The sequence below is a fragment of the Flavobacterium panici genome (assembly GCF_903819335.1).
Taxonomy (GTDB): domain Bacteria; phylum Bacteroidota; class Bacteroidia; order Flavobacteriales; family Flavobacteriaceae; genus Flavobacterium; species Flavobacterium panici.
Genome location: NZ_CAIJDE010000023.1, coordinates 57,672 through 115,342, shown reverse-complemented (window position 1 = coordinate 115,342; position 57,671 = coordinate 57,672). Strand labels below are relative to the sequence as shown.

52 protein-coding genes, 2 tRNA genes and 1 riboswitch (2 of these 55 cut by a window edge) are annotated in these 57,671 nt (G+C 34.2%); of the genes, 22 read left to right on the top strand and 32 right to left on the bottom strand.

The genetic code is table 11. The features are described 5' to 3' along the window. The 13 genes from FLAPXU55_RS02230 to FLAPXU55_RS02170 form a co-directional block, all read right to left on the bottom strand. The coding region annotated (locus FLAPXU55_RS02230; RefSeq protein ID WP_180856380.1) for an Ig-like domain-containing protein crosses the window boundary (this coding region is incomplete at its 3' end): on the bottom strand, positions 1 to 1,744 show 1,744 of its 5,329 nt. 3,585 nt of the annotated region lie to the left of the window's left edge. Between the two features lie 553 nt (positions 1,745 to 2,297). After that, positions 2,298 to 3,224 (bottom strand): tRNA epoxyqueuosine(34) reductase QueG, encoded by a 927-nt coding sequence (gene queG / locus FLAPXU55_RS02225; protein WP_180856379.1) that lies wholly within the window; start codon positions 3,222 to 3,224, stop codon positions 2,298 to 2,300. Next, entirely contained in the window at positions 3,221 to 4,567 is a 1,347-nt protein-coding gene (locus tag FLAPXU55_RS02220; RefSeq protein WP_180856378.1) for a cytochrome P450, read from the bottom strand. The genes queG and FLAPXU55_RS02220 overlap by 4 nt, the downstream gene beginning before the upstream one ends. 61 nt (positions 4,568 to 4,628) lie before the next feature. Then, the gene (locus FLAPXU55_RS02215; protein ID WP_180856377.1) at positions 4,629 to 5,441 is read right to left on the bottom strand and encodes an alpha/beta hydrolase; all 813 of its coding nucleotides are present in this window, start codon (positions 5,439 to 5,441) and stop codon (positions 4,629 to 4,631) included. A 9-nt stretch (positions 5,442 to 5,450) separates the two neighbouring features. Beyond that, positions 5,451 to 6,473 (bottom strand): Holliday junction branch migration DNA helicase RuvB, encoded by a 1,023-nt coding sequence (gene ruvB, locus FLAPXU55_RS02210; protein ID WP_053474381.1) that lies wholly within the window; start codon positions 6,471 to 6,473, stop codon positions 5,451 to 5,453. Positions 6,474 to 6,579: 106 nt separating this feature from the next. Continuing rightward, on the bottom strand, positions 6,580 to 8,382 hold the full coding sequence (locus tag FLAPXU55_RS02205; RefSeq protein WP_053474382.1) for a cytochrome c oxidase subunit I: 1,803 nt from the start codon (positions 8,380 to 8,382) through the stop codon (positions 6,580 to 6,582). Positions 8,383 to 8,412: 30 nt separating this feature from the next. Next, entirely contained in the window at positions 8,413 to 9,606 is a 1,194-nt protein-coding gene (locus tag FLAPXU55_RS02200; RefSeq protein WP_180856376.1) for a cytochrome c oxidase subunit II, read from the bottom strand. A gap of 19 nt (positions 9,607 to 9,625) precedes the next feature. Then, complete coding sequence (locus tag FLAPXU55_RS02195; protein WP_053474384.1) at positions 9,626 to 11,023, bottom strand: cation-translocating P-type ATPase; 1,398 nt, start codon at positions 11,021 to 11,023, stop codon at positions 9,626 to 9,628. A 27-nt stretch (positions 11,024 to 11,050) separates the two neighbouring features. Next, positions 11,051 to 11,596 carry a c-type cytochrome gene (locus tag FLAPXU55_RS02190; protein ID WP_053474385.1) on the bottom strand — a complete coding sequence of 182 codons (546 nt, stop codon included), beginning with the start codon at positions 11,594 to 11,596 and terminating at the stop codon, positions 11,051 to 11,053. 8 nt (positions 11,597 to 11,604) lie between these two features. Beyond that, positions 11,605 to 12,129, bottom strand: a complete 525-nt coding sequence (locus tag FLAPXU55_RS02185; RefSeq protein WP_025572651.1) for a DUF3341 domain-containing protein — start codon at positions 12,127 to 12,129, stop codon at positions 11,605 to 11,607. Then, entirely contained in the window at positions 12,122 to 13,522 is a 1,401-nt protein-coding gene (nrfD, locus tag FLAPXU55_RS02180; protein WP_053474386.1) for an NrfD/PsrC family molybdoenzyme membrane anchor subunit, read from the bottom strand. Before nrfD ends, FLAPXU55_RS02185 begins: the two co-directional genes overlap by 8 nt. A gap of 34 nt (positions 13,523 to 13,556) precedes the next feature. Further along, positions 13,557 to 16,616 carry a TAT-variant-translocated molybdopterin oxidoreductase gene (locus FLAPXU55_RS02175; RefSeq protein ID WP_180856375.1) on the bottom strand — a complete coding sequence of 1,020 codons (3,060 nt, stop codon included), beginning with the start codon at positions 16,614 to 16,616 and terminating at the stop codon, positions 13,557 to 13,559. A 32-nt stretch (positions 16,617 to 16,648) separates the two neighbouring features. Then, on the bottom strand, positions 16,649 to 17,989 hold the full coding sequence (locus FLAPXU55_RS02170; RefSeq protein WP_180856374.1) for a c-type cytochrome: 1,341 nt from the start codon (positions 17,987 to 17,989) through the stop codon (positions 16,649 to 16,651). Between the two features lie 219 nt (positions 17,990 to 18,208). Here FLAPXU55_RS02170 and FLAPXU55_RS02165 point away from each other — a divergent pair, with 219 nt between their 5' ends. Continuing rightward, positions 18,209 to 18,598: an SPOR domain-containing protein gene (locus FLAPXU55_RS02165; RefSeq protein ID WP_053474389.1), complete on the top strand. Its 390-nt coding sequence runs from the start codon at positions 18,209 to 18,211 to the stop codon at positions 18,596 to 18,598. A gap of 111 nt (positions 18,599 to 18,709) precedes the next feature. Here FLAPXU55_RS02165 and FLAPXU55_RS02160 read toward each other — a convergent pair whose 3' ends face one another. The 4 genes from FLAPXU55_RS02160 to rimP all read right to left on the bottom strand — a co-directional run bounded on the left by FLAPXU55_RS02160 (position 18,710) and on the right by rimP (position 24,021). Continuing rightward, positions 18,710 to 19,219 (bottom strand): DUF4920 domain-containing protein, encoded by a 510-nt coding sequence (locus tag FLAPXU55_RS02160; protein WP_180856373.1) that lies wholly within the window; start codon positions 19,217 to 19,219, stop codon positions 18,710 to 18,712. A gap of 151 nt (positions 19,220 to 19,370) precedes the next feature. Next, positions 19,371 to 22,241, bottom strand: coding sequence for a translation initiation factor IF-2 (infB, locus tag FLAPXU55_RS02155; RefSeq protein WP_053474391.1), 2,871 nt, complete (start codon positions 22,239 to 22,241; stop codon positions 19,371 to 19,373). Between the two features lie 48 nt (positions 22,242 to 22,289). Next, the gene (nusA, locus tag FLAPXU55_RS02150) at positions 22,290 to 23,543 is read right to left on the bottom strand and encodes a transcription termination factor NusA (RefSeq protein ID WP_053474392.1); all 1,254 of its coding nucleotides are present in this window, start codon (positions 23,541 to 23,543) and stop codon (positions 22,290 to 22,292) included. Positions 23,544 to 23,556: 13 nt separating this feature from the next. Next, a complete protein-coding gene (gene rimP, locus FLAPXU55_RS02145; protein WP_053474404.1) occupies positions 23,557 to 24,021 on the bottom strand; it encodes a ribosome assembly cofactor RimP in 465 nt (154 codons plus the stop codon). 173 nt (positions 24,022 to 24,194) lie between these two features. Between rimP and FLAPXU55_RS02140 the strand changes: the two genes are divergently transcribed. Beyond that, positions 24,195 to 25,019 carry a universal stress protein gene (locus FLAPXU55_RS02140; RefSeq protein ID WP_053474393.1) on the top strand — a complete coding sequence of 275 codons (825 nt, stop codon included), beginning with the start codon at positions 24,195 to 24,197 and terminating at the stop codon, positions 25,017 to 25,019. Between the two features lie 84 nt (positions 25,020 to 25,103). Here the strand turns inward: FLAPXU55_RS02140 and FLAPXU55_RS02135 are convergent. Beyond that, positions 25,104 to 25,174 (bottom strand) — tRNA-Gln (locus tag FLAPXU55_RS02135). A 109-nt stretch (positions 25,175 to 25,283) separates the two neighbouring features. Continuing rightward, positions 25,284 to 25,354, bottom strand: a tRNA-Gln gene (locus FLAPXU55_RS02130). Positions 25,355 to 25,601: 247 nt separating this feature from the next. Here FLAPXU55_RS02130 and FLAPXU55_RS02125 point away from each other — a divergent pair. Both FLAPXU55_RS02125 and FLAPXU55_RS02120 read left to right on the top strand, forming a co-directional pair. Next, a complete protein-coding gene (locus FLAPXU55_RS02125; RefSeq protein ID WP_180856372.1) occupies positions 25,602 to 28,883 on the top strand; it encodes a glycosyltransferase family 117 protein in 3,282 nt (1,093 codons plus the stop codon). 95 nt (positions 28,884 to 28,978) lie between these two features. Then, positions 28,979 to 29,617: a polysaccharide deacetylase family protein gene (locus tag FLAPXU55_RS02120; RefSeq protein ID WP_073483111.1), complete on the top strand. Its 639-nt coding sequence runs from the start codon at positions 28,979 to 28,981 to the stop codon at positions 29,615 to 29,617. 33 nt (positions 29,618 to 29,650) lie between these two features. Here the strand turns inward: FLAPXU55_RS02120 and FLAPXU55_RS02115 are convergent, their stop codons facing one another. From FLAPXU55_RS02115 to FLAPXU55_RS02085, 7 genes are all read right to left on the bottom strand, one after another. Continuing rightward, positions 29,651 to 29,953 carry a thioredoxin family protein gene (locus FLAPXU55_RS02115; protein WP_053474396.1) on the bottom strand — a complete coding sequence of 101 codons (303 nt, stop codon included), beginning with the start codon at positions 29,951 to 29,953 and terminating at the stop codon, positions 29,651 to 29,653. Positions 29,954 to 30,024: 71 nt separating this feature from the next. Beyond that, positions 30,025 to 31,260, bottom strand: a complete 1,236-nt coding sequence (locus tag FLAPXU55_RS02110) for a metallophosphoesterase (RefSeq protein WP_053474397.1) — start codon at positions 31,258 to 31,260, stop codon at positions 30,025 to 30,027. A gap of 173 nt (positions 31,261 to 31,433) precedes the next feature. Further along, on the bottom strand, positions 31,434 to 31,616 hold the full coding sequence (locus FLAPXU55_RS02105; RefSeq protein ID WP_180856371.1) for a hypothetical protein: 183 nt from the start codon (positions 31,614 to 31,616) through the stop codon (positions 31,434 to 31,436). A gap of 103 nt (positions 31,617 to 31,719) precedes the next feature. After that, the gene (locus tag FLAPXU55_RS02100) at positions 31,720 to 33,057 is read right to left on the bottom strand and encodes a sensor histidine kinase (protein ID WP_235991980.1); all 1,338 of its coding nucleotides are present in this window, start codon (positions 33,055 to 33,057) and stop codon (positions 31,720 to 31,722) included. Between the two features lie 10 nt (positions 33,058 to 33,067). Then, positions 33,068 to 33,742 (bottom strand): response regulator transcription factor, encoded by a 675-nt coding sequence (locus FLAPXU55_RS02095; RefSeq protein WP_053474400.1) that lies wholly within the window; start codon positions 33,740 to 33,742, stop codon positions 33,068 to 33,070. A gap of 187 nt (positions 33,743 to 33,929) precedes the next feature. Next, positions 33,930 to 34,112 carry a hypothetical protein gene (locus tag FLAPXU55_RS02090; RefSeq protein WP_180856370.1) on the bottom strand — a complete coding sequence of 61 codons (183 nt, stop codon included), beginning with the start codon at positions 34,110 to 34,112 and terminating at the stop codon, positions 33,930 to 33,932. 51 nt (positions 34,113 to 34,163) lie between these two features. Further along, positions 34,164 to 34,361, bottom strand: coding sequence for a hypothetical protein (locus FLAPXU55_RS02085; RefSeq protein ID WP_180856369.1), 198 nt, complete (start codon positions 34,359 to 34,361; stop codon positions 34,164 to 34,166). 332 nt (positions 34,362 to 34,693) lie between these two features. Between FLAPXU55_RS02085 and polA the strand changes: the two genes are divergently transcribed. After that, on the top strand, positions 34,694 to 37,546 hold the full coding sequence (gene polA / locus FLAPXU55_RS02080) for a DNA polymerase I (RefSeq protein WP_180856368.1): 2,853 nt from the start codon (positions 34,694 to 34,696) through the stop codon (positions 37,544 to 37,546). 226 nt (positions 37,547 to 37,772) lie between these two features. On the opposite strand, the gene FLAPXU55_RS02075 is transcribed toward polA, so the two are convergent. Then, positions 37,773 to 38,798, bottom strand: a complete 1,026-nt coding sequence (locus FLAPXU55_RS02075) for a LacI family DNA-binding transcriptional regulator (protein ID WP_180856367.1) — start codon at positions 38,796 to 38,798, stop codon at positions 37,773 to 37,775. A gap of 194 nt (positions 38,799 to 38,992) precedes the next feature. On the opposite strand from FLAPXU55_RS02075, the gene FLAPXU55_RS02070 reads away from it, so the two are divergent. The 6 genes from FLAPXU55_RS02070 (at position 38,993) to tsf (ending at position 43,661) form a co-directional block, all read left to right on the top strand. Next, positions 38,993 to 39,739 carry a ferritin-like domain-containing protein gene (locus FLAPXU55_RS02070; protein ID WP_053472629.1) on the top strand — a complete coding sequence of 249 codons (747 nt, stop codon included), beginning with the start codon at positions 38,993 to 38,995 and terminating at the stop codon, positions 39,737 to 39,739. A gap of 26 nt (positions 39,740 to 39,765) precedes the next feature. After that, positions 39,766 to 40,578, top strand: coding sequence for a ferritin-like domain-containing protein (locus tag FLAPXU55_RS02065; protein WP_053472628.1), 813 nt, complete (start codon positions 39,766 to 39,768; stop codon positions 40,576 to 40,578). Between the two features lie 193 nt (positions 40,579 to 40,771). After that, positions 40,772 to 41,227 (top strand): 50S ribosomal protein L13, encoded by a 456-nt coding sequence (rplM, locus tag FLAPXU55_RS02060; protein WP_026983738.1) that lies wholly within the window; start codon positions 40,772 to 40,774, stop codon positions 41,225 to 41,227. Then, complete coding sequence (rpsI, locus tag FLAPXU55_RS02055) at positions 41,227 to 41,613, top strand: 30S ribosomal protein S9 (RefSeq protein ID WP_017497947.1); 387 nt, start codon at positions 41,227 to 41,229, stop codon at positions 41,611 to 41,613. Before rplM ends, rpsI begins: the two co-directional genes overlap by 1 nt. 176 nt (positions 41,614 to 41,789) lie before the next feature. After that, a complete protein-coding gene (rpsB, locus tag FLAPXU55_RS02050) occupies positions 41,790 to 42,560 on the top strand; it encodes a 30S ribosomal protein S2 (protein WP_053472627.1) in 771 nt (256 codons plus the stop codon). 138 nt (positions 42,561 to 42,698) lie between these two features. Continuing rightward, on the top strand, positions 42,699 to 43,661 hold the full coding sequence (gene tsf, locus FLAPXU55_RS02045) for a translation elongation factor Ts (protein ID WP_180856366.1): 963 nt from the start codon (positions 42,699 to 42,701) through the stop codon (positions 43,659 to 43,661). 65 nt (positions 43,662 to 43,726) lie between these two features. On the opposite strand, the gene FLAPXU55_RS02040 is transcribed toward tsf, so the two are convergent. Continuing rightward, positions 43,727 to 45,790, bottom strand: a complete 2,064-nt coding sequence (locus FLAPXU55_RS02040; protein WP_180856365.1) for a M3 family metallopeptidase — start codon at positions 45,788 to 45,790, stop codon at positions 43,727 to 43,729. Between the two features lie 159 nt (positions 45,791 to 45,949). On the opposite strand from FLAPXU55_RS02040, the gene FLAPXU55_RS02035 reads away from it, so the two are divergent. The 11 genes from FLAPXU55_RS02035 to FLAPXU55_RS01985 all read left to right on the top strand — a co-directional run bounded on the left by FLAPXU55_RS02035 (position 45,950) and on the right by FLAPXU55_RS01985 (position 55,114). Then, positions 45,950 to 46,612 (top strand): queuosine precursor transporter, encoded by a 663-nt coding sequence (locus FLAPXU55_RS02035; protein ID WP_053472625.1) that lies wholly within the window; start codon positions 45,950 to 45,952, stop codon positions 46,610 to 46,612. A gap of 15 nt (positions 46,613 to 46,627) precedes the next feature. Continuing rightward, positions 46,628 to 47,311, top strand: a complete 684-nt coding sequence (locus FLAPXU55_RS02030) for a hypothetical protein (RefSeq protein ID WP_180856364.1) — start codon at positions 46,628 to 46,630, stop codon at positions 47,309 to 47,311. After that, complete coding sequence (locus FLAPXU55_RS02025; RefSeq protein WP_180856363.1) at positions 47,311 to 47,880, top strand: DNA-3-methyladenine glycosylase I; 570 nt, start codon at positions 47,311 to 47,313, stop codon at positions 47,878 to 47,880. The genes FLAPXU55_RS02030 and FLAPXU55_RS02025 overlap by 1 nt, the downstream gene beginning before the upstream one ends. 99 nt (positions 47,881 to 47,979) lie before the next feature. Continuing rightward, positions 47,980 to 48,076: riboswitch (TPP riboswitch) on the top strand. A 65-nt stretch (positions 48,077 to 48,141) separates the two neighbouring features. Beyond that, a complete protein-coding gene (gene thiS, locus FLAPXU55_RS02020) occupies positions 48,142 to 48,348 on the top strand; it encodes a sulfur carrier protein ThiS (protein WP_053472622.1) in 207 nt (68 codons plus the stop codon). Between the two features lie 143 nt (positions 48,349 to 48,491). Continuing rightward, entirely contained in the window at positions 48,492 to 50,315 is a 1,824-nt protein-coding gene (gene thiC / locus FLAPXU55_RS02015; RefSeq protein ID WP_180856362.1) for a phosphomethylpyrimidine synthase ThiC, read from the top strand. 33 nt (positions 50,316 to 50,348) lie between these two features. Continuing rightward, positions 50,349 to 50,954 (top strand): thiamine phosphate synthase, encoded by a 606-nt coding sequence (locus FLAPXU55_RS02010; RefSeq protein ID WP_180856361.1) that lies wholly within the window; start codon positions 50,349 to 50,351, stop codon positions 50,952 to 50,954. Continuing rightward, positions 50,921 to 51,673: a hydroxymethylpyrimidine/phosphomethylpyrimidine kinase gene (locus FLAPXU55_RS02005; protein ID WP_180856360.1), complete on the top strand. Its 753-nt coding sequence runs from the start codon at positions 50,921 to 50,923 to the stop codon at positions 51,671 to 51,673. Before FLAPXU55_RS02010 ends, FLAPXU55_RS02005 begins: the two co-directional genes overlap by 34 nt. After that, complete coding sequence (locus tag FLAPXU55_RS02000; protein WP_180856359.1) at positions 51,666 to 52,304, top strand: thiamine phosphate synthase; 639 nt, start codon at positions 51,666 to 51,668, stop codon at positions 52,302 to 52,304. The genes FLAPXU55_RS02005 and FLAPXU55_RS02000 overlap by 8 nt, the downstream gene beginning before the upstream one ends. Then, complete coding sequence (locus FLAPXU55_RS01995) at positions 52,285 to 53,061, top strand: thiazole synthase (RefSeq protein WP_317169637.1); 777 nt, start codon at positions 52,285 to 52,287, stop codon at positions 53,059 to 53,061. Before FLAPXU55_RS02000 ends, FLAPXU55_RS01995 begins: the two co-directional genes overlap by 20 nt. A 138-nt stretch (positions 53,062 to 53,199) precedes the next feature. Next, on the top strand, positions 53,200 to 54,312 hold the full coding sequence (thiH, locus tag FLAPXU55_RS01990) for a 2-iminoacetate synthase ThiH (RefSeq protein ID WP_180856358.1): 1,113 nt from the start codon (positions 53,200 to 53,202) through the stop codon (positions 54,310 to 54,312). A gap of 91 nt (positions 54,313 to 54,403) precedes the next feature. Continuing rightward, positions 54,404 to 55,114: a HesA/MoeB/ThiF family protein gene (locus tag FLAPXU55_RS01985; RefSeq protein WP_180856357.1), complete on the top strand. Its 711-nt coding sequence runs from the start codon at positions 54,404 to 54,406 to the stop codon at positions 55,112 to 55,114. Here the strand turns inward: FLAPXU55_RS01985 and FLAPXU55_RS01980 are convergent. From FLAPXU55_RS01980 to FLAPXU55_RS01965, 4 genes are all read right to left on the bottom strand, one after another. Beyond that, positions 55,111 to 55,905 carry an MOSC domain-containing protein gene (locus FLAPXU55_RS01980; RefSeq protein ID WP_180856356.1) on the bottom strand — a complete coding sequence of 265 codons (795 nt, stop codon included), beginning with the start codon at positions 55,903 to 55,905 and terminating at the stop codon, positions 55,111 to 55,113. The two genes, FLAPXU55_RS01985 and FLAPXU55_RS01980, sit on opposite strands and share 4 nt — an antisense overlap. Positions 55,906 to 55,907: 2 nt before the next feature. Beyond that, complete coding sequence (aat, locus tag FLAPXU55_RS01975) at positions 55,908 to 56,546, bottom strand: leucyl/phenylalanyl-tRNA--protein transferase (RefSeq protein ID WP_180856355.1); 639 nt, start codon at positions 56,544 to 56,546, stop codon at positions 55,908 to 55,910. A 207-nt stretch (positions 56,547 to 56,753) separates the two neighbouring features. Then, positions 56,754 to 57,125 carry a DUF3127 domain-containing protein gene (locus FLAPXU55_RS01970; RefSeq protein WP_012023670.1) on the bottom strand — a complete coding sequence of 124 codons (372 nt, stop codon included), beginning with the start codon at positions 57,123 to 57,125 and terminating at the stop codon, positions 56,754 to 56,756. A gap of 31 nt (positions 57,126 to 57,156) precedes the next feature. Then, a protein-coding gene (locus tag FLAPXU55_RS01965; protein ID WP_180856354.1) for a flavin reductase family protein crosses the window boundary here: on the bottom strand, positions 57,157 to 57,671 show its 3' portion. The gene runs 361 nt beyond the window's last position; the window shows 515 of its 876 coding nt (coding positions 362-876); the start codon falls outside the window, past its right edge; it ends in the stop codon at positions 57,157 to 57,159.

The window sequence follows — 57,671 nt, the reverse complement described above, 5'->3', positions numbered from 1 at the left end:
TATAGCCTGAAGGAAGCAAATCATTTACCGAAACCCCTGAAACATTATTACCTCCTAAATTGCTTACTTTAACAGTAAATTCTACAGTTGATCCTAAACACGGTGTCGCATTATCAACTGTTTTTGTAATTCCTAAATCAGTACATAAAGTAACACTAACAGGTTTTGACTGTGTTTGAGCTCCACAAGTTAAAGTTGAAGCTACAGAATATGCTCCTGTTTTTGTTGCTGTATAAGTTGAAGAATTAGCACCTGCTATTGCCGTACCATTATAATACCATTGGTAAGGTGCAAAACCAGCTGGCGTTGTCAATTCTGCTTTATTATTAGTACATCCTCCACCAGAAATATAAGTCATGGTTGGATCTTCTGGCTGAACCGCAAAATTAGAGAAAAACCCTGCCATCGAGAATCCTCCTCCTTGCTGTACAATTGAAACCGTTAATTTTGCCGCACTTGAAATAGAAAGAACATTTGGGCTTCCTATTTGAGTATCTTCAAAATTAATCAAATACCAGCCTGTAGTTCCTAATTGATGACGGGCTGTAATACCACTTATAGTCTCAATATTAGTTCCATTTACAGTTACTACATCTGTAGCACTTCTTAAAAGTATATACCCAAAATATGGTAATGAACCAGTACCATAATTTCTAAACTTTGCTGTTTCTATAAAATTAGATCCCCCGCATTCTGATACTGGCGCAATTGTCGAAATATCAACCTCACAAGATTGGGCTGTACCTGAATACACAACAATTTTCTTATCTGCAAAAACACGCGATGCCGAAAAACTTGTATTCGACACACCATTTTGAAAAGTATAAAAACTCCCCGCTGTTGCCAAAGTAACGTTAGTTGTACCAACTAATGCTCCTGTTGTTGAATATGTATCTATTGTTAAAGCTGTATTGTCTTTTGTAGCAACTACAGTAGTTTGTTCTGCAGTATCATTTCCTTTTCCTCTTTCAATAAAGTACTCCGTTCCTAAAACTGATTCAGGCGGAACCTGATTAAAAGCCCCATCTCCACAGCCACCCGGCATATCTATCGCCGATGAAGTATTCATCACAGCAGGACTTGAAGACTCAACCAATGTTCCTATAGCTGCTTTAAACAAATAACTTTGCCCTGCATTTAATGTAGCTGCAACAGCATTATTAATTTTTACAGTTGTATTATTAGCAGTTGCCATAATACTATAAATTGGACGTTGATCTCCTAACCCGCTAAAATTTCCTAATGTACCATCTCTATAATATCCTACTCTAAAACGTACCCCTACACCAGCATCACCAAAACTGGTCAATGCCGCATTTCCCTTTAGGTTTGCATCAACATTTTCCCCATTAACATAGTCATCAGAAGCAACATTTCGCATGTTTACAGACGTTGGTCCATCACTTGTTATGATCAATCCCGCCCCTGAAATTACCGTATTTAGAGGATTCATCGGAAGATCTTTCGAATAAAGCTTAAATCTGTAGACCGCTGGAGCTCCTTTTACCGCGGTTAAAGTTGTTTCTAAAGTACCATCACTCTTACTTAGTGTAATATTTACAGTAGTTGTAGAATTTGTTGCAATAACAATTTCATTTGCTTTACTAAAATATTGCCAAGGTGCCGGCGCGATATAATGTTTCGTGTAAAATTGAGCAGAAACAGTATAGCTAAGTAGTAAAAAGAATAAAACAAGAAAATTTGGTTTGGAAAACTTAAACCAGTTAAAAGTAAAGTTACGCATAGACAAACTCAGTATTAATTTGTGTAATAGATAGTATAGAAACTGAATACCAAAAATTGATTTTCAGATTATTTAGCAGATACGATAAATTGAAAGGATTGGTTTTTTGATTTTTGAAAAAAGATTTTTCAAAATCATAAAAATAATTGGAAAGCGTTTGGACCATAATTGTTTCAGGTTCAAGACACATAGTCGTCTTTGGATTAAATTAGTAGATTTGGTGCTGCGAAAGTATATAAACACCTCAATACTAGCTACATTACTCGACAAACTACCCAGAAAAACGTTGAAATACACATTTCATCGAGATAAATTAACTTTAACAAGTCAATAAACATAGTAATTTAACAATGAAACAACAGAAATTTCTTAATTTTTTAATGAAAAATTAATATTTTTTAATTTAAACGAAAAATACGCAACATTATCCTACAAAGACAAAAAAATTAAATCGATTACAAAAAGATCAAAAATCTAATTATCAACTAGTTACAATTAATTCTGTAAAATGAAAAATCGGAGAAAATTGTATTGAGATATTCCTATTTAGACTTTACTCAAGAAATTTAATATTTCGCTTAAGTCCATCAAATTTTGTTCTCTTAATAGGTGAATTTTTAAAAACTTTTTGGAAAGTTTCTTCAGTTATTTCTGCCCAATCTTTTTTAGAGAAAGAAATTAAATCCGGGTTTGGATTAAAAAGAGGTTCAGAATGCGGCTTTGAAAATCGATTCCATGGACAAACATCCTGGCAGGTATCACAGCCAAACATCCAATCATCAAATTTTCCTTGCATATCATTTGGGATATTTTCTTTTAGTTCAATAGTATAATAAGAAATACACTTGCTTCCATCTACAATATAGGGTGCAAGAATTGCCTGTGTAGGACAAGCATCAATACAAGCAGTACAAGAACCACAATGGTCTGTAACGGCATGGTCATATTCTAAATCAAGATCAAGGATAAGTTCGGCTATGAAGTAAAAAGAACCTACCTTTTGAGTTATTAAATTACTGTTTTTTCCAATCCAGCCTAAGCCGCTTTTTGACGCCCAGGCCTTATCTAAAACCGGTGCAGAATCAACAAAGGCACGACCGGAAACTTCACCTATATTCTCTTGAATCGAATAAAGAAGTTCTTTTAATTTTTCTTTTATAACGAAGTGATAATCCTGTCCATAGGCATATTTAGAAATCTTAAAACTATTATCATTTTGAGATTCCGATGGGAAATAATTCAACAATAGAGAAACCACACTTTTGCCATCATCAACCAATAAAGTTGGATCCAGGCGTTTATCAAAATGGTTCGCCATATAGGCCATTTGTCCATTATGATTATTATTCAGCCATTTCTCAAGCCGGGGCGCTTCTTGTTCCAAAAAGCCTGCTTTAGATATACCACAAGAAATAAACCCTAACCTTTTGGCCTCCTCTTTTATAAATTTTGAATATGTTTCTTTTGAATTGATACTCATCTTTTAGAAAATGAAACTTCGACGTTAACAGGTTTTAAAGTAATTAGCGGATTAAATTGAATTACATCATTTTTCGATTGAATGACATATTTTTTAATAATTTGAGATATCGTTAAGCACATTTCGTAAATGGCAAATCCGGTTCCAATACACATTCTTGGTCCGGCACCAAATGGATAAAAATATTGCATGGATTCCTTTTTTTGTTCCCCAAGAAATCTTTCGGGAATAAATTCATCCGGATCATTCCAATATTTAGGATTTCGATGCAATTCGTAAAAAGAAACTCCAATTAATGTACCCTTTTTAATTTTGAATTGAGCCAAAGAATCATCCTCAATATTTTGCCTGTCTGTAATCCAGGCTGGCGGATATAATCGCATAGATTCGTTCAAAACGGCATTGGTATATGTCATTTTTTGAAGCTGTTCAATAACGTTTTCGGTTTGCGACTCAATCTCAATGATTTCATCAAATATTTTTTGCTGCACTTCTGGGTTTCTGCCTAAAAGATGAAGCGTAAATGTTAAAGCATTTGCAGTTGTTTCATGTCCTGCGATAAACAAAACCTTAATTTCATCAACCAATTGTTCAATAGACATACCTTCACCCGTATCTTCGTATCTCGTTTCCAAAAGCATATTCAATAAATCATTGATTTCTTCTTTTGAAACTTTTCTTTCTTCAATGATTTCCCGAATAATTCTATTATTCTCTTCAGCCAGCATGAGATGTTTCTTTACCTGGCCACTTAATGAAAACCACCACGCTTTATGCGGAAGTCTAATTTCTTTAATTAAAAAATTCTGAACTTCTTCAATTATAAATTTGATTCGGTGAAATTTATTTTCGGCAGTTGAAAGTTGAAATAAAGATTTAGCAACGACATTAAATGCCAAATTACTCATTACAGGAAAAAGATCAATCGCTTTATCCTCTACTAAACTATCTAATTCTGCACTAATAGCTTTATTCATATTATCTACCAGCTGATTCATCTTTTGTTTATGAAAAGCCGGTTGAATAAGACGTCTTTGTTTCAGCCAAAAATCACCATCGCTTGTTAAAAGCCCTTTTCCTAAATACTTAGAAAGATATACAGATTGAAATTTAGATTTCTGATAGTTCTTCTGGTTTTTAACTAAAATATACTGTGCAATTTCATTATCTCTTGACAAGATTATATACTTTGAAGAACCAATTCTGATAGAAAAAGAATCACCGAATCTCTCAAAATATCTTTTATGAAAAGGAATCGGATTTCTACGAACACCTTCGGCATCTTTAAAAAATCTGAGTATCGATAATTTATTAGGGTAAATATATTTTATATTTTCAGACATTTTGAATAGAATTAAAATAATTCACCTTGAATATTGATCTTTATATTTTTTGATTATCAATCTATTTATTGTGCTGTATAATCCATTCTGTAATATCATTTATATTCTGAATTTCAGTTTCAGGTGTATTCATTCCAACATCATGACCTTTACCTTCTCTAATTATCAATTTCGTCTCTACTCCTTTCCTTTTTAATTCATCATAAAGATTTTGAGATTGGCTGACATTAACCAAATTATCTGCATCACCATGAATCAGTAATGTTGGTATATTCGAAATAGTATTAAAAGGACTAATTTTAATTAATGCCGGATTAGCTCCATTTTTAATTTTAGTTCCTGCCAGTTTTTCGATAATATCCAGATGACCATTCTTTCTCATAAATTCGACAGCTTCAGAAGAATCTAATCTTGATGGTGCACAAAGTGCTGTTACAGATTTCATATTTTTTTTGGTATAACCATATAATAATGCTAAATGGGCACCAGCACTAATTCCAACAATATGATAGCCTTTCTTCACATAACCGTATTTATTAGAAGCTTCTGAAACGTAAGCAACAGCTGCATCGATATCTGCTAGTAAATCTTTACCCGAAATATTGTCACTTACATAACGATAATCGACATTCGCAACAACAAATCCTTTATTACAAATATCCTGAGCATGTTTACTCGTATACTCAAGTCCGCCCATTGACCAAGCTCCTCCATGAAGAAGTATAACAACAGGTACATCTTTTAAATCCCCATTCGGGATGTATAGATCTAAAACTTGCTGCGACGATTTTCCATAAGCAAGATGCGGAAAATACTTAGTCTGACCAAAAGAACTGCAATATGTAAATAATAAAAATAAAACGAGATGTTTCATGATATGTCTTTAAAATAATCCTCCCTGAATATTTGTATTTACCTTTCCTAAATGTTTATACGCTTTCTCTGTAACTTCACGACCTCGCGGAGTACGCATAATGAATCCTTCCTGAATTAAAAAAGGTTCGTAAACTTCCTCAATAGTTTCACTGCTTTCAGATACTGCAGTAGCCAAAGTCGAAAGTCCAACAGGCCCTCCTTTAAATTTATTGATAATGGTTAATAATATCTTGTTGTCCATTTCGTCAAGCCCATGAGCATCTACATTCAGTGCTTTTAGTGCATATCTGGCAATTTCAAGATCAATAGTACCATTACCTTTAATCTGTGCAAAATCACGAACTCTGCGCAATAATGCATTTGCAATACGAGGAGTTCCGCGACTACGGCCTGCTATTTCAATTGCTGCTTCAAGATCAATTGGCATTTTTAATATACCGGCACTTCTCTCCACAATAGTAGTTAAAAGCTCTGTAGAATAATATTGTAAACGAGACGAAATTCCAAAACGAGCTCTCATTGGAGCTGTTAATAATCCAGAACGGGTAGTTGCTCCAATTAAGGTGAACGGATTTAGATTAATTTGAACTGTTCTTGCATTTGGACCAGATTCAATCATGATATCAATTTTGAAATCTTCCATTGCCGAATATAAGTATTCTTCCACAATAGGACTCAAACGATGGATCTCGTCTATAAATAAAACATCTCTTTCATCAAGATTAGTTAATAAACCGGCTAAGTCTCCCGGTTTATCCAGAACAGGCCCCGAAGTAATTTTGATACCTACTTCCAGCTCATTTGCAAGAATATTAGCCAAAGTCGTTTTACCAAGCCCAGGAGGTCCATGAAACAAAGCATGATCAAGTGCCTCACCACGCTGATTTGCAGCTGCGACAAAAACTTTTAAGTTCTCTAAAACTTGGTCCTGACCGGCAAAATCATCAAATGACAGTGGACGCAATCTTTTTTCAAGATCTAATTCTTCTGGGTTATATCCTTTTGTAGTAGGATCTAGGTTTTCATTCATTCTACAAAGATATAGAAACTAATCAGTTTGTAAAACAGTAAATCTGAACGATTAAAACTTTAACTAAAGAAAAAAGACCGTCATTTCTGACGGTCTTTTGATATTTTTAGTGGTGTAAAACTTCTTCACCTTCTTTCATAGGTACATTTTGAGGAACAAAATCGACATCGTGATTTGGGTTACTATAGTCATACGGCCAACGATATACGTGAGGAATTTCTCCTGGCCAGTTTCCGTGAATATGCTCAACTGGAGTTGTCCACTCTAAAGTTGTAGATTTCCATGGATTTTGAACTGCTTTCTTACCGTAGAAAATACTACTAAAGAAGTTGTATAAGAATACTAACTGGAACGCTCCACCTACAAGAGCAAATGTTGTAATTAAAACATTCACATTTTGTAAATCATCAAATAATGGGAAGTTAGTATTTGTATAGTAACGTCTTGGTAAACCTGCTAATCCAATAAAGTGCATTGGGAAGAAAACTCCGTAAGCACAAACTGCTGTTACCCAAAAGTGAATATAACCTAAGTTTTTATTTAACATTCTTCCGTACATTTTAGGGAACCAGTGGTAAATACCAGCAAACATTCCGTAAAGTGCAGAGATACCCATTACTAAGTGAAAGTGAGCAATTACGAAGTAAGTATCGTGAACGTTAATATCTAAAGTACTATCTCCTAAAATGATTCCAGTTAAACCTCCAGTGATGAAAGTAGAAACCATTCCGATAGAGAACAACATTGCAGGGTTAAATTGTAAGTTACCTTTCCACAAAGTTGTAATCCAGTTGAAAGCTTTTACAGCAGATGGAATTGCAATCAATAAAGTTGTAAAAGTAAATACAGATCCTAAGAAAGGATTCATACCAGAGATAAACATGTGGTGACCCCAAACAATAGTTGATAAGAATGCAATTGCAAGAACTGACATAATCATCGCTCTGTATCCGAAGATTGGTTTACGAGAGTTCGTAGCCATAATTTCAGAAACAAGACCCATCGCTGGTAAGATTACGATATAAACCTCAGGGTGACCTAAGAACCAGAATAAGTGCTCAAACAATACTGGAGAACCTCCTTGGTAGTGTAAAACCTCTCCTGCTATATAGATATCAGATAAGAAGAATGAAGTACCAAAACTTCTATCAAAAATCAATAATAAAGCAGCAGATAATAATACTGGGAATGAAATAACACCAATAATAGCTGTTACGAAAAATGTCCAGATTGTAAGTGGAAGTCTAGTCATAGACATTCCTTTAGTTCTCAAGTTGATAACAGTTACAATGTAGTTTAATGATCCCATTAATGAAGATGCAATAAAGATAGCCATTGAAACTAACCATAAAGTCATACCTGCTCCAGATCCTGGAATAGCTTGTGGTAAAGCACTTAATGGAGGATAAATTGTCCAACCTGCAGAAGCTGGTCCAGCTTCAACAAATAAAGAACTTAACATTACTACAGCAGATATAAAAAACAACCAGTATGAAATCATATTCATAAATCCAGAAGCCATATCTCGCGCTCCAATTTGTAGTGGAATAAGTAAGTTACTAAAAGTTCCACTCAAACCAGCTGTCAGTACAAAGAATACCATGATGGTACCGTGAATTGTAACTAAAGCCAGATAAATATCATTTGCCATAACACCGTCAGGTGCAAATTTATCTCCTAATAAAACATTGAATATTTTAAAAGACTCTTCTGGCCACGCTAATTGCATTCTGAAAAGCAAGGACATTGCAATACCAATTACTCCCATAACAATACCAGTAATCAAGTATTGTTTAGCAATCATTTTGTGATCAATACTAAAAATATATTTAGTAATGAACGTGTCTTTATGATGATGTTCGTGCTCGTGATCGTGTCCGTGATCGTGACCGTGCGCTTCTGCTGACATATATGTGTACTTTAAATTTTCTTAATAATATTATTTCATAGCTACTTTAGCAACCGCAGCCTTAACAGTATCGATAACTGCTTTTACAGTATCTTTTACTTTAGCAGCAGTATCTACAGCAGCTCCTTCAACTCCTTCAGCTGGTTTTTCAGCAGCAGCTGCCGCTTTAATATCCTGAGCTAAAGTTGTTTTTTCACTTAACCATTTTTTATAATCTTCAGGAGTATCAACAACAACTTTCATTTGCATGTTATAGTGTGAAGCTCCACAGATTTTATTACACAATAATAAATAATCAAATGTATAAGGATCTAAAGCTGTTCCTCCTTTTGCAACTAACTCAACACTTTTTTCAGCTCTAAGTTTATTGATATTTGCCACTTTTTCAATCATAAATGGCAACTCTCTGTACTCTGCAGTAGTGTAAGTTGGAACGAAAGCAAATTCAGTAACCATTCCAGGTACACAGTTCATCTGCGCTCTAAAGTGAGGCATGTAAGCTGAGTGTAAAACGTCTTGAGAACGCATTTTGAAATGTACTTTTTTACCTTTAGGAATATGTAATTCAGTAACTACAATATCATCTTGAGAATTAGGATCTGACATATCAACTCCTAATGTGTTGATTCCTTCAATTAAACGTACGTTAGCTTTTCCTAAAACATTATCATTTCCTGCATATCTGGCAGTCCATTTAAATTGCTGAGCGTATAATTCAATTTCAACTACATCTTCATCTTTGTCAACAAACATAATGTTATTCCAAGCATACAATCCGTAAAGAATTAAACATGCTAAAACTACAGATGGAATAATACTCCAGATTGCCTCTAATTTATTACTATCTGCAAAAAATAATGCTTTTCTATCTTTATGTCCTCTATTTTTAAAAGAAAACCAATATAGTAAACCTTGTGTAATAACCTGTACTGTAAAGATCAACACCCAAGTAATATTCATTAAACTATCTACTAAAATTCCATGCTCAGAAGCAGGAGTATGAAGTGCCAAATTACCCCATTTTAGTAAACCATAAATAGTAAATATATAAATGAATGCCAAAAAGCCAAACATGATATATCCCTGAATGTTATTATCATTATCTGATGCAACTTGAGAATCGTCCGAAGAAGATCCTACTTGAGTAAGATCAAATATCTTGGTCAATTGCCATAGTGCAACTGCTAATAAAACTAAAACTATAATTACCAACAAACTTGTCATCTGTTTACTTCTTTAAATATTAATAATGAAAATGTTTACTTTCTTCAATGAAAGGATTTCTTTTTGCAAGCAAAGGTGACTTAGTTAATGCAGTAAATACAACAAATATAAATAGACCTAAGAAGAAAAGAATAGACGCAATTTCAGGAACTCCAATAAACCATTTGTCTCCAACTGTACCAGGCATAATCATATTAAAGAAATCAACATAATGACCTAATAATATTACAACACCCGCCATAACAATAACCCAGCTAAGACGTTTAAAGTCAGTATTGATTAATATTAATAATGGGAAAACAAAATTCATAACAACTGCACCAAAGAAAGGCAGGTTATACAATTGAATTCTTGTTACAAAATAAGTTACCTCCTCTGGAATGTTAGCATACCAGATCAACATGAATTGAGAAAACCATAAGTAAGTCCAGAAAACGCTAATACCAAACATAAATTTAGCTAAATCGTGAATGTGACTTGTATTTACGTATTCTAAATATCCTTTAGATTTTAAATATATTGTAACTAAAGCTATTGAAGTAATTCCGCTTACAAAGAAAGAAGCGAAAACATACCATCCAAACAAAGTACTGAACCAGTGAGGATCAAATGACATAATCCAGTCCCAAGACATAATTGATTCAGAAACAATAAAGAAAACTAAGAATCCTGCAGATAACTTAAAGTTCTTTTTGTAGTAAAGATCATCGTTAGCTTCGTCTTGAGCTAAACAGTTTTTTCTAGAAAAATGACGGTATAAATTCCATCCTAGTAAAAAGATAAAAGCTCTAACAATCCAAAATGGAAAGTTTAAATATCCAGATTTACCCGCAATTATTTCATCATAATCAGCATGAGTTGGATCTGTAACATGCTCACCTAACCATACAAAAATATGATTAAAATGTAATCCGCATAAAACTAAGATTATAAAAAAGATGATAGAACCTGCAGGCAAATAAGCTGTAATACCTTGCATTACTCTAAACAAAACTGGAGACCAACCTGCCTGAGCAACTTGTTGAATAGCATAAAAAGCTAAAACCCCCATAGAAAGCAGTAAAAAGAAAATACAAGCTACATATAATGCAGACCAAGGCTTGTTTTGCAATTGGTGCAATACGTGATTTAAATGTTCTGTGTGTTCATCAGCAGCGCCAACTTTTGCGTGCTCTCCACCTTTGTGTTCTTCGTGTGAAGCTTCAGCGGCAGCTTCATGATGTCCTGCTTCTTTATGAGAAACCTCTGCAGATTCCGCATGCGCAGCACCATGTTCTCCATGAGCCTCAGCAGCTAGTATTTTTTCAACTTCTTGAATATCTTTAGGCGCACTTAAAAAACCATACCCAATTCCTAATAGTCCAAGAACCATTAAGATGATAGAAAAAGTTTTTAATTTACTTGAAAATGTATACATATCTATTACGATCAGTTTGTTCAACAATTATAATTGGCTTTTTAGTTTTAGAACATAGTCAGCAACTAACCAACGTTCGTGGGCACTTAATTGATTTGCGTGTGAACCCATTGCATTTAAACCATAAGTTTCAACGTGAAATATACTTCCTTCAGTAATATCTCTGTCTTTATAGCTAGGTACTCCAAGAAATTTTTCTCTTTCAACCAATTTACCTTTACCGTTACCAGCAGCACCATGGCAGCTGATACAATAAATTTCGAAAAGTTCTTTACCTTTTCCAGAATTTCTTTCTTCTTCAGTCAAAGGAGATTTTAAATTAGCTTTTGCCAATTCATAACCTGTAGTCGAATTTTCATATTCATAAGGCTCAAAACCTCTATTAATAGTTCCTTCAACAGGAAGCTGTCCTTCTTTGTCTCCTTTAAATATTTTTGCCTCTGTATATGGCTCATATGCCACAGATTCATACATATTTGGGAAATACTGATAGTTTGGTGCCGAATTATTGTGGCAAGATGAAACTAAAATAGTTATACCAACTAAAAGTGTTATTTTATATATCCTTTTCATAGCTACAATTAATTCTTTTCAATTACTTTAACTTCAACAGCTCCTGTACCTTCGAAAAAAGAAACAAGTTCTGCTTCGTTATCGTTTACAGCAACTTCCATTAAGAAATGGTCATCTGTTGTTCTTACATCAGGATTCTCAGCTTGCTTAAATGGCCATAATCTACTTCTCATATAAAAAGTAATTACCATTAAGTGCGCAGCGAAAAATACAGTCATCTCAAACATAATTGGCACAAAAGAAGGCATATTCTGAATGAAACTAAAACTTGGTTTTCCACCAATATCCTGCGGCCAGTCATGAATCATAATATAACTCATCATTGTTGTTGCAACAGAAATACCAACACATCCATATAGGAAAGCACAAATTGCTAATCTTGTTGGTGCTAAACCCATGGCTTTATCCAATCCGTGAACTGGGAATGGAGTAAAAACCTCTTCAATATGATGATGAGCAGCTCTGGTTTTCTTTACTGCATCCATCAAAATATCATCGTCATTATAAATGGCGTATATTACTTTATTACTCATGATGTGAATCTTTATTTGCTCTTTCTCTAATGTAATTATCTCCTGTTCCTTTCAAAATTGTTTTTACCTCTGCCTGAGCAATTACAGGGAATGTTCTAGAGTATAATAAAAACAATACAAAGAAGAAACCAATTGTTCCAATGAAAATTCCAATATCAACAAATGTTGGTGAGAACATTGTCCAAGAAGATGGAAGGTAATCTCTATGTAAAGAAGTAACAATAATTACGAATCTTTCAAACCACATTCCGATGTTTACAACGATCGAAATAATAAATGAAAACATGATACTTGTTCTTAATTTTTTGAACCACATAAATTGTGGAGAGAAAACGTTACAAGTCATCATCGACCAATATGCCCACCAGTAAGGTCCGGTAGCTCTGTTTAAGAATGCATACTGCTCATATTCTACACCTGAATACCAAGCTACAAATAACTCAGTGATGTAAGCTACACCTACTATAGATCCAGTAATCATGATAATGATGTTCATTAACTCGATATGCTGTAATGTAATGTATGCTTCAAGGTTAGAAACTTTTCTCATAACGATCAACAATGTATTTACCATCGCAAATCCTGAGAATACCGCTCCAGCAACGAAGTATGGAGGGAAAATTGTTGTATGCCATCCTGGAATTACAGAAGTAGCAAAGTCCATAGATACAATCGTGTGTACAGAAAGTACAAGAGGAGTAGCTAAACCAGCTAATACTAAAGATACTTCTTCAAAACGCTGCCAGTCTTTTGCTCTTCCACTCCATCCAAAACTTAGGATAGAATAAACTCTTTTATTAAATGGAGTTATAGCTCTATCACGAAGCATTGCAAAGTCAGGTAATAAACCAGTCCACCAGAAAACTAATGATACTGAAAGATACGTTGAGATTGCGAATACGTCCCAAAGCAATGGTGAGTTAAAGTTTACCCATAAAGATCCAAATTGATTTGGAATAGGTAAAACCCAGTATGCTAACCATGGACGTCCCATGTGAATAATTGGAAATAAACCTGCTTGAACTACTGAGAAGATAGTCATTGCTTCTGCAGAACGGTTAATAGCCATTCTCCAACGTTGACGGAAAAGTAATAATACCGCAGAAATCAAAGTTCCAGCGTGACCAATACCAACCCACCAAACGAAGTTAGTAATATCCCAAGCCCAACCAACTGTTTTATTTAATCCCCATGTTCCAATTCCGGTAGATACGGTGTAAATTATACAGCCTAACCCCCAAAGGAAGGCTGTTAATGCGATTGAAAATACAATCCACCATTGTTTATTTGCAGGTCCTTCAACAGGCGCTGCCACATCTACAGTTACATCATGATATGATTTATCACCTATAACTAAAGGTTTTCTAATGGGTGCTTCGTAGTGAGACGACATAATCCTTTATATTGTTTCTTAATTAATAATTTTACTAAGTGTTTCTAACTTTTACGTGGTAGAAAACATTTGGTTTTGTACCAACATGCTCTAATAAATGATACATTCTATCGCTTTCTGCTAATTTAGCAACTTCGCTTTCTTTATCATTTACATCTCCAAATACCATCGCACCAGAAGAACAAGCTGCAGAACATGCACAAGCATTGTTGAACTCGTCTTTAGCTACTACTCTACCTTGACGTTTAGCTTCAAGGATAACAGCTTGAGTGCTTTGGATACAGAATGAACATTTTTCCATAACTCCACGAGAACGAACGTTTACGTCTGGGTTTAATACCATACGACCTAAATCATCATTCATGTGATAATCGAATTCACTGTTTTTGTTGTACAAGAACCAGTTGAAACGACGAACTTTATATGGACAGTTATTAGCACAGTAACGAGTACCAACACATCTGTTATATGCCATGTGGTTTTGACCTTGACGACCGTGAGAAGTTGCAGCAACCGGACAAACTGTTTCACATGGTGCGTGATTACAGTGTTGACACATTACAGGCTGGAATGCTACTTGTGGGTTATCTCCAGGTTTTTCCATTTCATTAAATGTAGATAATGAACTAGATAAACCAGCAATTTTTTCTTTTCTTTCGTTATCACCTTCAAAAGTACTTTCAGAAGAATAATATCTGTCAATACGCAACCAGTGCATATCACGGCTTCTTCTTACCTCTGCTTTACCAACAACTGGTACGTTGTTTTCTGCATGACAAGCAATAACACATGCTCCACATCCTGTACAAGCATTTAAGTCAATTGAAAGGTTAAAATGGTGTCCAGTAGAACGATCAAATGATTCCCATAAATCAACAGTAGTAGCTTTTACTTCCTGATGATCTAAAGATACCATTGGCTGTGGGTTCCAATGTTCAGCATTTTCTTTATTAAATACGTCCAGAGTAGTTTCTTTAATGATATCTCCTCTACCCATTAATGTTTTCTGCCCTTGAACACAAGCAAACTCATGCTCTCCATTTGCCTTAGCAATAGAAACAGACTGAACACTATTGAAATTTTTATATAAAGCGTAAGCATTTAAACCTACTTGCATTTCTTCTTTTAAAGCCGCTTTACGACCGTAACCTACAGCTAAACCAACTGTTCCAACAGCTTGTCCTGGCTGAACAATTACCGGAACGTTTTCTAATTTAGAACCATCAGCTATAGTAATAGTAGCATAACTACCATTTAAACCTCCGTTTGCAACAATTTCATTTGATAATCCTAATTTTTTAGCATCTGTATTTGAAACTGTAACATAGTTATCCCAAGAAACTCTTGTAATTGGATCTGGGAACTCTTGTAACCAAGGGTTGTTTGCATGTTGTCCATCACCCATACCTGTTTTAGTATATAATACTAATTCAAAGTCTCCAGCAGATTTTGATTTTGAAAGTGCACTTGCAGCACCAGCGAAATCAAATGAACCACCAGCTAAAGCAGTAGAGCCAATTACAAAAACACCATCATGTAAAACTTTATTCCAAGAAGAACCAGTAATGATTGCTGCAGAATTAGCTTTTACATAATCATAGAAAGTTCCAGGTGTTCCATTTACTGATAATAAAACATCCTGAAATTGTTTTGTATCAAAGATTGGACGAATTGTAGGCTGAGTTAAACTGTAAGTTCCTTTTGTAATTACTACATCTCCCCAAGACTCTAAATAATGAGGTGCAGGAGCAGCAATTGTAGATATTGCAGCAGTTTCATCTTCTTTTAAAGAAAAAGCAACTGATGTTTTTACTTTTTTCAATCCAGACACGAAAGAAGCTGAATCAGCTAAAGTGTAAACCGGGTTAACACCACTCATAATTAAAGTATGAACACTTCCTGCATTCAAATCTTTAATTAATTGTGCTACAACAGCATTAGAACCTTTTCTAATTTGTCTAGTTCCAGCAGTATTAAAAGCTTCACTAGCCAATGCCTGATTGATAGCTAAAACTAATAATTGTGCATTTTTATCTTCAATTCCTGATACTAAAATTCCTTTTGTACCAGATGCTTTTAATTGCTGAGCAGCTTTTACAACTTCTGCTTTAAATTTTTCATCTAAAGTAACAGGAACAGAAGCACCAACAACAATATTATAAATTTGAACCAAAGCTTGTTTTTGATCAGCTGTACTCATTGGTACACGCTTATCAGCAGCAGCTCCAGATAAAGTCATGTTTGATTCAAACTGAAAATGACGAGACATTTTTCCGTTTTGAGGAATACGTCCTTTTGCATATCCAGCATCGTATCCACCACCTTGCCAGTCTCCTAAGAAATCAGCACCAACAGATACAATTAATGAAGCTTTTGAAAAATCATAATCAACCAAAGCTCTCTCTCCATATACAGTTTCGAATGCATCTAATGCATCAGAAGAAGAAACCGCATCATAAACAACATGCTTTGCATTTGGGTTTTTAGCAATAAACTCACCTATTAATTTCTCAGTAGATGGACTTGCTAAAGTATTAGTTAATAATACTACCTGACCTCCTTTTGCCTTAGCATCTGCCAAACTTGATTTAATTTTTAAATCAACTGCTGACCAGCTGCTAACTTTTCCATCTAATTTAGGAGCTTTCAAACGCATACTATCATATAATCCTAAGATAGATGCATGAACTCTTGCATTAGCTGAAAACTTAGCTCCAGAAATAGTATTGTTTTCAATTTTAATTGGACGACCCTCACGAGTTTTCACCAAAAGGTTAGCAAAATCAAAACCATCAAAAACAGTAGTTGCATAGTAATCTGCAACACCAGGAATGATTTGCTCTGGTTGTAATACATAAGGGATAGACTTGTGCACAGGACCTTCACAAGCAGCAAGTGTAACTGCCGCAGTACTAAATCCTACGTACTTTAAAAAGTCACGACGTGAAGTTCCAGATGAAGCTAAAGCATCTGCATTTCCTAAGAATTCATCCGTAGGAATCTCTTCAACAAATTCGTTATTTCTAAGCGCCTCAACAATAGAACTATTTTCTAGTTCTTCAACACTTTTCCAGTATTTTTTGTTTGATGACATTGTATATAAATATTAAAATCTTAATAATTCGATTAATAGTGGCATTTACCGCATTCTAAACCTCCCATTTGCGCTGCAGTTAATTTCTCTACACCGTATTTTTTAGAAAGTTCAGCATGAATTTTATCATAATATGCATTTCCTTCCATCTTAACATCAGTTTTTCTATGGCAGTCAATACACCATCCCATTGTTAATTTAGAATATTGCTTCATGATTTCAAATTCCTGTACTGGACCGTGACAAGTTTGACATTCAACTCCTGCAACAGAAACGTGTTGTGAGTGGTTGAAGTAAACAAAATCAGGAAGATTGTGAATACGAACCCATTTTACAGGCTGTGTTTTTCCAGTATAAGCTTGTTTAGTCTTATCCCATCCAACAGCATCGTATAATTTTTGAATCTGAGCATCGTAAAATGCTTTGCTGTATTCAGCAGTAGCAGTAGTTTCTGCAACTTCAGAAATATTTTTATGACAGTTCATACAAACATTTAAAGAAGGAATACCTGCAGTTTTACTCACACGTGCAGCAGAGTGACAATATTTACAATTGATCTCGTTATCTCCAGCGTGAATTTTGTGAGAATAGTGAATTGGCTGAATTGGCTCATAATTCTGATCAACACCAACCTGCATCAAGTAACCATATACAAAATATCCACTAGCTAAAAGCAAGAATATAGAAGTAACTAATACTAAAAATTGGTTTTTAGCAAATGCTTTCCAAATTGGAGTTCTAGCTTCTTTAGGCCCAACTACAATTCCATTATTACTTGCAACTTTAGTTAATACTTTGTTCACCATGAACAACATAACAACTAAAATAGCCATTACTAAAGCAAGAGCTCCTAAAATAATATTGTTAGAAATTCCACCGCCTTCAACTTGAGTTCCCGGAGGCCCTGCACTCACCGTTTTAGTAGGATCAGCAACAGGTTTTTCTTCAGAAGTGTAAGCGATAATATTATCAATATCAGCTTCAGATAACTGAGGAAACGAAGTCATTACAGACTTGTTATTCTCTTCAAAAAGCTTTACAGCAACAGGGTCACCTGACTTAATTACTTCAGAGCTATTATGAACCCACTTGTAAATCCAAGCCATTTCATGTTTAGAAGCAACTCCTCTAAGAGCCGGACCAGTTGATTTAGCATCTAATTTGTGACATGCAGCGCAATTTGCATTAAAAAGTTCTTTCCCTTTTACCGGATCACCACCACCAGATGCAGCAGCAGGAGCTGCAGCAGCTTCAGTCGCCGCAGGAGCTGCAGCCGGATCTTGAGCAAATGAAGTTAGGGAGAAAATTAACGTTAGCGATAAACTAAGTAATAATTTTCTTGAGATCGAATTATGGTTACCCACCTTTTTCATATAGTATAATAATTATCTACTAATTTTTGGTATGATTTTTTCTGTAATAAATCAGACAAAAACTAATACCTTCTTTTAAAACTTGCACAAAAATACGACTTATGAACTATTCTCAAAACCTTAAAATAGTCTTAAATATCAATTTATATCAATTCTAAATAATATTAAAATTTTACATACAAACTTTAAATAGTATTTTTGCATAAAAACCATCACATTATGAGAATTTTAACCTCTTCAAAAAACGTTTTCTTAACATTCACAATGTTGACATTAGCATATAATATTCATGCTCAAAGCCAAAATTTAACACTGAATCAAGACCCAAAATTTGAGCAATTATTGAACGACAAACGTAAATTTAACACATCAATAAGTACAAACGATTCTTATCGAATTCAAATTTTTAGCGGCAAAAGCGAAGATGCAAAAAAGACTTTGTCAGACTTCAAAAGAGAATATACAAATATTGACGGCACCATAATTTTTAACACTCCGAATTACAAGGTTATTGTTGGAAATTTTAAATCAAGAATAGAAGCCGAAAGGAATTTAATTGACATTAGAAAAAAGTACAAAAGCGTCTTTTTACTTAAGCCTGGTAAATAATTAAAAACTAAATAAAAAGAAAAAGCGAGATAATTATCTCGCTTTTTCTTTTTATAAACCTAAACGTCTTTAAACTCTTCAACTTTTGCAGATTCAACTATAAATCAAAATTTAGTTCACCACTTTTATTCCATCTGCTAAAAATCTAATTTCTTCTTTTGGCGCAGTAATAGCATCAATCTCAGCTTTTGACTTTTTAGCATCTTTTGCATAATGCTTCAACTCGTCTACAGATGTAACTTTGCGCTCTGCGTTACCTTCTAAAACTACTTTTTTACCTTTTAGAGCTGTTGGAACAAAAAACGCATAATCTTTCATTTTTACAAAGAAAGATGATCCATCTTCCATCTTAAGAGTTATCCAGCATCCCCTTTTTTCACAAACATTAGTCACCTCACCTTTCACAGCAATCCCTTCTTCTTTTTTTGTATCCTTTAATTTGCTTTCAAGCTTTTCAACAGAAATTGCTTTGTTAATTGAAACGACAGAAACATCAGCACCATAGAAATCTCCAATTAGTGCATTACCCGATGGCGGAGCAGGTTTTTCTACAGCTTCCTGACAAAAAGACAAAGTAGAAAAACATAAAAACAAAACGAATGAATATATTATTGACTTCATATTATATAGTATTAAATTGATTCTCCCAAAAATAATACTAAAATTTGAGTTGGCTAAAATATTTATAAACTATATCAAAGTAGACAAATATAAATTGAGCCCATAAAAAAAGTCCCAATTTTCATTGGGACTTTACATATAGATTTGAATATTATTTCAATTTCTTTTTAATTGCTACTTCATGGTAAGCTTCAATAACATCGCTTATTTCGATATCATTAAATCCTTTAATCTGGATACCACAATCGTAACCTTTACTTACTTCTTTAACGTCATCTTTGAATCGTTTTAAAGCAACAAGATCACCTGTATGAACTACAACTCCATCTCTAATAACTCTAATTTTAGAAGTTCTTAAGATTTTACCATCTGTTACCATACAACCAGCGATTGAACCAACTTTCGAAATTTTGAAAATCTCGCGAATCTCTGCAGTTCCTAAAATTTCTTCTTTCATTTCAGGAGCTAACATTCCTTCCATCGCATCTTTCAAGTCATCGATTGCTGCGTAGATAATAGAGTAGTAACGGATATCGATTTCTTCTTTATCAGCAAGCTGTCTTGCGTTTCCAGCAGGACGAACGTTAAATCCGATAATAATTGCATCAGATGCAGAAGCCAACATAACGTCAGTTTCTGTAATTGCACCAACTCCTTTATGGATAATATTAATTTGAATTTCTTCAGTAGAAAGTTTAGAGAACGAATCTGATAATGCTTCAACAGATCCATCAACGTCTCCTTTAAGGATTACGTTCAATTCTTTAAACTGACCAAGAGCGATACGACGTCCAATTTCGTCCAGTGTAATATGACGCTGCGTACGTACAGATTGTTCACGCATTAATTGAGAACGTTTAGATGCAATTTGTTTTGCTTCTTTTTCGTCTTCAAATACATTAAACTTATCACCCGCTGTTGCAGCTCCATCTAAACCTAAAACAGATACCGGAGTTGAAGGACCAGCTTCTAATACAATATGCCCTCTTTCATCATGCATCGCCTTAACTTTACCATGGTGTTTTCCTGCCAGCATATAATCTCCAACTTTAAGAGTTCCATGCTGAACTAAAATTGTTGATACATATCCTTTTCCTTTATCCAAGAAAGCTTCAACAACTGTTCCTTGAGCCGCTTTATTTGGATTAGATTTTAAATCTAAGATTTCTGCTTCTAATAAAACTTTCTCTAATAATTCTTTTACTCCTGTTCCAACTTTTGCAGAAATATCATGTGACTGAATTTTTCCACCCCAATCTTCAACAAGTAAATTCATACTAGCCAGACGCTCTTTGATTTTCTCAACATTAGCATTTGGTTTATCAATTTTATTGATTGCAAATATAATTGGTACTCCCGCAGCTTGTGCGTGAGAAATTGCTTCTTTTGTTTGTGGCATGATATCATCATCCGCCGCTACTACGATAATAGCAATATCGGTAACTTGAGCTCCACGTGCACGCATTGCGGTAAACGCCTCGTGACCCGGTGTATCTAAGAATGCGATTTTTTGACCATTATCAAGAGTTACTCCGTAAGCTCCAATGTGCTGTGTAATACCTCCAGACTCACCAGCGATAACATTTTCTTTACGGATATAATCCAGTAAAGATGTTTTACCGTGATCGACGTGACCCATTACAGTAACGATAGGTGCTCTTGTAACTAAATCTTCTTCTTTATCTTCAACAACCTCAATTGCTTCTTCGATATCAACAGTAATAAACTCAACTTCGTAACCAAATTCATCAGCAACAATAGTTAATGTTTCAGCATCTAAACGCTGATTCATTGTTACCATGATTCCAAGAGACATACAAGTTCCAATTACTTTAGTAATCGGCACATCCATCATGATTGCAATTTCACCTACTGTAACGAATTCTGTAACTTTAATTGTTTTACTTCCTTCGTCAAGAGCTCTTTGCTCATCATCAGATTTTTGACGGTGCGTTTCTCTTTTATCTCTTCTGTATTTAGCGGCTTTAGATTTACCACCTTTACCTTGAAGTTTTTCAAGAGTTTCCCTAATTTGGTTTTTTACTTCTTCTTCAGTAGGCTCTACTTTTGCAACAATTGCAGGACGGTTTCCTTTTACAAAACCTGGTCTTGCACTTCTGTTAGCATTAAAGCCTCCACCTCCTGTATTTGGAGTAATTTTATTAGGATTTGGTGTTCCCGGCGCATTTCCTGTTGCAGGTTTTGGTGCACCCGGTGTACCAGGTTTAGGAGCGATTCTTTTACGCTTATTTTTATTAGCGTTATTATTGTTTCCAGCTCCCGGAGCTCCAGGTTTATTTGGAGTAATTTTCGGTTCTTCCTTCTTTTTCTTAGGCTTGTTAAATTGAGATAAGTCAATTGTCTGCCCAGTAAGAGTAGTTCCTGATAATTTTTGATATTGAGTAGTGATCGTTTCTTCAGCAGTTGCAGGATCAGTTGAAACAATTGGCTCCTGCGCTGTTTTAGAATTCTCAGCTTTTACTTCTTTTTTCTCTGTAATAATTGGTTTTTCCACCTTTTTCTCTTCAGATACTACAGGAGCAACAGGCTCTGATGGTGCAGTTTCTTTTTGAACAGGTTTTTCTGTTTGAGATGGAGTAACAGTTTTAGGCTCTTCAGCCTTAACTGGTTCTTCTGGAGCAACAGCAGGTTTTTTTGGATTTAAATCAATTTTACCAACTTGAACAGGCCCAGTAACAACAGCTCTCGCTTTGATGATTTCTTGTTGTTTCTGACGTTCTTCGTCTTGTCTGCGTTTGTCCTCAATTTCTTTCTCGCGCTCAACACGCAATGCTTCTTTTTCTTTTCTTTTCTCTTCCCCTACTTCTTTAGAAGCTTCCTTATTCCCCTTATCGCCCGCAAATTGGCTTTGCAGGATATTAAATTCGCTGTCAGAAATTTTAGCATTTGGATTTGCATCAATAGCAATTCCCTTATCTTTTAGATAATCAACAGCTCTTTCTAACGAGATATTTAATTCCCTTAAAACCTTGTTTATTCTTATTACTCTCTCTTCAGACATATAACCTTTTTATTATTACCTTTTTCGTTGTGTTGTTAGAGCAGATAATTAGTTATCAAACTCTTCTTTTAGTATTTTCATAACGTCAAGAATAGTTTCCTCTTCTAAATCCGTTCTTCTTACTAAATCTTCTACTTCTTGTTTTAAGATACTTTTTGCAGTATCTAAACCTATTTTAGCAAATTCTTCAATTACCCAGTCTTCGATTTCATCTGAGAACTCTGTTAATTCAACATCGTCTTCATCAGCCGTTGCACCTGCAACATCTCCTTCACGAATAACATCTAATTCGTAACCTGTTAGCTGACCTGCTAATTTAATATTGTGACCTCCTCTACCAATTGCCTTAGAAACTTCTTCTAATTTCAAGAATACTTCAGCTCTTTTGTTTTCTTCATCAATTTTGATTGAAGAAACTTTTGCAGGGCTTAATGCTCTTGTAATAAACAATTGAATATTGTTTGTATAGTTGATTACGTCGATATTTTCGTTTCCTAATTCACGAACGATTCCGTGAATACGAGATCCTTTCATACCTACACACGCTCCAACAGGATCAATTCTGTCATCGTAAGAGTCTACAGCAACTTTTGCTTTTTCTCCCGGGATACGCACTACATTTTTAACTGTAATTAAACCGTCGAATACTTCAGGAATTTCTTGTTCAAATAATTTTTCTAAAAACTTCTCAGAAGTTCTAGACATAATAATTTGTGGTTTATTTCCTTTTAATTCAACGCTTTCAATGATTCCACGAACATTATCTCCTTTACGGAAAAAGTCAGATGGAATTTGTTTTTCTTTTGGAAGCACAATTTCATTTCCTTCATCGTCAACTAAAATAACAACTCTTGGACGCACGTGGTGTACTTCGGCAGTATAAATATCACCAATAATATCTTTAAATTGCTTGTAAAGATTTGTATTATCGTGTTCGTGAATTTTAGATATTAAGTTTTGGCGCAAAGCCAAAATAGCTCTTCTTCCTAAATCAATCAATTTTACCTCTTCAGAAACCTCTTCACCAATTTCAAAATCCGCTTCGATCATTCTTGCTTCAGTCAAAGTAATTTCTTCATTTTCAAAATCAAGATCTTCGTCAGCAACGATAACTCTTCTTCTCCATATCTCCATATCCCCTTTGTCAGGATTTATAATGATATCGAAATTATCATCAGAACCGTATTTTTTCTTCAATGCATTTCTAAACACGTCCTCTAAAATTGCCATAAGCGTTACACGATCAATAAGTTTATTATCTTTAAACTCTGAGAATGAATCGATTAATGCTAAATTTTCCATGCGAATTCTTTAATTAAAATGTTACTGTAACAACTGCCTCTTTAATTTCTGTATAAGGTATCTGTTGTTCTTTTTGAACTGTTTCTTTTCCTTTTCCTACTTTTTTCGGTTCTCTTGCCTCCCAAGACAAAATTATAAAAACATCGTTAGCTTCTACTAATTCTGCTTCAATTTTTTCATTATTTGTAGTAACAATCAACGTTCTACCAATATTTTTCTTGTATTGTCTTATTAATTTCAAAGGAGAACCTACTCCAACCGATGCAACTTCAAGCGAAAAATCCTGTTCTTCACGATCCAGATTATTCTCGATTGCACGACTAATATCAATACAATCCTGAAGCGCCACTCCATTATCTCCGTCTAAACCTACACTAATTTTAAAAGAATCCGAAACCGCAAGATCAATCAAAAAGATCGATGGCTTTTCCAGAAGAGCTTCTGTAATTAATTCGTTTACTTTTTCCTTAAATGTCATAATTTTATAAAAAGAGGGGACAATTAGTCCCCTCATTATTTAGATTTTAATAAATAACGGTGCAAATATAGTGATTTTTTTATAAATCAAATAAATAGATTGCTCTAAAAATATTTCTTATCTTTATAGTAGCGTTCAAAAACATATTATTCTAATAATTTAACCCGAAAATTATGAAACGAATTTTAGTACCTACTGATTTTTCAGAACATGCAGAACACGCCTTAAAAATCGCCGCTCAAATCGCCAAAAAAAACAATTCTGAAATCATTATTTTACACATGCTCGAATTCCCGCATCAAACCAATGATGCAATATTTGGAGGTGTAAGCATTCCCGAAACTATGCTTTTTATGCAAAAAGCAAATGAGACTCTTGACGCAATCTCACAAAGCGCTTTTCTTGACGGAATTCAGGTCACGGAAGTTGTAAAAATGGACAAACCAATTCACGGTATTACTCAAGTAAGCAAAGACTATAATATTGATTTAATTATTATGGGCTCACACGGTTCTTCAGGACTTGAAGAATTATTAATTGGTTCAAATACCGAAAAAGTAGTAAGAAATTCCGAAATTCCTGTTTTAGTCATCAAAAAAGACATTTCAGATTTCAATGTTCAAAATATTGTTTTTGCTTCTGATTTTACAGAAGAAACCAAAAAACCGTTTGAAAGGCTTTTAAATTTCACTAGATCCTTTGACGCAAAATTACATCTGGTAACTATTTGCACTCCAAATAGTTTTAAACCAACACACGTAATCGAACAAGCAATTAAGGATTTTACAAATCATTTCAATCTCACAAATTACGACACACATATCTACAATGACACTAATATCGAAAAAGGAATTATCAATTTCTCTAACAGCATAAACGCCGATATTATTGGAATGTGTACTCATGGAAGAACTGGTTTCGCACACTTTTTTAACGGAAGTATAAGTGAAGGCTTAGTAAACCATGCGGTAAAACCAGTTATCACCTTAAAAATTTAAATCAAAATTTCAATGAAGAAATAAATACTCTGAATTTTAAATTTATTCCATAAAAAAAGCCTCTCGATTGAGAGGCTTTTTATGTTGGTCTACTAGGACTCGAACCTAGAAAGACTGCACCAAAAACAGTTGTGTTACCATTACACCATAGACCAGCAATGCTGTTAAGCGGGTGCAAAATTAAACCTTTATTTAAATTGTGCAAATTTTTAAGCAAACTTTTTTGCATAAAAAAAAGCCTCTCGATTTGAGAGGCTTTTTACGTTGGTCTACTAGGACTCGAACCTAGAAAGACTGCACCAAAAACAGTTGTGTTACCATTACACCATAGACCAGCAGTGCTGTTAAGCGAGTGCAAATTTAAGGTTTTATTTAGTTTGCGCAAACTTTTTTATCAAAAAAAATATTTTTTTTCATTCTTTTTCATTTTAAAGTCTCGCACTTTTCACAAAGAGCCTTATACACAATACATTAATATTTACAAATAGTTATTATAGAATTTTTTGTTAATGCTCGTTTCTTTACATAAAAAAACATTTTCTTTGTAGGATTGAAAAACATACAAAATTATAACACCTAAATATGGCACAATTCAATTTCAATAAATGGAATACAATTATTGGTTGGTTTGCATTTGCAATCGCTTTAATTACCTACACATTAACTGTCGAACCTACAATGAGCTTTTGGGATTGCGGCGAATATATTGCCACAGCTGCTAAACTAGAAGTTGGCCACCCTCCGGGAGCACCTTTATTCCAAATGATGGGAGCTTTCTTTGCCATGTTTGCTATAGATGCCCAGCATGTAGCCGTAATGGTAAATATGATGTCTGTTTTTTCTAGTGCCTTTACAATTTTATTCATGTTTTGGTCTTCTTCTATGATTTTAAAGAAAATCGTAGCGCGCTTTGCCGAAATCGATCAAAATAATTCTATTGTTATTTTAGGAAGTTCTTTTGTTGGAGCTTTAGCCTATACTTTCTCTGACAGTTTTTGGTTTAATGCTGTCGAGGCCGAAGTTTATGCAATGGCTTCTTTATTAATTGCATTACTATTCTGGCTTGGATTACGCTGGGAACAAGATATGGACAAACCAAAAGGGAATAAATGGTTATTAATCATTTCTTTGGTTGTTGGTCTTTCTTTTGGAGTTCACTTTATGGCGTTATTAACGATTCCGTCAATTGGATTCTTATATTATTTTAAGCATTACGAAAAAGTTACCATTAAAAACTTCCTTATTGCCAATGTAGTTGTGATAGGAATTTTGTTGTTTATCTTCAAATTACTTTTGCCTTTAACGATGGCTTTCTTTGGTAAAACCGAAATTTTCATGGTAAATAGTTTGGGATTGCCTTTTAATTCGGGAACTATTTTTGTGACTTTATTATTAATTGCTTTCTTCTATTTCGGATTAAAATTCACTAAACAAAAAGGATTAATTTTTTATAACACCATCATCCTTTGTACTTTATTTATATTAATTGGTTTCTCTACCTGGATGATGCTTCCTGTTCGTGCAAATGCCAATACAGTAATTAATGAAAACAAACCATCAGATGCTGCCGAGGTTTTAGCCTACTACAATCGTGAACAATACGGTGTAAATCCATTATTTTATGGTCCTCAATATACCGAAGTTTTCGCCGGTCTTGATGCTAACACTCCATATTTAGACAAAAAACCTAACTACGAAAGAGACAATAAAACTGGTAAATATATTATTACCAACAATTATAAAAACGCAGAACAAAACAGCGACGACAATCAAAAAGCAATTCTGCCAAGAATGTGGAGTACCGAAACCGGACACATTCAAAACTACATTAGCTTTACAAATCCGCCTAAATTCCGAATCAATCCAGACTATAATTATGAGGATGATTTAGGGAAATACGGAATTGATGCAAGTCAATTAACAGAAGAAGAATACAACAAAGCAACTGGACAGCTTCGTAATGAAGTAGAAAAAACAATTTCTGAATTCAGAAATGCATACGCTCAAAAGCAAATTGACAACGAAGGCTATGTTAAATTCTTAAAAAGCTACGGAGAATATCTTATAATCGAAAAACCAACTACTGGTGATAATTTCAGTTTTATGTTCGAATACCAATTTGGATATATGTACTGGAGATATTTAATGTGGAATTTTGTTGGACGTCAAAGCGATGTTCAGGGGAAATATGACAACTTAGATGGAAACTGGATTAGCGGAATCAAAGCGCTTGACTCTGTTCATTTGGGCTCTCAGGATAAATTACCATCTGATGTTTTAAACAACAAAGGACGTAACGTTTACTATTTCCTTCCTTTCATTTTAGGATTAATTGGAATAATGTATCATGCTAATAAAGACCTTAAAAGTTTTTATGTGCTTTTAGCCTTATTCTTATTTACGGGAATCGCTTTAAAAATCTATTTAAATGAAAGACCTTTTGAACCTCGTGAAAGAGATTATGCGCTGGTTGGATCTTTCTATGTCTTTGCCATCTGGATTGGTTTTGGAGTTTATTCTTTATATGAAAGTATTCAGAAATATATTGCTCCAAAAATCGCCGGACCAGCTATTATTGCAGTAAGTTTATTGGCAGCGCCGGTTTTAATGGCTTCTCAAAACTGGGATGATCACGACAGATCAAACAGATATACTGCTGTTGCAATGGCAAAAGCATATTTAAGTTCGTGTGATAAGGATGCTATTTTATTTACGATTGGAGACAACGATACCTTCCCGCTTTGGTATGCTCAGGAAATTGAACATTTTAGAACCGATGTTAAGATTGTAAATACAAGTCTTTTCATGACGGATTGGTATATCGACCAAATGAAAGCAAAATCATATGAATCTGATCCTTTACCAATATCATTTACACATGATCAATATGTTGGGGATAAGTTAGATTATGTAGCTCATATTCCGAAGATTGAAACACGCTGGAACATTAAAGATTTCCTTGATTTTATTAAAAATCCAAAGTCAACTGTAGGTTTACAAAACGGACAGACAATTCACTTTTATCCAACAAATAAAATTAGAGTGAATGTTGACAAAAACATCATTCTTAAAAACAAAGTTGTAAATCCTAAATATAATGATTCAATTGTTTCTTATATGGATATTGACATTAAAGGAAGTGCTCTTTACAAAAACAGATTAATGATGCTGGATATTTTGGCTAATAATAACTGGAAACGTCCAATTTATTTTAGCGGAGGTGCTTTTGACGATGAAGATTATTTATGGTTAAAAGACTATCTGCAATTAGACGGTATGGTTTATAAATTAGTTCCTGTTAGAAACGTGCCTTCTAAAGATGGCGGGCCAATGGATATGGGACAAATTGATGCCGATAAAATGTATGATATCGTTATGAAATGGGATTGGGGTAACAGCGAAAGTGAAAAAATTTATCATGATCCTGAAACCAGAAGAAACAGTATTACATACCGTACTAACTTATCTCGTTTAGTAGACGAACTTATTGCCGAAGGTAAAATTGACAAGGCTAAAAACGTAATTAATTTAGCAATGACAAAAATGCCATTGGATAAATTTGGTTATTATTCTTTAGTTGAGCCATTTGCAGGCGGATATTATAAAGTAGGAGAAACTGCTAAAGCACATGATTTATTAGACAAACTTGTAAATAAATACAAAGAAAATCTAAACTATTACGCTACACTTCCTCCAGGCGACCAAACTGATTTAGCAATGGATATTATTACAGATATCGAACGTTACAGAAGTTTACTGCATGTTATGAGAGAAAACAAGGACAAAGCTTTCTATGAAAAACATAAAACGGTATTTAATACATATGTAAATGTTTTTGAACGTTTTGGACGCGAAAAAGAATAATAATATACGAAAAATATATTGATTAAAAAAATGCAGTGCTTCTTGATAAAAAGCGCTGCATTTTTTATTTTTACGTAGACATAAATAAAATCAAAATGAGCTTTTATTGGGTAAAAACTAATTCATTTATTAAAAAGGTGTTTTCTAAATATTGTTGGGATATTCCAAACAACGAAAAGAAAATATACTTAACATTTGATGACGGCCCAACCCCAGAGATTACAGACTGGGTTTTATCTGAACTAAAAAAGTTTGATGCAAAAGCTACTTTCTTCTGTATTGGAAAAAATATTAAAGCCAATTTATCTTTATTCGAAAAATTAATCACAGACGGTCATTGTATTGGAAATCACACCATGAACCACGTAAATGGCTGGAAAATACATACGAATGATTATATCGAAAATGTAAATAACTGTGCTAAGATTTTAGAAGAAGAAATAAAGCCGAACAATTTAATATTTCGTCCGCCTTACGGAAAAATTAAAAAAGCACAATCTAAGATTTTACGCAAACTTGGCTATAAAATAATAATGTGGGATGTTTTAAGCGCCGATTTCGATCAAAGTATAACTCCAGAAAAATGCCTTGAAAATGTTACTAAAAATGTAAAATCCGGAAGTGTAATTGTATTTCATGACAGCATAAAAGCATCGCCAAATTTAAAATTTGCCTTACCAAAAACGCTGCATTTTTTAAAAGAGAATGGATATAAGTTTGATATTATTCATTAGAAAACCCGAACAATATCTTATTTCTGAAGTATTTTATACGTCGAATTGATCCTGAACAATTCCGATAAGTGTATTTGCATCAAGTTCTCCAGATTGTCTCCAGATCATTTGTCCTTCTTTGTAAATCATTAAAGTCGGAAGTCCTTTAATTCGTAATGCTTCGGCCAGTTCCTGATTTTTATCAACATCAATTTTAATTACCTTCGCTTTGTCTCCAAGCGCAGCCGCAACATCCTTTATTACCGGATGCATCAATACTGATGATTCGTTCCAATCTGTGTAGAAGTCAATTAACACTGGAACCTGAGCATTTATAAGTTCTCCAAATTTTGACATAAAACCAAAAATTTAATTCTTTTAATCTATTAAAAAGATATAATTAATACAAATGTAGCATTTTTAACGAATTAAGCCACATTCTTACCTTTTTTTAGTTCAATAACCGTGATTTCAGGCATAATTCCAACTCGTCCAGGATAAGCATGAAAACCAAATCCACGGTTCACATAAACATATCTTCCGGCTTCTTCATAAAGTCCCGCCCATTGTTTATAAATGTATTGCGCCAGACTCCATTTGAAATATCCCGGAATTTCAATTCCAAACTGCATTCCGTGCGTATGACCTGATAAAGTCAGATGAAAGTTTTTAGGATCTTTTTTTACTTCATATTCCCAATGGCTTGGATCGTGACTCATTAAAACTTTAAAATCAGTCTCGTGAAGTCCTTGTGAAGCTTTCTTCAAATCTCCGGCTTTCTTAAAATTCTGTCCCCAGTTTTCAACACCAACTAAAGCAATTTTATCTGCACCTTTTTGAATGTATTTATTTTCATTTAACATCAAATCAAAACCTATTTTACCATAAAGATTTTTGATTTCTGCGAAGTTCTCATCTTTTTCTTTTTCAGAAGGCCACGTTACATATTCTCCATAATCATGATTTCCTAAAACTGCATATTTTCCGTATTTGTAATCTTTAATTCTGCTAAAAGTTTCCAGCCACGGATGCATTTCTTTTGCATGCGTATTGACAATATCACCCGTAAACAAAATCATATCTGATTCCTGTTCATTAATCAAATCAATTGCATAATTAATTTTATCAGGATTATCAAAACTTCCGCTGTGAACATCAGAAATCTGTGTTATTTTAAAACCATCAAATTCATCTGGAAGATCCGGAAAAAAGATAGTCTGCTTGAATACTTTAAAATTATATTTCCCTTCGAAAATTCCGTAAATCAAAGATAAAAACGGAACCGCCGCCAATCCTAAAGCAATCTGACTGACAAACTTACGTCTGTCCGGCATCATTTCTTTTCTAGGCGCATTATACATGCAATAGTTTAATATACTGGCTCCGATTCTAAAAATATCTTCTCCAAACATTACAAGTGTAAGCACAATTTTAGGAACATAAACCAATAACATTAATCCCATTGTAAACATGGTTTGTTTGGTCTGCCCAACAGAACGGTCAAATTGCGTAAAAGAATATATTATGAAAACTAAAAGCAGTACACTAATAATTTGATAGCTGATCAATACCCATCTTAATTTGATTAAAGTACGAAAGGCTTGATACGAATAGAACTCAATAAATAGAAAAAGAGCACATAGAATTACAAAACGAAGGATCATTTATTTACAGTTTTAAGCAAAGTAACAAAGAATGAATATTCTATCGCTTTTTATTATCAAAAATTTAACTCAAATAATAGCAAAAGCCGATAGATTTCTCTATCAGCTTTTGCAACCAAATTATTTAAAACCTTTAGTCTACAACAAAGTTTATTCAATAAACCTTTATCGCATTATTTTTGAGCTTTTGCCGCTTCTGGCTTAGCTTCTGCTTTTTTAGCTTTTTTATCAGCTTTTTTCTCTTTTTTAGCAGCTTTTGCTTCTTTTGCCGGAGTTTCTTTTACTGGAGTTGTTTGAGCATTTACCATTGCAGTTGTTCCTAAAACTGCTACCGCTAATAAAATTAATTTTTTCATGATTGTTGATTTTTGTGATTACTACTTCTTTATTTATAGCTCAAAGATATAATCAGTAAATGAAGACAAAATGAAGATTGAACCAATCTGAAAAAATTAACTTTTAATTGTGTTTTTGCATCTCCGGAAACAATAAAGTAAAGGTTGTTCCTTCGTTTATAAGAGAATTGACTTTAATTTCTATATGATGAAAAACAGCAATACTTTTAGCAATAGCAAGACCTAACCCCTGCCCTTCCTGATCTGAACTTACTCTGGCAAAGCGGTTGAAAATATTTTCGATTTGCGATTCGTTTAGACCAATACCAGAATCAGTAATTGAAATAAAATATTGATTTTGCAAAAACCCATCAGAAACAATAATACTTCCGCCCGGCTTATTATATTTTATGGCATTCGTCACTAAATTATAGATCAGAATATGAATTAAAGTTTTGTTTCCTCTAAAAACAAAATCATGTTCCATTTTATTAACAAAGGCAATTCCTTTATCATCAATACGATCCTGCAGATCTTCCTGCAGATCGTTTATTATTTCCTGAAAACTGATATTTTCGTTAGCTTCATATTGATTGTTTTCGATTCGGGAAATCAACAGTAAATTATTGATGATTTTTTTCAGCATATCAAGCGTTTTCAATGAACCCGCAATTTTATCCACAGCATTATCATCTAAAGAATCATTTTGTAATAAATTCTCCAGCTTGTTTTTTAATAAAGCAATTGGAGTTAAAAGCTCGTGCGAAACATTAGAAATAAACTGTTTTTCTTTTTTAAAAAGCTCTGCAATACGATTCATCATTTGGTTTAAAACCAAATCTAATTCCCTAAAATCCCTCGATTTTGCCTTTATTGGCGTATGATCAAAAACCTCCGGTTCGTTGACCCGCCTTATTTTAGTATCAATAATTTTATAAAACGGTTTCAGTAAATATTCGATATAAAAAGTATCTGCCAAAAAAGTTACTAGAAGAATAATAACTAAAACGATTATTATAAAAAGCTTTATAATAAAAGTAAGGTCTTTTACTTCGCTTAAGCTGCTGCCAATTTCGAGTTGATATTCCTCATTTTGATAACTAAAATGATGCTGCAGAATTCGATATTCATTTTCTTCACCTTCAATAATTCGGTATTCATTACTGAAAGAAGTTTTCTTTTGATGCGGTTTTATAGGAACTCTGGAAAGAACCAAAAATTCACTGTGAAGTGTCGAAAACTGTGAATAAGTTTCGGTCGAATCATCTTCATTTTCGATAAAATCATTAATCTCCTGCTGATTTAAATGGTCAATGAATTTCTGTTTCTTTTCGATTAATCCGTTATTAATGTGCCTGTAAACCACATTTTCGACCAAAATAGGAAGCATGAGCCATAAAACCAAAATCACCAACAATCTTGTTAGTGCATTAAATATGGCCAATTGATGTTTTATCTTCACAAAAATCTATTTATTCATTAATACGATAACCAACATTTCGAACGGTTTCAAACCAATCAATCGAAGTATGTTTATCTAATTTTTTTCGAAGGTTACGAACGTGAACATCTATAAAATTAGAATCGGAGTTTACCTCCAGAATATCGCCCCAAATATGTTCTGTTAACTGCAATCTTGTAATTACCCTGTTTTTATTCAGAACTAAATATTGAAAAATATCAAATTCCTTTTTGGTCAAACTTAAAGGCACATCATTAAAACTCACTTTATAATCCTGAAGCTGCAGTAAAAATCCGTGAATGCTTAAATTGTTTAAAGTAAAACCATGAATGCGGCGAATTACGGCAAATAATCTTGCTGCTAATTCCGTTAAAGCAAAAGGTTTTGTCAAATAATCATCGGCACCCAGATGAAGTCCGTTAATCCTGTCATCTAATTCTCCGCGCGCCGTTAGCACAATTACCGCAATTTTTGATTTTGTTTTTCGAATCGTCTGCAAAACCTCAAAACCATCTCCGTCAGGCAAGCCTAGATCAAGCAGCATCGCATCATAATCATTACTGGCAAATTCTTCAAGAGCATCGGCACAATTATTCGCTATTTTACAAATATAACCCGCATTGCACAAAAAGTCGTAAACCTCTACAGCAAGTTCCTTATTATCTTCAACAATTAAAACATTCATAAAAAAGGCATTTAAACGCAACTAAAATTAATCAATTATCAAAAGTCCAGTTACGCGTTATTAAAAAATTAACGAATAAAAAAAGCTGACAAATTTCTTCATCAGCTTTCTTCAATCGCATTCATCGTAATCATTATTCCTGTTTTGCCTCCGTTACAATGCTTCGAAAACAAAACGAGAGTAATTCTTATTTTTTCACGGTTGCAGCTTCTTCTTTTGGAGCTTCAGCTTTTGCCTTTTTGTTTCCTTTATGATGGTGTTTTGTAGCTTTAACTTCTTTAGCAGGCGCTGCCTGAGCTGGAGTTGTTTGAGCATTTACCATTGCAGTTGTTCCTAAAACTGCTACCGCTAATAAAATTAATTTTTTCATGATTTTAAATTTTTAAATTAACCAACCTTTTTTTCTAAATTATCTTTTTGTTTATTTTTTTGTTTTTGCTGTTTCTGCTTTTGGAGCTTCACTTTTTACTGATTTTGTTTTTTTATCAGTTTTGCTTTTCGGGTGTTTTGTTGCTTTTACTTCTTTTGCAGGAACTGTTTTACCATCTTTTGCAGGAAACGCATGAACCATTGCGCTTGTTCCTAAAACTGCTGTTAATAACATCAATAAATTTCTCATGATTTCTAAGATTTAAATTAATTACCTTTTATTTTACAGATCAAAATTATTCCCATAACATGAAGACAAAATGAAGAAATCCCTGAATAAAAAAAATTAACTTGACATTAACGCTTTGCTCGTTTTTCCACCATATAAGTTATATAAGTTCATTTAATATATAGGACGCAACTAATCGTTATGTATTAAAATGCGGAGACGCACTGCAGTGCGCCTCTACGGGTAGGTCTCTGCTAAAATGAACTTATATAACTTATATGGTGGAAAAAAAATCCTGTTAGTCTAATTTTTGAGAACCCAATTGTTTATTTTTACAGACTAATATTTTTTATATGTCAACTCAAAAACGCCTTTTTCTTCTAGATGCTTATGCATTAATTTTTCGCGGCTATTATGCCTTTATAAAAAACCCGAGAATAAACTCAAAAGGAATTGACACATCTGCAATTATGGGTTTTATGAACTCACTTTTAGATGTTATTAAAAGAGAAAAACCAGATCATCTTGCTGTTGCTTTTGACAAAGGCGGAAGTCATGTAAGAACGGAAATGTTCGTAGAATATAAAGCCAATCGTGATGAAACGCCTGAGGCGATTAAAATTGCAGTTCCCTATATTCAGGAATTATTAAGAGCGATGCATATTCCGATTATTGAAATCGAAGGCTGTGAAGCCGATGATTTAATTGGAACTATTGCCAAACAAGCCGAAAAACAAAATTATAAGGTTTTCATGGTAACGCCGGATAAGGATTTTGCGCAATTGGTTTCTGAAAATATTTTCATGTACAAACCTGCCCGTATGGGTAACGGAATTGAAATTTGGGGAATTCCTGAAGTTTTGGCAAAATTTGAAATAGAAAGACCTGAACAGGTAATTGATTTTCTTGGAATGATGGGCGACGCCGTGGATAATATTCCTGGATTGCCTGGAGTTGGAGAAGTTACCGCTAAAAAGTTCCTAAAAGAATTTGGTACAATGGAAAACCTTTTAGACAATACACATTTACTAAAAGGAAAAATGAAGGAGAATATCGAAGCGAATAAAGATAAAGGTATTTTGTCTAAAAAACTGGCAACGATTATCTGCGATTGCGATGTTGTTTTTAATGAAGATGACTACGAACTTTCTCGCCCTGATATTGAAAAAACAGATGCTATTTTTCAGGAACTGGAATTTAGAAGAATGGCGGAACAGTTTGATAACTTATTTAAAGTGGGTGGCGGAAATGAATTAGCAAATAGTACTCCGGCAGCTGATCCTAAATTATACAAAAAACCGCAACCTAAAAACGAAGACCAATTTGATCTTTTTGGCGGAGGCGGAATTACTCTTGATGAAAGTGCAGAAGCTGCAAGAAATTCATTTTACAATACTTTAGAAAATACTGAGCACTCCTATCAAATCGTTCAGGGGGATTTAGGAATTAAATTGCTTTTACAGAATTTACAAAAACAGACTTCAGTTTGTTTTGATACCGAAACTACAGGAATCGATGCGTTGCATGCAGAACTTGTGGGAATGTCTTTCTCTTACGAAAAAGGAAAAGCATTTTATGTTCCGTTTCCGGAAAGTCAGGAAGAAGCAAAAGTTTTGGTAGACAAATTTGTTCCGTTTTTTGAAAATGAAAACATCGAAAAAATTGGACAGAATTTAAAATACGATTTAAAAATTCTTGCTAATTACGGCGTTACGGTAAAAGGAAAACTTTTTGATACGATGATTGCGCATTATTTGATTAATCCGGATATGCGTCATAATATGGATATTTTAGCCGAAACATATTTAAAATATTCACCAAAATCAATTGAAACTTTAATTGGTAAAAAAGGAAAAAATCAGCTTTCGATGCGTGATGTTCCTTTAGAAGATATTAAAGAATATGCTGCAGAAGATGCTGATGTTACTTTACAATTAAAAGAAATCTTTACTACAGAATTAGACAAAACAGAAACTAAAAAGCTGTTTGATGAAATTGAAATTCCGTTAGTAAGCGTTTTAGCTGCAATGGAAACAGAAGGAATTCGCCTTGATGTTGATTTCTTAAAACAAATGTCTGGAGAGATGGAAATTGAAATCAAATCTTTAGAAGAACAGATATATGAAACTGCCGGCGAGAAATTTAATCTTGCCTCTCCAAAACAATTAGGAGATATTTTATTTGATAAACTTAAAATTGGCGGAGCAAAGCAAAAGAAAACCAAAACGGGTCAATATGCAACCGGAGAGGAAGTTTTGACTTATTTAGCAAACGACAATCCTATTGTAAAACAAATTTTGGACTGGCGTCAAATGGTGAAACTTCAAAGTACTTATATTTTGGCTTTGCCGGAACAAGTTGATAAAAAGACATTACGCGTTCATACCGATTATATGCAGACTGTTGCCGCAACTGGACGTTTGAGTTCTAATAATCCGAATTTACAAAACATTCCGATTCGTACGGAAAGAGGACGTCAGATTCGTAAAGCTTTCGTAGCACGCGATGAAAATCACACGTTAATCTCTGCCGATTACTCGCAAATTGAATTACGAATTATCGCTGCTTTGAGTGGTGAAGAAAATATGATTGTAGCTTTCCAAAACGGTGAAGATATTCACAGAGCTACTGCAGCAAAAGTTTTTGATGTAGCGCTTGAAGAAGTTTCACGCGAACAAAGAAGTAATGCTAAAACGGTAAACTTTGGAATTATATATGGTGTTTCTGCTTTCGGATTAAGTAATCAGACTTCATTATCTCGCGGTGAAAGTGCAGCTTTGATTGATGCTTATTACAAAACGTATCCGAGATTAAAATCATATATGCAGGATCAGGTTGATTTTGCGCGTGAAAACGGTTATGTACAAACTATTTTAGGTCGTCGCCGTTATTTAAAAGATATTAATTCTGCGAATGCCGTTGTGAGAAGTGCTGCCGAACGAAATGCTGTAAATGCACCAATTCAGGGAAGTGCTGCCGATGTGATTAAAATTGCCATGATTAACATTCATAAAAAATTACAAGACGAAAACTGGAAATCCAGAATGCTGCTGCAAGTTCATGATGAGCTTGTGTTTGATGTACACAACGACGAATTAGAAAAAATCCAGCCAATGATTAAACACGAAATGGAAAATGCTTTCAAAATGGCGGTTCCTTTAGAAGTTGAACTTGGTTTGGGTAAAGATTGGTTAGAAGCGCATTAATTTATTTTAGATTTTTGATTGTTGATTTTAGATTTATGAATCAACAATAATCAACACAATCTTGTCATTTCGACGAAGGAGAAATCTTCGCGAGAAGCTCTACAAAGATTGGATCCTCATTGCGGAGTTACTTGCGGAGATTTCTCCTTCGTCGAAATGACACTAAACATAAAAAAAGGACTGTTCTTTCGAACAGTCCTTTTTTTATGGATTATATTTTTTACAATTAAGCCTTTCTTGTAGACTCTCTTTCTTTCAATTTTGTTTTGATAATGATTGTTTCGTAATCAGAAGTTTCGCCTTCTGGTTCTTCCAGTCTTTCGATTAGTTTTTTGGCAGCAACTTCACCAATTTCAATTCCGTGCTGGCTTACTGTTGTTAAACTTGGAGATAAACGTCTTGAAGCTAAAATTCCGTCTGCAAAACCAATTATCGAAATATCTTCCGGAACTTTAAAACCTTTTTTCAAACTTACTCTTAAAGCCGCAACTGAATCATTTTCATCTAAAGCAAAAATCGCATCAACTTTATTGTCAAAAATAGCGTCAATCTTAGCTTTCATATCATCTTCAGAATCGGTACGAAGAATAATTTTTTCGTTTACCGGAATATTATTGTCTTTTAAAGCTTTTAAATATCCGTCAGCTCTTAATTTTCCAACACTTAAATTATCTACAGAAGAAATTAAGGCGATATTTTTACACCCTAAATTGATTAAATGCTGCGTTGAGTTTAAAGCAGAGTCAAAATCATCAACTACAACTTTATCACATTCTACTTCATCAGCAATTCTGTCAAACATTACAATTGGCGTCCCGTCATTAATAATAGCCGAAAAGTGATTGTAATCTTGCAGCTTTTGTGCTTCTTCAGAAACCGAAAGAATAAATCCGTCGATAGTTCCGTTGCTTAACATTTCAAGCGTATGAATTTCTTTCTCTAAAGATTCGTTCGAAATACACGTAATTACATTATATCCTTTTTTATCGGCAACCTTTTCGATGCCGCTAAAAACCTTTGCAAAAAAGGAGTTTAATATATTAGGTATAATTACACCAATTGTTTTGGTTTTTCGATTCTTCAAGTTCAGACCAATAACATTCGGTTTATAATTTTTGAGTTTGGCATACTCTTTAATCTTCACCTTCGTCTGCTCACTTATTTCCGGGCTGTCGTTTAGTGCTTTAGACACTGTAGACACAGAAACACCTAGTTCCTTCGCAATTTGTTTTAGAGTTGCTTTAGCTTTCATCTAATAAAAGTTTATGTAATTAATACAAATATAGTAGAATTACCGAAAATAAAACAAAAAACCCCTACCACTATTTGAAATAATAGTATCTATTCGAAATAATTCTAAAAAAGAAGAAATTTCTGAAACCGCATGTCTAAAAATTTCGTTAATAAACTTAATAGAATGTTATTAACTTAATAAAAGCCTAGATTATGAAAAACGAAGTTAAAATTCAGGAAGTCAACCCTTCCCTGGATAGCAGAAGGAGCTTTCTGAAGCTCAGTGGACTAACATTAGTTACCGCAGGTTTGGTTTTAGCTGGTTGCAGCGACAATGATAACGATGACAATATGGAGGATAATTCCTTACCTGGAGTCAAAAATGGTGTTTTTGACTTAGGCTCAGGAGACTTTGGTGTTCTAACTTATGCGTACGCCTTAGAGCAGTTAGAAGCCGATTTTTACACTAAAGTGGTAAATGCCTCCAACTTTAATACTGTATTTAATGACACAGAACGTCAGGTCCTTACAGATCTTTACCATCACGAAGTAGTGCACAGAGATTTTTTTAAAGCCGCTTTAACCGGAGCGCTTCCAGATCCTGGTTCTCAATTACTTCCTTCTTTAGCCTTTAGTTATGGTGCTTTAAATTTTAATAGCCGTACCGAAGTTTTAGCTACCGCAAAAGCACTTGAAGATACTGGTGTTGCTGCTTATAATGGAGCAGGCAGACTTATTAAAAGCCCTGATTATTTATTATTAGCCGGAAAAATTGTTTCTGTAGAAGCCAGACATGCTTCTGCTATTAGAAGTTTGATCAACCCGAATTCAAAAGATTTTGCCGGAGATGATATTATAAGCACTTCAACTGGATTAGACGTCGCAAAAGATCCGTCAAAAATCCTACCAGTTGCCGCAGGATTTATAACCACAAAATTCACGGCCAATTATTTACCTTAATCTTAACTAGCTAAAAATTAGAAATTATGAATATTTTAAAATTTATAGAAACCTTTACTGATGACAGCTTAATGAAAAGCACTGGCTCGAGAAGAGACAGTTTTACGCAGTTTGGGAATATCGGAAAAAACCTGGCAATGGCATCAATTCCTTTTGGATTGGCTGCTTTTACTAATAAAGCTTTTGCAAAAGACATAACGGCAACACCAGCGACACCAATTGGAGCTTTGCAGTTTGCATTGACTCTGGAATATCTGGAAAACGAATTTTACGCCATGGCATTAGATTCTGGAGTAATCCCAGCTTCTGAAAATGGCGGACGCGATTTAAAAGTTTTTCAGCAAATCGCGGCACACGAAGCAGATCACGTTTCGTTTTTAATTGCGGGACTTGGCGGAACAATGAGTGCTAATTTTGTTCCAAAGCCTACTTTTGATTTTACCGTAGGCGGAGCATTTGATCCTTTTAATGACTATCCTACCTTTTTGGCATTGGCACAAGCTTTTGAAGATACAGGTGTAAGAGCTTATAAAGGTCAGGCCGCTAACTTAATATCTACACCAGATTTACTGACAGCAGCATTACAAATTCACTCAGTTGAGGCCAGACACGCTTCTGAAGTTAGAAGATTGCGAGGTTTAAAAGGCTGGATCTCTAATGCTGAAAGAGGTGCCGGAATGCCGGCAGCAACGCAGGCTGTTTATGATGGCGAAGGAGTAACCATGCAGGCAGGCTTCAATACAGCCTCAGCATTTGGTGCTGCCGCAGGATCAGAAGCTTATGATGAACCGTTAACGACACAACAAGTGGTCGATATAGCCAATATATTTATTGTTTAGTTAAAAATTAAGGTTAATTTTGAACCGCCCTCGCGTTATTGTGAGGGCGGTTTTTTTATGGTTTTAAAAATAAAAACTGAAAGCCTGATTTTCAGGATATAAAATATTCTTTTCAGGTATTTGGTTTTAAAATAATTAATTGTACTTTTGCATCCCCTTTATTGGGGATGGAATGTTTAATTAAAATAATATTATGGACGCATTAAGCTACAAGACAATTTCAGCTAGCAAAGCCACTGTAACTAAAGAGTGGATTGTTGTTGATGCAGAAGGTCACAACTTAGGTCGTCTTGCTTCAAAGGTTGCGATGATCTTAAGAGGTAAGTACAAGCCAAGTTACACACCGCACGTTGACTGTGGAGATAACGTAATTGTTATCAACTCAGAAAAAATTAACCTTACAGGTACAAAAATGAATGACAAAATTTACATGCGTCATACAGGTTACCCAGGAGGACAAAGAACTTTAACTGCTAAAGTATTGCAATCTAAAAACCCTGCATTATTAGTAGAAAAAGCTGTAAAAGGAATGTTACCTAAAAACAAATTAGGAGCTGAACTTTTTAGAAATCTAAATGTTGTTGTAGGTGCTGAGCATACTCACGGAGCTCAAAAACCTAGAACTGTTAACCTAAACGATCTTAAGTAATGGGAGTTATTCACAAAATCGGTAGAAGAAAAACCGCTGTTGCACGTGTATATGTTTCTGAAGGAACAGGTAAAATCACTGTAAACAAAAAAGAATTCGCAACTTACTTTCCAACTGCAACTTTACAATACAAAGTATTACAACCATTATCTATGACAGAAAATGCTAGTAACTTTGATGTAAAAGTAAACGTTTACGGAGGTGGTTCAACTGGTCAGGCAGAAGCTGTAAGAATGGCATTAGCACGTGTAATGTGTGAAGTGAACATCGAAAACAGAGCTATCCTAAAACCAGAAGGTTTATTAACAAGAGACCCTAGAATGGTTGAACGTAAGAAATTCGGTCAGAAGAAAGCTCGTAAGAGATTCCAATTCTCTAAACGTTAATATTACCTGTCTTGTTCAGATGGGACAAGACATTATCAATTATTTATTGAAATTAAAAAACACAGTTATTGTTGCTCTCCTATCGAGGTAGGATATAGTTTAGCATCTAAATGTATAAAGCCAGAGAAATCGCCATTTATACATTGCTAATCAACAGAACGTAAACTAGTACAAAAATGGCAAACAAAATAGAAGTAAAAGAATTACTAGAAGCAGGTGTTCACTTTGGACACATGACTAGAAAATGGGATCCAAACATGGCTCCTTACATTTATATGGAGCGTAATGGTATTCACATTATCAATCTATATAAAACTGCAGCTAAAATTGAAGAAGCTAACGAAGCTTTGAAAAAAATCGCTGCATCAGGTAGAAAAATTTTATTCGTAGCTACCAAAAAACAAGCTAAAGACATCGTTGCTGATAAAGCAAAAGCTGCAAACATGCCTTACATCACTGAAAGATGGCCAGGTGGAATGCTAACTAACTTCGTAACTATCAGAAAGGCAGTTAAAAAAATGTCTTCTATTGATAAAATGAAGAAAGATGGTACTTTCATGACGTTATCTAAAAAAGAGCGTTTGCAAGTTGATCGTCTACGTGCTAAATTAGAGAAAAACTTAGGTTCAATCGCTGATATGTCTAGACTACCTGCAGCATTGTTCGTAGTAGATATCAAAGCTGAACACATCGCAATAAAAGAAGCACAAAAATTAAACATTCCAGTTTTCGCAATGGTTGATACGAATTCTGACCCAAGAGAGGTTGATTACGTTATTCCAGCAAATGATGATGCTTCTAAATCAATTGACAAAATTTTATCTTTAGTGACTACTGCAGTTATCGAAGGTCTTTCTGACAGAGGTTCTGAAAAAGAAGTTGAAGTAGCTGAAGAAGCTGCTGCTCCTGCTGCTGAGGCTGAGGCTGCTCCTGCAACTGAAGAATAAATCAAATTTTAAATTCCAAATTTTAAATTTTAAAATCCAAACCACAAATTAAAAACGTTATGTTGATAATTTAATAAAATTGGAGTTTAGAATTTAAAAGATGGAATTTTTACTTTTAACATTAAAATTCAAAATATTATGGCAACAATTACTGCTGCAGACGTAAATAAATTAAGACAATCTACAGGTGCCGGAATGATGGACTGTAAAAAAGCTTTAGTTGAAGCTGATGGAGATTTCGATAAAGCTATACAAGTCCTTAGAGAAAAAGGACAAAAAGTTGCTGCTAACCGTTCTGACCGTGAGTCTTCTGAAGGAGCTGCTGTTTCTTTTGTTAATGCTGACAACACTAAAGGAGCGATCATCACTTTAAACTGCGAAACTGACTTCGTAGGTAAAAATGAGGCTTTCGTAACTTTGGCTAAAGATTTAGTAGAAAGAGCTATTAACTTCTCTTCTAAAGAAGATTTCTTAGCTTCAGATTTCAACGGAATTACAGTTGCTGAAAAATTAATCGAGCAAACTGGAGTTATCGGTGAGAAAATCGAAATCGGTGGTTTTGAAATTTTAGAAGGTGCTTTCGTTGGATCTTATGTTCACGTTAACAAAATTGCTGCATTAACTGCAATTTCTGCTGCAATTCCTAACGCTGACGTTTTAACTAAAGATGTTTCTATGCAAGTTGCTTCTATGGGAGCTGATACATTATCTTACAAAGATTTTGATCCTGCTTTCGTTGAATCTGAACTTGCTGCTCGTATTGCTGTAATCGAAAAAGATAATGAAGAAGCAAAACGTTTAGGAAAAACTTTAAAAAATGTTCCTAAATACATTTCTTACTCTCAATTAACTCCAGAAGTTTTAAAACAAGCTGAAGAAGATGCTAAAGCTGAATTAAAAGCTGAAGGTAAACCAGAGCAAATTTGGGACAAAATTATTCCAGGAAAAGTTCAGCGTTTTATCTCTGACAACACTACTTTAGATCAAGAGAAAGCTTTGTTAGATCAAAACTTTATCAAAGACGATAGTAAAAAAGTTGGTGATTACGTTAAAGGATTCAACGTTGAAATCACAGGTTTCAAAAGAGTTACTTTAGGTTAATATATTATTATTTCAATATAAAAAGCCCGAATATTAATTTATTCGGGCTTTTTTATTTTCAGTTTTTAGCTCTCAACTGGAAAATTTCTCGCACGCATCAAAGCATCAGATTTTGGAGCATGTCCTCTAAAATCCTCATACATATTTTCATTATCGACACTATTCCCAACACTTAAAACAATCTCATAAAGACGTTCTGCTACTTTTTTATCATAAGGCCCATCACCTTCCAGAAAAGCTTCATAAGCATCTGCATTTATTACGTCAGCCCATAAATAACTGTAATATCCCGCTGCATATCCGTCACTTGAAAAAATATGGGCAAATTGCGGAATTCTATGTCGCATCACAATCTCTGACGGCATATTGATTTCTTCCAAAACATCTTTTTCAAATTGATGCGGATCAACTGTTTCAGTCGTTAAATGCAATTTCATATCTACAAAAGAACTCGAAATGGTTTCGACAGTTGCAAAACCTTCATTAAAATTAGCCGCTTTTTCTATTCTTTCTACCAAAGATTCAGACAACGGCAGGTTTGTTTTATAATGAAGTGCAAACTTGTTCAGTACCTCTGGAGTTGCCAGCCAATGTTCCAGTAATTGCGAAGGAAACTCAACATAATCTCTCGCAACCGAAGTTCCTGACAAACTAGGATAAGTAACATTTGAACATAAACCGTGCAAAGCGTGCCCAAATTCATGAAATAAAGTTGTAGCATCGTCCCAGGAAATCAATACTGGATCATCACTATTTCCTTTTATAAAATTGCAGTTATTCGATACTATTGGCAGTACGTTTTGTTTTATTTTTTGCTGATCTCTATGCGAATTCATCCACGCTCCAGAACGCTTGCCAACACGCGCATAAGGATCAAAGTACCACAGCCCGATTAATTTACCTGTATCCTTATTATTCACTTCCCAAACGCGAACATCGGGATGATAAACCGGAACATCAAATAATTGTTTAAATCCTAAATTAAATAATTCACCCGCAACCCAAAACATGGCTTCACGTAAATTTTCTAACTGCAGATATTGTTTTATCTCGTTTTGGTCTAAATCATATTTTGCTTTGCGTACTTTTTCGGCATAATAACGATAATCCCAAGGTTGAATTTTAAAATTCCCCCCTTCGTTATTTACCATTTCCTGCATTGCAACTACATCATTTTTTACTTTTTCAACAGCAGGTTTCCATACAGATTCCATTAAATCCAAAGTTTTCTGCGGATCTTTAGCCATCTTATTAGATAAACTCCATTCTGCAAAATTCTTAAAACCTAATATTTTTGCTTTCTTCGCACGCAATTGTAAAATGGAAACCAGCGTTTCATTAGTATCATTTTGATTCTTGTTATCACCACGTTTTACAAAAATATCAAATGCTTTTTCTCGTAAATCTCTTCGATTTGAAAAAGTCAAAAACGGTTCTATTGAAGATCTTGTGTTGCCAATACTAGCTAAACTATTCAGCTTTCTTTCTTTCGCTTCAGCAATGGCTGCGTTTTTAAATTCCTCAGGCAAACCATCCAAATCATTTTCAGATTTTAATTCTAAAAACTGATCATTTTCTTCTGCTAATAATTTTTGGCTGAAAAGAGTAAAAAGCCCGGCAAGTTCCTGATTAATTTTGGCTACTTCCTTTTTATCTTCTTCATTTAACTCCGCCCCTTCTCGAACAAAATCGGTATAATAAAGCCAAAGCAAACGCTGTTGTTCAGCATTTAAATTTTTACTTTCGGCACTTTTATATAGTTTTTCAATTCTTAGAAACAGCTTATCGTTTTGATATAGTTTATCACTAATCTCTGCCAATTTTGGAGACATTTCTGTATCAACCACATTAAATTCAGGACTGCTTAAATTTGATCTGTAAATTCCGTAAACGGCATGAATTCTATCCAGTTTTTCGCCCGAAAGTTCTAAAGCCACAATTGTATTATCAAAAGTAGGTTCTTCAATGTTGTTTGCAATTGCATCTATTTCATCTAATTTCTCCTGAATGGCAAACTCAATTGCAGGTTTAAAATCAGAGATTTTATATTTTGTAAAATCCGGAACTCCGCCATAAGCACCAGACCATTCCTGAAGTAACGGATTATTTAAATCTATTTGTGTTTTCATAATAAAATGCATTAATAATTCTTCTGCTTAAATAGTTTCCCAAAAAAAAAGCAGCATCTCAAAATTAACCAATCAAAAGCAAACTTCAAACGAACTCATTAATCCATTTCGAACATTTAAAGAAATAGTTTAAATTTGAATCATCATAACCAAAATAACATGTTTAAAACCCGAAAAGAAATTGTCTTTGTAGTTCTATCAGGAATATTTATAACCAATGCCGTTGTGGCTGAACTTATTGGAGGAAAATTAATTCAGATTGGTCCTTTTGTAATGAGTATAGGGATTTTGCCCTGGCCGATTGTTTTTCTAACTACTGATTTGATTAATGAATACTTTGGCGAAAAAGGAGTAAAAAAACTCTCTTTTATAACTGCTTGTTTAATTGCATATGCTTTTTTAATTTTATTTATGGCGATTGTAATTCCGGCAGCAAAAGGAATCAGTCCGGTTAATGATGAGCAGTTTCATGCCGTTTTTGGACAAAGTATGTGGATTATCTTCGGAAGTATTGTTGCTTTTATGGTATCACAGTTAATCGATGTTTGGATTTTTTGGTTTTTCAAAAAAAGAACCGGAGAAAAGAAAATATGGTTAAGAGCAACTGGTTCTACTGTAATTTCTCAATTATTTGACTCTTTTATTGTACTGGGAATTGCTTTCTGGCTTCCCGGAAAAATCGATTTTAAAACTTTTATCACCTCTGGGCTAACAGGTTACATTTTCAAACTTTCGGTTGCGGTTGTATTAACTCCTTTAATTTACCTTGGACATCATTTGATAAAAAAATATTTGGAAGAAGATCTTACTATCAAAGATTAAAGCTATCTTGTAGTTATGAAAAAGACAATTGCCACGCTATTTCTTTCAATTACCTGTTTTTTGATGGGCTGTGGCAACGATGAAAAAAAGCAGCAGAAACGAAAAACAATTTATCCTGTCGATAAATTAAATCCCGCTTCTGCGAAAACATTAAAAAAAACACCATTAAAAACTATCGGGATATCTAAAGATCTTGCTCATAATTCTGCAACTGACAAACGAAATCATTTTTCATCAAAAAAAGAAAGCCAAAGCAGACCACAAATTCAAAATCAACAAGTTGAGACAGAAAACGCTAACTTAAACTGGAATGAAGAAGAAAACAAATCTTTGGTAACATTTGGCAATCTAAAAAAAATACTTTCTCTCAGTAAAATTGGACAGACTTTAAATCAGAAACAATTAACTGAAAATTTTGAAATCCCTAAAGAAGCCGTAAAACTTGTAAAAAGTATTACAAAAACTTCTGAAGATGAAATAGCCATAAAATGGCGGTCGACCTGGTTTATTGAAAAAGTTTCAGATGCTAAATTCAAAGATGGTCTTATGAAAATTACTTTTAAAGCTAATAAATTATATACATCAGGAACAGCAATTGGCATTAAGTACGACAAAAAAATCCATAACGAATTGATTATAATTGGTCGTTCTGCTTATATTCCAGGAGTAAAAGGATATAGCTGGCAAATAGGAAAATAATGAAAAACGAAGATCCAGTAAGATGCGGCTGGTGTTCAGCCAGTGATTTATATAAAAAATATCATGACGAAGAATGGGGCGTTCCTGTTTATGATGACGCATCTTTATTTGAGTTTTTAATTTTAGAAACTTTTCAGGCTGGATTAAGCTGGATTACAATTTTAAATAAAAGAGAGAATTTCAGAAACGCTTTCGATCATTTTGATTATAAAAAAATTGCGAATTATTCTGAAGATAAAATCGAAGAATTATTGCATAATACCGGAATCATCCGAAATAAACTTAAAGTTAAAGCAACTATTTCAAACGCTCAGGCTTTTATAAAAGTTCAGGAAGAATTTGGAAGTTTTTCAGAGTATATATGGAAATTCACCGATGGAAAACCTATCGACAATAATCCCAAAACTTTAAAAGACGTTCCGGCAACAACGCCTCTTTCAGATGCAATCAGCAAAGATTTAAAAAAACGCGGATTCAAATTCGTAGGCTCAACCGTTATTTACGCTCACATGCAAGCAACCGGAATGGTCAATGATCATATCGAAGACTGCTGGACGAGAAAAAAATAGTTTCCAGTCGTTAGTCGCAGTTTTCAGTGACAGTTTTCAGTTTTTTTGAACCTGAAACTTGAAACCTGAAACTTTTAAACAAAAATTACATATATTTGCTTCACACTTTAGGGGTGTCTACAACTTGTAGGCTGAGATTTTACCCTCTGAACCTGATCTAGTTCATACTAGCGTAGGGAAAAGTAAGATGACTTCTGCGCGCATTTTTATGCGTTCTTGTAGCCATTCCTAAAGTATGACTCTATACTAATTCAAGAAGGAATGGAACTAAAAATCAATCAACAAACCAAACATTTCAATGCTGAATCGCTAAGCGTTCAATCATTGCTCGATCTCGAAATTCCGCACAAACAAAACGGAATCGCCGTTGCTATTAACAATACTGTTGTTCCAAAAACCAAATGGAACGAATTCCTCGTACAAGAAACTGACGAAATTTTAATTATTTCTGCCACGCAGGGAGGCTGAAATCCCAATATAAAAATTTCAAATTCCAATTATATACTGGACGTAGACGCACTGCTGTGCGTCTCTACAGAAACAAATGCGTTAAAAAACATAATCCATATCAACTTGAAACTTTAAACTTCAAACCTGAAACAAAAAACACGATGACAACAGAAGAACAAATATCCAGAACCCCATTTCCGAATTCGAAAAAAGTATATATAGACGGTGAAATTCATCCTATAAAAGTGGCGATGCGTGAGATTCATCTTAGCGACACTAAACTTTCAAACGGTGGAATCGAAAAAAATCCTCCCGTAACTGTTTATGATACTTCTGGTCCATACACAGATCCAAATATCGAAATTGATATTCGAAAAGGATTGCCACGCTTACGCGAAAGCTGGATTCTAGATCGAAATGATGTTGAGATTTTAAGCGAAATCACATCCGATTATGGACAAAGCCGATTGAAAAATGAAACTCTGAATCACCTTCGTTTTGAATATTTACATCAGCCAAAACGTGCTAAAAAAGGCGCAAACGTAACGCAATTGTATTACGCCAAACAAGGAATCATTACTCCGGAAATGGAATATATAGCGATTCGCGAAAACCAACGCATTGAACTTTTAAACGAACAAACGAAAGCCATGCAATGCCAGCACGGCGGTCATAGTTTTGGAGCCAATACACCAAAAAGCAAGATCACTCCGGAATTCGTTCGCGCAGAAGTGGCTTGCGGAAGAGCTATAATCCCAAACAATATCAATCATCCAGAAAGCGAACCTATGATTGTGGGTCGTAATTTCTTGGTGAAAATTAATGCCAATATTGGTAACAGTGCTGTGACTTCAAGCATTGAAGAAGAAGTAGAAAAAGCTGTATGGGCTTGCCGCTGGGGCGCTGACACCATTATGGATTTGTCCACAGGAAAAAATATTCACGAAACCAGAGAATGGATTATTCGTAATTCGCCCGTTCCAATTGGTACCGTTCCAATTTACCAAGCTTTGGAAAAAGTAAAAGGAATTGCCGAAGATTTAACTTGGGAAATTTTCCGCGATACTTTAATCGAACAGGCAGAACAAGGTGTTTCGTATTTTACGATTCACGCCGGAGTTTTGCTTCGTTACATTCATTTAACTGCAAATCGTGTAACAGGAATCGTTTCGCGCGGTGGCTCCATTATGGCAAAATGGTGTTTATTTCATCATAAAGAAAACTTCTTGTACACGCACTTTGAAGAAATCTGCGAAATCATGAAACAATATGATGTTGCTTTTTCTTTAGGAGACGGTTTACGTCCGGGTTCAATTGCCGATGCCAATGATGCTGCACAATTTGCTGAATTAGAAACTTTAGGCGAATTAACCAAAATTGCCTGGAAACATGATGTTCAGGTTTTCATTGAAGGCCCTGGACACGTTCCAATGCACATGATTAAAGAAAACATGGACAAACAATTAGAACATTGCCATGAAGCTCCATTTTATACTTTAGGCCCATTAACAACCGATATTGCACCGGGTTACGATCATATTACGTCTGCAATTGGTGCTGCTATGATTGGCTGGTACGGCTGTGCGATGTTGTGTTATGTAACTCCAAAAGAACATCTTGGTTTACCAAACAAAAAAGACGTAAAAGATGGCGTGATTACTTATAAAATTTCTGCTCATGCTGCAGATTTGGCAAAAGGTCATCCGGGAGCGCAATACCGCGATAATGCTTTAAGTAAAGCTCGTTTTGAATTCCGTTGGGAAGATCAATTTAATTTGGCTTTAGATCCAGATACAGCAAGAGAATTTCACGATGAAACGCTTCCTGCAGATGGTGCAAAAGTGGCGCATTTCTGTTCTATGTGCGGCCCAAAATTCTGTTCTATGAAAATATCTCAGGAAATTAGAGATGTCGCTGCCGCAGAAAAAGGAATGAAAGAGAAATCAGAGGAGTTTATTGAACAGGGGAAAGAGATTTATATCTAAAAGAAAATAGAATAAAGAGCATAGAAAAAAGATATGATTGTAATTACAAATCGTTTTTTTATTGAAGATGAAATTCGAATTCTTCATTCTTTATTTGAAGAAGGATTGTCTTTGCTTCATGTTCGGAAGCCTGATTTTTCTGAATTGGAAATGGCGCAATTTATTCATCAAATTAAGATTGAATTTAGAGATCGAATTGTTTTGCACAATCATCATCTATTGGCAGAAGATTTTGGAATTAACACAATTCATTTTTCTGAAAAAGAAAGAAACCGCATTCATGATTTTCCTGCAAGGTTTCCAAAACCTTGTAGGTATAATTTTTCAACATCAACACATTCTATAGAAGATTTTAATTCTCTGGAAAATGATTTTGATTACGCGTTTCTAAGCCCGGTTTTCAAAAGTATTTCAAAGGAAAATTATGGACCAAAAACTGATCTTTTTGAAGCATTAAAATCAAGAACAAATTATGAAACAAAAGTGATTGCTTTAGGCGGAATTGATCTTCAAAACATTCAAAAAACAATAGAAAATGGATTTGATGATATCGCTCTTTTAGGAACAATCTGGAATAACGAAAACCCGATAAAACAATTTAAATTATGTCAGCAAATCGTCCTTTCGTACTTACAATAGCAGGTTTAGATCCGTCTGGCGGAGCTGGTATTTTGGCTGATATCAAAACATTTGAACAGCATAAAGTAACTGGTTTTGCTATTACAACAGCCAATACGATTCAGACCGAAAATACATTTTATGAGATTCAATGGACAGATTTGAGTTTTGTTATTCGGTCTATTGAAACTCTCTTTTTAAATTATAAAATCAGTGCTGTCAAAATTGGAATTGTTTCTTCTTTGTATGATTTAAACCGAATTGTTTCTACGCTTAAAATGCTTTCTCCATCAACTAAAATTGTTTGGGACCCTGTTCTTAGATCGACAACAAATTTTGAATTTATGACCATTAAAGACTATTCTGATTTACATAAAATCTTGTCTAAAATTGATTTGATTACGCCGAATTATAATGAAATTGAGATTTTATTTCCGGGATTTATTTCAAAGAATCTTCGGCCGCAAAATGAAATTACAACCAATATTTTATTGAAAGGCGGACATAACGAATCAGCAATAGGAACCGATCTTTTATTTCTTAAAAATGAAGTTTTGGATTTGCTTCCAACTAATAAAAAATGCTTTGAAAAACACGGTTCCGGCTGCGTGCTTTCTTCTGCAATTGCTTCCAATTTGGCTTTAAATCAAAATATAACAGAAGCCTGCAAAAATGCTAAAATATATATCGAAAATTACCTGAGTTCAAGTTCAACATTAATTGGATATCATTATGTATAACAAATTGCAATACATTTCACAAGGCGAAACCATCAAAGAACAATTGTACAATATTCATCATGCTCTGGATGCCGGCTGTAAATGGGTACAAATGCGTTTTAAAAATCAAACCAGCAAAGAAACATTTGCTTTAGCAGAGAAGGTAAAACCTTTGTGCGAAGAGTATCTGGCTAATTTTATTATAAATGATGATCTGCACCTTGCTGAGCAGATTGCTGCAGACGGGGTTCATTTAGGGTTAACCGATATGAAAATCGATGAAGCGAGAGCCATTTTAGGAGCAACAAAAATTATTGGTGGAACGGCTAATACTTTTGAACACATTCAAAATCATGTCAAAAATGGCTGCGATTATATTGGTTTAGGCCCTTTTCGATTTACGATTACAAAAGAAAAACTAAGTCCGATTTTAGGATTATCTGGATATTTCGAGATTCTCCAAAAAATGAAAAAAGATAAAATCGAGATTCCTGTTTATGCTATTGGCGGCATTAAATTAAAAGATGTGAGTCCATTAATGGAAACCGGAATTCACGGAATTGCCGTTTCTGGAATCATTACAGAAAGTGCAGAGAAAAAAATACTAATTAAACAATTAAAGGAAAAATTATATGCAAACGTCATTGTTTAATATTGGAGACAAAAGCTTCAAATCCCGTTTGTTTTTAGGAACAGGGAAATTTGGTTCTAACAAAGAAATGGAAGAAGCGATTTTAGCTTCAGAAAGTGAATTGGTAACCGTTGCTTTAAAACGCATTGATTTAGAAACTGAAACCGATGCTATTCTTTCGCATTTAAAACATCCAAATATCAATTTACTGCCGAATACTTCTGGGGCAAGAAATGCAAAAGAAGCCATTTTTGCTGCTCAACTGGCTCGTGAAGCATTAGAAACAAATTGGATAAAACTGGAAATTCATCCGGATCCAAAGTATTTAATGCCAGATCCTATTGAAACTTTAAAGGCTACGGAAGAATTGGCTAAACTTGGTTTTTTTGTTCTGCCTTACATTCATGCCGATCCTGTTTTGTGTAAACATTTAGAAAGTGCCGGAACAACTGCGGTAATGCCGTTAGGTTCTCCAATTGGAAGTAATAAAGGTTTAAAAACCATTGATTTTCTAGAAATTATAATTGAACAAAGTAACGTTCCCGTAATAGTAGACGCCGGAATCGGCGCTCCGTCTGACGCTGCAAAAGCAATGGAAATTGGTGCCGATGCTGTTTTGGTTAATACCGCAATTGCCGTTGCCGGAAATCCAAAATTAATGGCCGAAGCTTTCAAAGAAGCAGTAATAGCAGGAAGAAAAGCCTTTGAAGCAAAAGTAGCCAATCAACAAAATTATGCTGTGGCTTCTAGTCCTTTAACTTCTTTTCTTTATGAGTAATTTTCTAACGCAAAGTTCTCAAAGTTTTTTCGCAAAGTTCACTAAGCTTTGTGAACTTTATTATTAATAATAAGAACTCAAAGCTTAGTGAACTTTGCGTATTCTTAGTGCACTTTGCGTTAAAAAACAAAATAAAAAATGAACACATTCAAATCAATTTTTGAGCAATATAATTGGGATACTATTCAATCGAAAATATACCAAACTACATCAAAAGATGTCGAACGAACTTTGGCAAAAACCAAACTCAATCTCGATGATTTTTTGATTCTAATCTCTCCTATTGCTCAAAATTATTTAGAAGAAATGGCACAAAAATGCCATGAAATCACCAAAAAACGTTTCGGGAAAACGATTCAAATGTATGCGCCGTTATATTTAAGCAACGAATGCCAAAATATCTGTACGTATTGCGGTTTTAGTTTAGACAATAAAATCAAACGAAAAACACTTTCTGATGCTGAAATAAAACTCGAAGTTGAAGCCTTAAAAAACACAGGTTTTGATCATGTTTTATTGGTTACAGGGGAAGCAAATTATACCGTCAATATCAATTATTTCCTCAATGCAATTGCTTTAATTCGGGAAGAATTTTCGATTATTTCTGTTGAAGTTCAGCCGCTTTCTACCGAAGATTATGAACGTTTACATAGCGCCGGAGTATACTCGGTTTTGGTTTATCAGGAAACCTATCATCAGGAAGTTTACAAAAAGTACCATACCAAAGGGAAGAAATCAAATTTTGATTATAGGCTTGAAACTCCGGACAGAATTGGAACTGCGGGAATTCATAAAATTGGTTTAGGCGTTTTACTAGGCTTAGAAGACTGGAGAACAGATAGTTTTTTCAACGCTTTGCATTTAGATTATCTTCAAAAAAAATATTGGCAGACGAAATATTCGGTTTCATTCCCTCGCCTCCGTCCCGCCGAAGGAATTATTGAACCCAATTTTATTATGGACGATAAAGATTTGACACAATTAATCTGCGCTTATCGTTTGTGGAATGAAGATTTAGAAATTTCGATTTCAACCAGAGAAAATGAAAAATTCAGGAACAATATAATCCCAATTGGCGTTACAAGTATGAGCGCAGGTTCAAAAACAAATCCTGGTGGTTATGTGGTTGATCCGCAATCTTTAGAACAATTCGAAATCAGCGATGAACGTTCTGCAGAAGAGATTTCAAAAATCATAAAAGATGCAGGCTATGAACCCGTTTGGAAGGACTGGAGCAAAAGTTTTTGTTAAAAATCCCAATATTAAAATCCCAAATTCCAATCTAAAATCAACAATCAAAATCAACAATCTAAAATCAACAATCTAAAATCTAAAATTTAAAGTGAGCATTATACAAGAATTCCTCCGTTACAACAGACAAACTATTCTGCCAGAAATTGGCGATGAAGGTCAGGAAAAACTAAAAAAAGCTAGAGTTTTAGTAATTGGCGCAGGTGGTTTAGGCTGTCCGATTTTACAATATATTGCAACTGCGGGAGTTGGTTTTATTGGAATCATGGATTTTGACACAATCGAAATTCACAATCTGCACAGGCAGATTTTATATACCGAAAATGAAATTGGGCAATTTAAAGCAATTGTGGCAAAAGATGTAGTTTCAAAACTGAATCCGTTAATTAAAGCCGAGGCCATTCAGGAAAAACTAACTTCTCAAAATGCCTCAAAAATTATACAGCAATATGATATTATTGTGGATGGTTCAGATAATTTTACAACACGCTATTTAGTAAACGACACATGTGTTGAATTAAATAAAACTTTAGTTTACGGAAGCATCTTAAAATTTGAAGGGCAAATTGCAGTTTTTAATCACAACGGAAGTAAAAATCTTAGGGATTTGTTCCCAGAAATGCCTGGTCCGAAAGATGTTCCGAATTGTGATTTAAATGGTGTTTTGGGGACTTTACCCGGAATTATTGGAAATATGATGGCGCACGAAACGCTTAAATTAATTTTAGAATTACCTGTTTTAAAAAACGAATTGGTTCTTTTTAATACACTGAACTGGAATTTTACAAAACTGAATTTCTAGAAAATCAGTGCGTCTCCAACCTTAATATTTCCAGAGTTTAAACTCACGATATTCGTTCCGAACAAAACAGAATTATTTACATTTCTGTATTTGCTTAAGGTTTTTAAAGGCTCTTTTTTTAATTTGCCATTTTCCGGATCATTATTAACCATAATGCATCTTCCGCAAGGCTTTATATTTTTAAATTGAACTTCTCCAATTTTAAAAGTATTAAAATCATCTTCTTCATGTTCACTCTGACTGCTGATTACAATATTTGGACGAAACCTTTTTACTGTGATTTTTTCATCGAGTTTGTCATTTAAAAAATCCAGGCTTTTTGATCCAATTAATAAATAAGGATAACCATCGGCTAAACTTACATTAAAAGTTTCTTTTAGTTTTGAACTTTCATGTTTGCGGTCTCCATTTTTCATGATTTTGACCAATTTGCATTCAAAACCTAAATGTTGACTAAACCATTTTGAAGTTTCGTGATTTACCTCAACAACTTCGCTTTTATCTTCCCAGACATCGACTTCCAGAGAATTTTGCAAATGTTCGTTGATAGAAAATTCATGTTTTTGATCCTTAAAAGTAATACTGATTTTTCCATCAGAAATTTGTGGATAAAACTGACTCATAATACGATGTTCTCTTTGCGTTATCATTTGATTTTCAGCATCGATTAACATCCATCTTCGGTCATTTTCAAATCCCATTTCTTCAGCCAGAGCAGATTGAACACTAATTCCTGCTAAGCTTTTTATCGGATAAATATAAATTTCTTTTACAACATGAACTGCACTCATTTTTATTTGCTTTTTAAAATGGACATAAATTCGTCACGATCAATTTCGCGACATCCTAAACTATCTAAATGCGGATTATAAACCTGACAATCTAATAATTTATAATTCTCTTTTTTCAAATGATTTACCAAATATATAAATCCGACTTTAGAGGCATTTGATACTTTAGAAAACATACTTTCGCCACAAAAAACATGGCCTAAATCTATTCCATACAAACCGCCTATCAAAACCTCATCCTGCCAAACCTCAACAGATTTTGCAATTCCCTGTTTATTAAGTTCGCAATAAGATTCGATCATTTCATCAGAGATCCAGGTTCCGTCCTGACCGTCTCGCAATATTTTTTGACAGTTTAAAATTACTTCTTTAAAACGTGTATTAAAAGTAACCGTAAATATATTCCTGTTCAGAATGTTACGCATACTTTTAGAGACAATTAACTCATCCAGAAACAAAACCATACGCGGATCCGGAGCCCACCAGAGAATCGATTCGCCTTCGTTAAACCACGGAAATATTCCGTTGTTGTACGCCAGTTTTAATCGTTCCGGACTCAAATCACCGCCAACGGCCAGAATGCCTTCATCATCAGCTTCTGAAACGGGTGGAAAATATAATCTGTCAAATAGGAAATACATTTTTTTTAATAATCAATTTTTAAAATTCCAATATAAATTGAAATCTCAATACTGAAATTCCAAATTCCAAACTTCCGCAATCTTGTCATTTCTCCCTTCGGTCGAAATGACAAAGTTTTTGCTTAAACTTTATACAAAAAATTCCAAATCCCAAATTCATGCTAATGAATTGGAATTTGGAATTTATGTTTTGAAATTTAAACTTTCTTAAAACGGTAAATCGTCTGGTTCGTCTTCGTTTAAATTTGTAGCTGGAGCAAAAGCTTCTGCAGCAGGAACTGACGGTGTTTGTGCAGGTCCTTCTGGTGCCATTCTTTCGATTCTCCAACCTTGAATACTATTGAAATATCTAGTTTCTCCTTGTGGATTAACCCATTCTCTTCCTCTTAAATTGATAGAAACTTTTACTGCCTCTCCTTGTTTATAGCTGCTCAATAAATCGCATTTATCTTGTGTAAATTCGATTAAAATGTGTTGTGGATACTGCTCATCTGTAGTAACTACTAATTCTCTTTTTTTGAATGAAGCACTAACTTGCTGTTCAGGATTAACCACTTTTACTTTTCCTATAACTTCCATCTTCGTCTATAATTAATTATTGTTTCTATTCTTATTTTTTAGCTAAAAGCACTTTCCAAGCCGATTCTATATCATCATTATTCAGATATTTTTTGGCTTCTAAGTGTACTTTTTCCTGATCATCTGAGCTTAAAACTCCTTTCACAGAAAAATTTTCCTTCACAAATATACTAACTTCTTCGCTTGTAGGCAAGGCTTCGATATTTCCTAATTTTCCGAGGTCATTCCCATTAAACACAGGACTTTCCTTGATAAAATTAGGTATTACGTCAACACCAACTCCTAAAGTTGTCAGCGGTTTTGGCACTTCAAAAAGTCCTTGATTCGATCTTGAATACCAATTTCCCCCAAGTCTTGAAACCAAATCTATTTTATGCTGATCGATTGCTCCGTTTTCATCTAAAATTGATTCGTGAATATGCATTTTTACTACTTCACATAAAATCAGGTTCCCTGCTCCTCCTTCTGTTCCTAACGGAATAATCTGCGTTATCTTGCATTCAAACTGAACCGGAGATTCTTTTACGCGGTATGGTTTTACCAAAT

Coding starts and splice junctions, on each gene's coding strand:
- queG (WP_180856379.1), bottom strand. CDS start 3,224: ATGAGTATCAATTCAAAAGAAACATATTCAAAATTTATAAAAGAGGAG.
- FLAPXU55_RS02220 (WP_180856378.1), bottom strand. CDS start 4,567: ATGTCTGAAAATATAAAATATATTTACCCTAATAAATTATCGATACTC.
- FLAPXU55_RS02215 (WP_180856377.1), bottom strand. CDS start 5,441: ATGAAACATCTCGTTTTATTTTTATTATTTACATATTGCAGTTCTTTT.
- ruvB (WP_053474381.1), bottom strand. CDS start 6,473: ATGAATGAAAACCTAGATCCTACTACAAAAGGATATAACCCAGAAGAA.
- FLAPXU55_RS02205 (WP_053474382.1), bottom strand. CDS start 8,382: ATGTCAGCAGAAGCGCACGGTCACGATCACGGACACGATCACGAGCAC.
- FLAPXU55_RS02200 (WP_180856376.1), bottom strand. CDS start 9,606: ATGACAAGTTTGTTGGTAATTATAGTTTTAGTTTTATTAGCAGTTGCA.
- FLAPXU55_RS02195 (WP_053474384.1), bottom strand. CDS start 11,023: ATGTATACATTTTCAAGTAAATTAAAAACTTTTTCTATCATCTTAATG.
- FLAPXU55_RS02190 (WP_053474385.1), bottom strand. CDS start 11,596: ATGAAAAGGATATATAAAATAACACTTTTAGTTGGTATAACTATTTTA.
- FLAPXU55_RS02185 (WP_025572651.1), bottom strand. CDS start 12,129: ATGAGTAATAAAGTAATATACGCCATTTATAATGACGATGATATTTTG.
- nrfD (WP_053474386.1), bottom strand. CDS start 13,522: ATGTCGTCTCACTACGAAGCACCCATTAGAAAACCTTTAGTTATAGGT.
- FLAPXU55_RS02175 (WP_180856375.1), bottom strand. CDS start 16,616: ATGTCATCAAACAAAAAATACTGGAAAAGTGTTGAAGAACTAGAAAAT.
- FLAPXU55_RS02170 (WP_180856374.1), bottom strand. CDS start 17,989: ATGAAAAAGGTGGGTAACCATAATTCGATCTCAAGAAAATTATTACTT.
- FLAPXU55_RS02165 (WP_053474389.1), top strand. CDS start 18,209: ATGAGAATTTTAACCTCTTCAAAAAACGTTTTCTTAACATTCACAATG.
- FLAPXU55_RS02160 (WP_180856373.1), bottom strand. CDS start 19,219: ATGAAGTCAATAATATATTCATTCGTTTTGTTTTTATGTTTTTCTACT.
- infB (WP_053474391.1), bottom strand. CDS start 22,241: ATGTCTGAAGAGAGAGTAATAAGAATAAACAAGGTTTTAAGGGAATTA.
- nusA (WP_053474392.1), bottom strand. CDS start 23,543: ATGGAAAATTTAGCATTAATCGATTCATTCTCAGAGTTTAAAGATAAT.
- rimP (WP_053474404.1), bottom strand. CDS start 24,021: ATGACATTTAAGGAAAAAGTAAACGAATTAATTACAGAAGCTCTTCTG.
- FLAPXU55_RS02140 (WP_053474393.1), top strand. CDS start 24,195: ATGAAACGAATTTTAGTACCTACTGATTTTTCAGAACATGCAGAACAC.
- FLAPXU55_RS02125 (WP_180856372.1), top strand. CDS start 25,602: ATGGCACAATTCAATTTCAATAAATGGAATACAATTATTGGTTGGTTT.
- FLAPXU55_RS02120 (WP_073483111.1), top strand. CDS start 28,979: ATGAGCTTTTATTGGGTAAAAACTAATTCATTTATTAAAAAGGTGTTT.
- FLAPXU55_RS02115 (WP_053474396.1), bottom strand. CDS start 29,953: ATGTCAAAATTTGGAGAACTTATAAATGCTCAGGTTCCAGTGTTAATT.
- FLAPXU55_RS02110 (WP_053474397.1), bottom strand. CDS start 31,260: ATGATCCTTCGTTTTGTAATTCTATGTGCTCTTTTTCTATTTATTGAG.
- FLAPXU55_RS02105 (WP_180856371.1), bottom strand. CDS start 31,616: ATGAAAAAATTAATTTTATTAGCGGTAGCAGTTTTAGGAACAACTGCA.
- FLAPXU55_RS02095 (WP_053474400.1), bottom strand. CDS start 33,742: ATGAATGTTTTAATTGTTGAAGATAATAAGGAACTTGCTGTAGAGGTT.
- FLAPXU55_RS02090 (WP_180856370.1), bottom strand. CDS start 34,112: ATGAAAAAATTAATTTTATTAGCGGTAGCAGTTTTAGGAACAACTGCA.
- FLAPXU55_RS02085 (WP_180856369.1), bottom strand. CDS start 34,361: ATGAGAAATTTATTGATGTTATTAACAGCAGTTTTAGGAACAAGCGCA.
- polA (WP_180856368.1), top strand. CDS start 34,694: ATGTCAACTCAAAAACGCCTTTTTCTTCTAGATGCTTATGCATTAATT.
- FLAPXU55_RS02075 (WP_180856367.1), bottom strand. CDS start 38,798: ATGAAAGCTAAAGCAACTCTAAAACAAATTGCGAAGGAACTAGGTGTT.
- FLAPXU55_RS02070 (WP_053472629.1), top strand. CDS start 38,993: ATGAAAAACGAAGTTAAAATTCAGGAAGTCAACCCTTCCCTGGATAGC.
- FLAPXU55_RS02065 (WP_053472628.1), top strand. CDS start 39,766: ATGAATATTTTAAAATTTATAGAAACCTTTACTGATGACAGCTTAATG.
- rplM (WP_026983738.1), top strand. CDS start 40,772: ATGGACGCATTAAGCTACAAGACAATTTCAGCTAGCAAAGCCACTGTA.
- rpsI (WP_017497947.1), top strand. CDS start 41,227: ATGGGAGTTATTCACAAAATCGGTAGAAGAAAAACCGCTGTTGCACGT.
- rpsB (WP_053472627.1), top strand. CDS start 41,790: ATGGCAAACAAAATAGAAGTAAAAGAATTACTAGAAGCAGGTGTTCAC.
- tsf (WP_180856366.1), top strand. CDS start 42,699: ATGGCAACAATTACTGCTGCAGACGTAAATAAATTAAGACAATCTACA.
- FLAPXU55_RS02040 (WP_180856365.1), bottom strand. CDS start 45,790: ATGAAAACACAAATAGATTTAAATAATCCGTTACTTCAGGAATGGTCT.
- FLAPXU55_RS02035 (WP_053472625.1), top strand. CDS start 45,950: ATGTTTAAAACCCGAAAAGAAATTGTCTTTGTAGTTCTATCAGGAATA.
- FLAPXU55_RS02030 (WP_180856364.1), top strand. CDS start 46,628: ATGAAAAAGACAATTGCCACGCTATTTCTTTCAATTACCTGTTTTTTG.
- FLAPXU55_RS02025 (WP_180856363.1), top strand. CDS start 47,311: ATGAAAAACGAAGATCCAGTAAGATGCGGCTGGTGTTCAGCCAGTGAT.
- thiS (WP_053472622.1), top strand. CDS start 48,142: ATGGAACTAAAAATCAATCAACAAACCAAACATTTCAATGCTGAATCG.
- thiC (WP_180856362.1), top strand. CDS start 48,492: ATGACAACAGAAGAACAAATATCCAGAACCCCATTTCCGAATTCGAAA.
- FLAPXU55_RS02010 (WP_180856361.1), top strand. CDS start 50,349: ATGATTGTAATTACAAATCGTTTTTTTATTGAAGATGAAATTCGAATT.
- FLAPXU55_RS02005 (WP_180856360.1), top strand. CDS start 50,921: ATGTCAGCAAATCGTCCTTTCGTACTTACAATAGCAGGTTTAGATCCG.
- FLAPXU55_RS02000 (WP_180856359.1), top strand. CDS start 51,666: ATGTATAACAAATTGCAATACATTTCACAAGGCGAAACCATCAAAGAA.
- FLAPXU55_RS01995 (WP_317169637.1), top strand. CDS start 52,285: ATGCAAACGTCATTGTTTAATATTGGAGACAAAAGCTTCAAATCCCGT.
- thiH (WP_180856358.1), top strand. CDS start 53,200: ATGAACACATTCAAATCAATTTTTGAGCAATATAATTGGGATACTATT.
- FLAPXU55_RS01980 (WP_180856356.1), bottom strand. CDS start 55,905: ATGAGTGCAGTTCATGTTGTAAAAGAAATTTATATTTATCCGATAAAA.
- aat (WP_180856355.1), bottom strand. CDS start 56,546: ATGTATTTCCTATTTGACAGATTATATTTTCCACCCGTTTCAGAAGCT.
- FLAPXU55_RS01970 (WP_012023670.1), bottom strand. CDS start 57,125: ATGGAAGTTATAGGAAAAGTAAAAGTGGTTAATCCTGAACAGCAAGTT.